General features: G+C 39.1%; 55 protein-coding genes and 2 rRNA genes (1 of these 57 running past the window's edge). 45 read left to right on the top strand and 12 right to left on the bottom strand.

Annotated features, from left to right (window positions below):
• Together QZ289_RS06845 and rrf are read left to right on the top strand one after the other, a co-directional pair.
• Positions 1-2,326 (top strand): 23S ribosomal RNA (locus tag QZ289_RS06845); the annotation flags it as partial.
• A 697-nt stretch (positions 2,327-3,023) separates the two neighbouring features.
• Positions 3,024-3,139 (top strand): 5S ribosomal RNA (rrf, locus tag QZ289_RS06850).
• Between the two features lie 645 nt (positions 3,140-3,784).
• Here the strand turns inward: rrf and QZ289_RS06855 are convergent.
• Positions 3,785-4,213 (bottom strand): hypothetical protein, encoded by a 429-nt coding sequence (locus QZ289_RS06855; RefSeq protein ID WP_367260748.1) that lies wholly within the window; start codon positions 4,211-4,213, stop codon positions 3,785-3,787.
• Between the two features lie 118 nt (positions 4,214-4,331).
• Here QZ289_RS06855 and QZ289_RS06860 point away from each other — a divergent pair, with 118 nt between their 5' ends.
• The 11 genes from QZ289_RS06860 (at position 4,332) to QZ289_RS06910 (ending at position 15,462) form a co-directional block, all read left to right on the top strand.
• Entirely contained in the window at positions 4,332-5,759 is a 1,428-nt protein-coding gene (locus QZ289_RS06860) for an O-antigen ligase family protein (protein WP_295700836.1), read from the top strand.
• Positions 5,734-7,917, top strand: a complete 2,184-nt coding sequence (locus QZ289_RS06865) for a glycosyltransferase (protein ID WP_295700838.1) — start codon at positions 5,734-5,736, stop codon at positions 7,915-7,917. Before QZ289_RS06860 ends, QZ289_RS06865 begins: the two co-directional genes overlap by 26 nt.
• 64 nt (positions 7,918-7,981) lie before the next feature.
• Entirely contained in the window at positions 7,982-8,212 is a 231-nt protein-coding gene (locus QZ289_RS06870; protein ID WP_295700840.1) for a glycosyltransferase family A protein, read from the top strand.
• A 14-nt stretch (positions 8,213-8,226) separates the two neighbouring features.
• The gene (locus QZ289_RS06875; RefSeq protein WP_295700843.1) at positions 8,227-8,907 is read left to right on the top strand and encodes a hypothetical protein; all 681 of its coding nucleotides are present in this window, start codon (positions 8,227-8,229) and stop codon (positions 8,905-8,907) included.
• Between the two features lie 248 nt (positions 8,908-9,155).
• The gene (locus QZ289_RS06880; protein WP_343354245.1) at positions 9,156-9,716 is read left to right on the top strand and encodes a hypothetical protein; all 561 of its coding nucleotides are present in this window, start codon (positions 9,156-9,158) and stop codon (positions 9,714-9,716) included.
• Positions 9,717-9,732: 16 nt separating this feature from the next.
• Entirely contained in the window at positions 9,733-10,293 is a 561-nt protein-coding gene (locus QZ289_RS06885; protein WP_295700848.1) for a hypothetical protein, read from the top strand.
• Positions 10,294-10,362: 69 nt separating this feature from the next.
• Positions 10,363-11,346 (top strand): ornithine carbamoyltransferase, encoded by a 984-nt coding sequence (gene argF / locus QZ289_RS06890; RefSeq protein WP_295700852.1) that lies wholly within the window; start codon positions 10,363-10,365, stop codon positions 11,344-11,346.
• 2 nt (positions 11,347-11,348) lie between these two features.
• A complete protein-coding gene (locus QZ289_RS06895) occupies positions 11,349-11,780 on the top strand; it encodes a DUF2603 domain-containing protein (protein ID WP_295700855.1) in 432 nt (143 codons plus the stop codon).
• 10 nt (positions 11,781-11,790) lie between these two features.
• Positions 11,791-13,167, top strand: coding sequence for an oxygen-independent coproporphyrinogen III oxidase (gene hemN / locus QZ289_RS06900; protein ID WP_295700858.1), 1,377 nt, complete (start codon positions 11,791-11,793; stop codon positions 13,165-13,167).
• Positions 13,168-13,176: 9 nt separating this feature from the next.
• Positions 13,177-14,469 (top strand): (Fe-S)-binding protein, encoded by a 1,293-nt coding sequence (locus QZ289_RS06905; protein ID WP_295700861.1) that lies wholly within the window; start codon positions 13,177-13,179, stop codon positions 14,467-14,469.
• 138 nt (positions 14,470-14,607) lie between these two features.
• Entirely contained in the window at positions 14,608-15,462 is an 855-nt protein-coding gene (locus tag QZ289_RS06910) for an HDOD domain-containing protein (RefSeq protein ID WP_295700864.1), read from the top strand.
• Positions 15,463-15,850: 388 nt separating this feature from the next.
• Here QZ289_RS06910 and cysK read toward each other — a convergent pair whose 3' ends face one another.
• Entirely contained in the window at positions 15,851-16,756 is a 906-nt protein-coding gene (gene cysK, locus QZ289_RS06915) for a cysteine synthase A (RefSeq protein ID WP_295700866.1), read from the bottom strand.
• A gap of 131 nt (positions 16,757-16,887) precedes the next feature.
• On the opposite strand from cysK, the gene QZ289_RS06920 reads away from it, so the two are divergent.
• The gene (locus tag QZ289_RS06920) at positions 16,888-18,102 is read left to right on the top strand and encodes a capsular biosynthesis protein (protein ID WP_295700869.1); all 1,215 of its coding nucleotides are present in this window, start codon (positions 16,888-16,890) and stop codon (positions 18,100-18,102) included.
• On the opposite strand, the gene QZ289_RS06925 is transcribed toward QZ289_RS06920, so the two are convergent.
• The 3 genes from QZ289_RS06925 to QZ289_RS06935 are packed head-to-tail and all read right to left on the bottom strand — an operon-like array spanning position 18,058 to position 21,346.
• Positions 18,058-18,291: a hypothetical protein gene (locus QZ289_RS06925; protein ID WP_295700872.1), complete on the bottom strand. Its 234-nt coding sequence runs from the start codon at positions 18,289-18,291 to the stop codon at positions 18,058-18,060. The genes QZ289_RS06920 and QZ289_RS06925 overlap by 45 nt on opposite strands.
• 2 nt (positions 18,292-18,293) lie before the next feature.
• Positions 18,294-20,696, bottom strand: coding sequence for an endopeptidase La (gene lon / locus QZ289_RS06930; protein WP_295700875.1), 2,403 nt, complete (start codon positions 20,694-20,696; stop codon positions 18,294-18,296).
• An 8-nt stretch (positions 20,697-20,704) separates the two neighbouring features.
• Positions 20,705-21,346: an outer membrane protein assembly factor BamD gene (locus QZ289_RS06935; RefSeq protein ID WP_295700877.1), complete on the bottom strand. Its 642-nt coding sequence runs from the start codon at positions 21,344-21,346 to the stop codon at positions 20,705-20,707.
• 132 nt (positions 21,347-21,478) lie between these two features.
• On the opposite strand from QZ289_RS06935, the gene fliW reads away from it, so the two are divergent.
• The 8 genes from fliW to QZ289_RS06975 all read left to right on the top strand — a co-directional run bounded on the left by fliW (position 21,479) and on the right by QZ289_RS06975 (position 28,048).
• Positions 21,479-21,919, top strand: coding sequence for a flagellar assembly protein FliW (gene fliW / locus QZ289_RS06940; protein ID WP_295700880.1), 441 nt, complete (start codon positions 21,479-21,481; stop codon positions 21,917-21,919).
• Complete coding sequence (locus QZ289_RS06945; RefSeq protein ID WP_295700883.1) at positions 21,916-22,758, top strand: pyrroline-5-carboxylate reductase; 843 nt, start codon at positions 21,916-21,918, stop codon at positions 22,756-22,758. The genes fliW and QZ289_RS06945 overlap by 4 nt, the downstream gene beginning before the upstream one ends.
• Before the next feature lie 6 nt (positions 22,759-22,764).
• On the top strand, positions 22,765-23,907 hold the full coding sequence (gene tgt / locus QZ289_RS06950) for a tRNA guanosine(34) transglycosylase Tgt (RefSeq protein WP_295700885.1): 1,143 nt from the start codon (positions 22,765-22,767) through the stop codon (positions 23,905-23,907).
• Positions 23,897-24,244: a 30S ribosome-binding factor RbfA gene (rbfA, locus tag QZ289_RS06955; RefSeq protein ID WP_295700887.1), complete on the top strand. Its 348-nt coding sequence runs from the start codon at positions 23,897-23,899 to the stop codon at positions 24,242-24,244. Before tgt ends, rbfA begins: the two co-directional genes overlap by 11 nt.
• A 9-nt stretch (positions 24,245-24,253) precedes the next feature.
• The gene (rimP, locus tag QZ289_RS06960) at positions 24,254-24,724 is read left to right on the top strand and encodes a ribosome maturation factor RimP (RefSeq protein WP_295700889.1); all 471 of its coding nucleotides are present in this window, start codon (positions 24,254-24,256) and stop codon (positions 24,722-24,724) included.
• Positions 24,714-25,811 carry a bifunctional diaminohydroxyphosphoribosylaminopyrimidine deaminase/5-amino-6-(5-phosphoribosylamino)uracil reductase RibD gene (gene ribD / locus QZ289_RS06965; protein WP_295700891.1) on the top strand — a complete coding sequence of 366 codons (1,098 nt, stop codon included), beginning with the start codon at positions 24,714-24,716 and terminating at the stop codon, positions 25,809-25,811. Before rimP ends, ribD begins: the two co-directional genes overlap by 11 nt.
• On the top strand, positions 25,799-26,536 hold the full coding sequence (locus tag QZ289_RS06970) for a methyltransferase (protein WP_295700893.1): 738 nt from the start codon (positions 25,799-25,801) through the stop codon (positions 26,534-26,536). The genes ribD and QZ289_RS06970 overlap by 13 nt, the downstream gene beginning before the upstream one ends.
• Before the next feature lie 84 nt (positions 26,537-26,620).
• Entirely contained in the window at positions 26,621-28,048 is a 1,428-nt protein-coding gene (locus QZ289_RS06975) for a hypothetical protein (RefSeq protein ID WP_295700895.1), read from the top strand.
• A gap of 673 nt (positions 28,049-28,721) precedes the next feature.
• On the opposite strand, the gene QZ289_RS06980 is transcribed toward QZ289_RS06975, so the two are convergent.
• The 4 genes from QZ289_RS06980 to QZ289_RS06995 are packed head-to-tail and all read right to left on the bottom strand — an operon-like array spanning position 28,722 to position 32,742.
• Positions 28,722-30,113 carry an FAD-linked oxidase C-terminal domain-containing protein gene (locus QZ289_RS06980; protein WP_295700897.1) on the bottom strand — a complete coding sequence of 464 codons (1,392 nt, stop codon included), beginning with the start codon at positions 30,111-30,113 and terminating at the stop codon, positions 28,722-28,724.
• Between the two features lie 2 nt (positions 30,114-30,115).
• A complete protein-coding gene (locus QZ289_RS06985) occupies positions 30,116-30,862 on the bottom strand; it encodes a plasminogen-binding N-terminal domain-containing protein (protein WP_295700899.1) in 747 nt (248 codons plus the stop codon).
• A 9-nt stretch (positions 30,863-30,871) separates the two neighbouring features.
• A complete protein-coding gene (locus QZ289_RS06990; protein ID WP_295700902.1) occupies positions 30,872-31,510 on the bottom strand; it encodes an NUDIX hydrolase in 639 nt (212 codons plus the stop codon).
• Positions 31,507-32,742: a peptidoglycan DD-metalloendopeptidase family protein gene (locus tag QZ289_RS06995; protein ID WP_295700904.1), complete on the bottom strand. Its 1,236-nt coding sequence runs from the start codon at positions 32,740-32,742 to the stop codon at positions 31,507-31,509. The genes QZ289_RS06990 and QZ289_RS06995 overlap by 4 nt, the downstream gene beginning before the upstream one ends.
• A 169-nt stretch (positions 32,743-32,911) precedes the next feature.
• Between QZ289_RS06995 and QZ289_RS07000 the strand changes: the two genes are divergently transcribed.
• The 5 genes from QZ289_RS07000 to QZ289_RS07020 all read left to right on the top strand — a co-directional run bounded on the left by QZ289_RS07000 (position 32,912) and on the right by QZ289_RS07020 (position 36,452).
• A complete protein-coding gene (locus QZ289_RS07000) occupies positions 32,912-33,103 on the top strand; it encodes a hypothetical protein (RefSeq protein ID WP_295700906.1) in 192 nt (63 codons plus the stop codon).
• An 82-nt stretch (positions 33,104-33,185) separates the two neighbouring features.
• Entirely contained in the window at positions 33,186-33,398 is a 213-nt protein-coding gene (locus tag QZ289_RS07005; protein ID WP_295700908.1) for a flagellar biosynthesis anti-sigma factor FlgM, read from the top strand.
• 66 nt (positions 33,399-33,464) lie between these two features.
• A complete protein-coding gene (locus QZ289_RS07010) occupies positions 33,465-33,890 on the top strand; it encodes a hypothetical protein (RefSeq protein ID WP_295700910.1) in 426 nt (141 codons plus the stop codon).
• A 9-nt stretch (positions 33,891-33,899) separates the two neighbouring features.
• Positions 33,900-35,720 carry a flagellar hook-associated protein FlgK gene (gene flgK / locus QZ289_RS07015; RefSeq protein ID WP_295700912.1) on the top strand — a complete coding sequence of 607 codons (1,821 nt, stop codon included), beginning with the start codon at positions 33,900-33,902 and terminating at the stop codon, positions 35,718-35,720.
• A 6-nt stretch (positions 35,721-35,726) separates the two neighbouring features.
• On the top strand, positions 35,727-36,452 hold the full coding sequence (locus QZ289_RS07020; RefSeq protein WP_295700914.1) for an EI24 domain-containing protein: 726 nt from the start codon (positions 35,727-35,729) through the stop codon (positions 36,450-36,452).
• 62 nt (positions 36,453-36,514) lie between these two features.
• On the opposite strand, the gene QZ289_RS07025 is transcribed toward QZ289_RS07020, so the two are convergent.
• On the bottom strand, positions 36,515-37,333 hold the full coding sequence (locus tag QZ289_RS07025; RefSeq protein WP_295700916.1) for a methylenetetrahydrofolate reductase: 819 nt from the start codon (positions 37,331-37,333) through the stop codon (positions 36,515-36,517).
• A gap of 85 nt (positions 37,334-37,418) precedes the next feature.
• Between QZ289_RS07025 and serB the strand changes: the two genes are divergently transcribed.
• From serB to QZ289_RS07045, 4 genes are all read left to right on the top strand, one after another.
• A complete protein-coding gene (serB, locus tag QZ289_RS07030; RefSeq protein WP_295700918.1) occupies positions 37,419-38,057 on the top strand; it encodes a phosphoserine phosphatase SerB in 639 nt (212 codons plus the stop codon).
• Position 38,058: 1 nt separating this feature from the next.
• Positions 38,059-39,489 (top strand): mannose-1-phosphate guanylyltransferase/mannose-6-phosphate isomerase, encoded by a 1,431-nt coding sequence (locus QZ289_RS07035; protein ID WP_295700920.1) that lies wholly within the window; start codon positions 38,059-38,061, stop codon positions 39,487-39,489.
• Positions 39,490-39,651: 162 nt separating this feature from the next.
• Positions 39,652-41,958: a Plug domain-containing protein gene (locus tag QZ289_RS07040; RefSeq protein ID WP_295700922.1), complete on the top strand. Its 2,307-nt coding sequence runs from the start codon at positions 39,652-39,654 to the stop codon at positions 41,956-41,958.
• 6 nt (positions 41,959-41,964) lie between these two features.
• The gene (locus QZ289_RS07045) at positions 41,965-42,591 is read left to right on the top strand and encodes a hypothetical protein (RefSeq protein WP_295700924.1); all 627 of its coding nucleotides are present in this window, start codon (positions 41,965-41,967) and stop codon (positions 42,589-42,591) included.
• A gap of 34 nt (positions 42,592-42,625) precedes the next feature.
• Here QZ289_RS07045 and QZ289_RS07050 read toward each other — a convergent pair whose 3' ends face one another.
• Positions 42,626-43,240 (bottom strand): hypothetical protein, encoded by a 615-nt coding sequence (locus QZ289_RS07050; RefSeq protein ID WP_295700926.1) that lies wholly within the window; start codon positions 43,238-43,240, stop codon positions 42,626-42,628.
• 186 nt (positions 43,241-43,426) lie between these two features.
• On the opposite strand from QZ289_RS07050, the gene yedE reads away from it, so the two are divergent.
• Positions 43,427-44,644 carry a selenium metabolism membrane protein YedE/FdhT gene (gene yedE, locus QZ289_RS07055; RefSeq protein WP_295700928.1) on the top strand — a complete coding sequence of 406 codons (1,218 nt, stop codon included), beginning with the start codon at positions 43,427-43,429 and terminating at the stop codon, positions 44,642-44,644.
• Positions 44,641-44,868 carry a sulfurtransferase-like selenium metabolism protein YedF gene (gene yedF / locus QZ289_RS07060; protein WP_295700930.1) on the top strand — a complete coding sequence of 76 codons (228 nt, stop codon included), beginning with the start codon at positions 44,641-44,643 and terminating at the stop codon, positions 44,866-44,868. The genes yedE and yedF overlap by 4 nt, the downstream gene beginning before the upstream one ends.
• Before the next feature lie 59 nt (positions 44,869-44,927).
• Here the strand turns inward: yedF and QZ289_RS07065 are convergent, their stop codons facing one another.
• Positions 44,928-46,304 carry a sodium-dependent transporter gene (locus tag QZ289_RS07065; RefSeq protein ID WP_295700932.1) on the bottom strand — a complete coding sequence of 459 codons (1,377 nt, stop codon included), beginning with the start codon at positions 46,302-46,304 and terminating at the stop codon, positions 44,928-44,930.
• Between the two features lie 399 nt (positions 46,305-46,703).
• Between QZ289_RS07065 and QZ289_RS07070 the strand changes: the two genes are divergently transcribed.
• The 12 genes from QZ289_RS07070 to ndk form a co-directional block, all read left to right on the top strand.
• Positions 46,704-47,132, top strand: coding sequence for a thioesterase family protein (locus QZ289_RS07070; RefSeq protein ID WP_295700934.1), 429 nt, complete (start codon positions 46,704-46,706; stop codon positions 47,130-47,132).
• Positions 47,122-47,379 (top strand): DUF493 domain-containing protein, encoded by a 258-nt coding sequence (locus tag QZ289_RS07075; RefSeq protein WP_295700936.1) that lies wholly within the window; start codon positions 47,122-47,124, stop codon positions 47,377-47,379. Before QZ289_RS07070 ends, QZ289_RS07075 begins: the two co-directional genes overlap by 11 nt.
• An 8-nt stretch (positions 47,380-47,387) precedes the next feature.
• Positions 47,388-48,071, top strand: a complete 684-nt coding sequence (locus tag QZ289_RS07080) for an MqnA/MqnD/SBP family protein (protein ID WP_295700938.1) — start codon at positions 47,388-47,390, stop codon at positions 48,069-48,071.
• Positions 48,072-48,127: 56 nt separating this feature from the next.
• On the top strand, positions 48,128-49,561 hold the full coding sequence (locus tag QZ289_RS07085) for a COG3400 family protein (RefSeq protein WP_295700940.1): 1,434 nt from the start codon (positions 48,128-48,130) through the stop codon (positions 49,559-49,561).
• An 8-nt stretch (positions 49,562-49,569) separates the two neighbouring features.
• Complete coding sequence (aroB, locus tag QZ289_RS07090; protein ID WP_295700942.1) at positions 49,570-50,631, top strand: 3-dehydroquinate synthase; 1,062 nt, start codon at positions 49,570-49,572, stop codon at positions 50,629-50,631.
• Positions 50,621-52,204, top strand: a complete 1,584-nt coding sequence (locus QZ289_RS07095; protein WP_295700944.1) for a mechanosensitive ion channel domain-containing protein — start codon at positions 50,621-50,623, stop codon at positions 52,202-52,204. The genes aroB and QZ289_RS07095 overlap by 11 nt, the downstream gene beginning before the upstream one ends.
• 16 nt (positions 52,205-52,220) lie before the next feature.
• On the top strand, positions 52,221-53,492 hold the full coding sequence (gene mtaB, locus QZ289_RS07100; protein WP_295700947.1) for a tRNA (N(6)-L-threonylcarbamoyladenosine(37)-C(2))-methylthiotransferase MtaB: 1,272 nt from the start codon (positions 52,221-52,223) through the stop codon (positions 53,490-53,492).
• Complete coding sequence (locus QZ289_RS07105; RefSeq protein ID WP_295700949.1) at positions 53,479-55,167, top strand: AAA family ATPase; 1,689 nt, start codon at positions 53,479-53,481, stop codon at positions 55,165-55,167. Before mtaB ends, QZ289_RS07105 begins: the two co-directional genes overlap by 14 nt.
• Positions 55,142-55,519 carry a hypothetical protein gene (locus QZ289_RS07110; RefSeq protein ID WP_295700952.1) on the top strand — a complete coding sequence of 126 codons (378 nt, stop codon included), beginning with the start codon at positions 55,142-55,144 and terminating at the stop codon, positions 55,517-55,519. Before QZ289_RS07105 ends, QZ289_RS07110 begins: the two co-directional genes overlap by 26 nt.
• A gap of 349 nt (positions 55,520-55,868) precedes the next feature.
• Positions 55,869-56,078 (top strand): molybdopterin-binding protein, encoded by a 210-nt coding sequence (locus QZ289_RS07115; protein WP_295700954.1) that lies wholly within the window; start codon positions 55,869-55,871, stop codon positions 56,076-56,078.
• Positions 56,079-56,081: 3 nt separating this feature from the next.
• Entirely contained in the window at positions 56,082-57,026 is a 945-nt protein-coding gene (locus QZ289_RS07120; protein ID WP_295700957.1) for an ankyrin repeat domain-containing protein, read from the top strand.
• A gap of 520 nt (positions 57,027-57,546) precedes the next feature.
• Positions 57,547-57,671, top strand: the 5' portion of a protein-coding gene (ndk, locus tag QZ289_RS07125) for a nucleoside-diphosphate kinase (RefSeq protein WP_295700959.1). Its footprint extends 289 nt past the window's final position; the window shows 125 of its 414 coding nt (coding positions 1-125); the start codon lies at positions 57,547-57,549; the stop codon falls past the right edge of the window.

Raw genomic sequence — 57,671 nt, forward strand, 5'->3', positions numbered from 1 at the left:
CCTATTGTTTACAAGGGTGATGGACTGCCTTTTGCATAATGATCCTGCGAGTTGTGGTATCTGGCAAGGTTAAGCAAACGCGAAGCCGTAGCGAAAGCGAGTCTGAAAGGGCGTTTAGTCAGATGCTGCAGACCCGAAGCCAAGTGATCTATCCATGGCCAAGTTGAAGCGAGTGTAATAGCTCGTGGAGGACTGAACTCGTGCCCATTGAAACGGGTTGGGATGAGCTGTGGATAGGGGTGAAAGGCCAAACAAACTTGGTGATAGCTGGTTCTCTTCGAAATATATTTAGGTATAGCCTCAAGTGATAGTAATAGGGGGTAGAGCTCTGATTGGGCTAGGGCTGCTCACCGCGGTACCAACCCCTGTCAAACTACGAATACCTATTACCGTATCTTGGGAGTCAGGCGGTGGGTGATAAAATCAATCGTCAAGAGGGAAACAACCCAGACTACCAACTAAGGTCCCAAAGTTCTATTCTAAGTGGAAAATGATGTGAAGTTACTTAGACAACCAGGAGGTTGGCTTAGAAGCAGCCATCCTTTAAAGAAAGCGTAACAGCTCACTGGTCTAGTGATTTTGCGCAGAAAATATAACGGGGCTAAGATAGACACCGAAGTTGTAGATTGTGCTGATGCACAGTGGTAGAAGAGCGTTCGTATCAGCGTTGAAGGCATACCGGTAAGGAGTGCTGGAGCGATGCGAAGTGAGCATGCAGGAATGAGTAGCGATAAAAGTGGTGAGAATCCACTTCGCCGAAAATCTAAGGTTTCCTACGCGATGCTCGTCATCGTAGGGTTAGTCGGGTCCTAAGACAAGTCCGAAAGGGGTAGTCGATGGAAAATTGGTTAATATTCCAATACCAATATTAGTGTGCGATGTGGGGACGCATAGGGTCAAGACAAGCTGACGGATAGAAGTGTCAGTCGAAGGGTGCAAGTTAGGAGATTGGTAAATCCGCTCCCGTATCCCAAACCCAACAGGCGTATCAAAACCTTCGGGTAGCGATATGAATTGTTAAGATCGTCGTGCCAAGAAAAGCCTCTAAGTTTAGCTAATATTGCCCGTACCGCAAACCGACACAGGTAGATGAGATGAGTATTCTAAGGCGCGTGAAAGAACTCTCTTTAAGGAACTCTGCAAACTAACACCGTAAGTTCGCGATAAGGTGTGCCATAGCAATATGGTCTCAGCAAAGAGTCCCTCCCGACTGTTTACCAAAAACACAGCACTTTGCCAACTCGTAAGAGGAAGTATAAGGTGTGACGCCTGCCCGGTGTTCGAAGGTTAAGAGGATTAGTCAGTCGCAAGATAAAGCTATGAATTGAAGCCCGAATAAACGGCGGCCGTAACTATAACGGTCCTAAGGTAGCGAAATTCCTTGTCGGTTAAATACCGACCTGCATGAATGGCGTAACGAGATGGGAGCTGTCTCAAAGAGTGATTCAGTGAAATTGTAGTGGAGGTGAAAATTCCTCCTACCCGCGGCAAGACGGAGAGACCCCGTGGACCTTTACTACAGCTTGGCACTGCCGATGGGAGCATTATGCGCAGCATAGGTGGGAGGCTTTGAAGTCTTCACTCTGGTGGAGATGGAGCCATCGTTGAGATACCACCCTTAATGTTTCTGTCTGCTAACTGGCTTATGTTATCCATAAGCAGGACAATGCCTGGTGGGTAGTTTGACTGGGGCGGTCGCCTCCTAAAAAGTAACGGAGGCTTGCAAAGGTTGGCTCAAAATGGTTGGAAATCATTTGTAGAGTATAATGGCATAAGCCAGCCTGACTGTAAGACAAACAAGTCAAGCAGAGACGAAAGTCGGTCATAGTGATCCGGTGATTCTGTGTGGAAGGGTCATCGCTCAAAGGATAAAAGGTACCCCGGGGATAACAGGCTGATCTCCCCCAAGAGCTCACATCGACGGGGAGGTTTGGCACCTCGATGTCGGCTCATCGCATCCTGGGGCTGGAGCAGGTCCCAAGGGTATGGCTGTTCGCCATTTAAAGCGGTACGCGAGCTGGGTTCAGAACGTCGTGAGACAGTTCGGTCCCTATCTGCCGTGGGCGTAGGAAAGTTGAGGAGATCTGTCCCTAGTACGAGAGGACCGGGATGGACACGCCACTGGTGCACCAGTTGTTCTGCCAAGAGCATCGCTGGGTAGCTACGCGTGGATGTGATAACCGCTGAAAGCATCTAAGCGGGAAGCCAACTCCAAGATAAACTTTCCCTGAAGGTCGCAGCAAGACTAGCTGCTTGATAGGGTAGATGTGTAAGCATAGTAATGTGTTTAGCTGACTACTACTAATAGACCGCTTGGCTTTTTATATAAGGGATACTGCCTTATTGAGTGTATGAGACAATCAATAAACATATCGTGTAATATTTGTAGTGCTTTTAGATTCTATTCTATCTATCAAGTAGATAGAATAGATGGAGAGAAGCAAGAGTAGTTATCTAAAAGGCTTTTAACAATGTATTTCCTTAAAGACTTAAGGAGAGCATAAAAATCTTAAGCTATGATTATCGATTATCAAAGTAAAGATATTTATGGTGAGGCATAAGCTATTATTTTAAGACTAGAGTTAGCTACATTTCTTAACTTTAAGCCTTGAATGTAGTCTTGCTTTTTATAGATAAAGAGAGAAGTGATATATCCTCCTTCATACTCTTACCTCAAAAAGCACTTCATTGCCTACAAAAAGATTGTAAAGCAATCCTTAAAGAAAAATGGAAATAAGAGCATAGATTAATATCTCTATAAGGTATCACAATTCTAAGAGCTTGAATAGTAGAAACCTTGAAGCTTAAAATGCTTTTAAGAATAAGCGCAAGGCTTTGTTCTGCTTCTTAAAGAGAGCAAGGTTTTTTAGAGTGAGAGAATCTCTACAGAGTGAGCAAATCCTCAATAGCACTAAAAAGTTTAGCTTTAAACCTTTATAAAGTAGGGTTGGCTCAATCTTAGCTTTGCTTTAATCTTTTAATAAAGATTAAGCCTTAGTAGCTTATGCTTTTATTTCCCTTTTTCTTGTGTCTATAGAGAGAAGGCAACACCTAGCTCCATTCCGAACCTAGCAGTTAAGCTTCTCTTCGCCGATGATACTGCACTTTTCAAGTGTGGGAATGTAGGTCGATGCAGGGATAGGGGAATACTTCTTTTACTGCTTTCTTAGAGATTTTTTACATTACTATTTTATATTTATACAAATTCCATTTTTAATATATAAAATATTTGCAGAGATTGGGCTTTTTTATTGTAGCCGTATTTGTAATATTGATAAAAGGAGATAAAGCCTAATTGGTTTTACTTTCATAGTGGATTTATAAGGATTAAATTTTTAAAGATTATGGGGTTAAATGCGTAATCTTAAAACTTAAATTTATAAGCGAAAGTAATGTTTTTTATAAGAGAAAAGAGCGTTTTTACTTGGATAGTATGAAGGATTTATAAATAAATTATTTGCTTTTAAGTTGTTGTGAAGATGTGTGGTTTTATATAAAGAATCTTAGAATAAAGTAAAGGCTTTTATTTTTACTTTGTTTATATTTGAATAGGAAATTTATTGAGATAGGTTCTATCTTGTTAAGGTTTTGAACTTTTTGCTTTGAAAATATAAAGGGTTACTTATAATATAGAGTTACTCTTCTTTCCAAATCTCCCCTAAGATAATTGCTTGTATTGTTTTTATTTCTACAAATAGGATAATACAGGTTGTGACTATAAGAGAAAGGAAACCCAAGAAATAATATAGCAAGATAGAGGTTTTTTCATATGCTACAAGGAGTGCTAGTGTGAGGGCAGCAAAAGGAAAGGTAACGCCCACCACGAGATAAAAAATTTGATTTTATAGAAGTTTTTTGCAAGGGCAAAGAGGATAAGGGTAAAAATAACAGCAATGTTTAGAAGAATTTCAGCAAATAAATCAAATTCTCCATTGTTGATTCTAAGATAACCTAGCATTGCAACAGCAGGAGGAGCGATAAAAATAGCAAGTGTGGGGAGAAATTTTTGGGCTAACATTCCGTGAAAAATAATGCGATTAAATAAAATTGCCGTAAGGATAATCCAAAAAAAGATTCCTAAGGAAAAGAAAAACATCAAGAGAGTGTGATTGGCAAATCCTACCCCAGCCGTTGTTACAAGGAGATTCCCAACAACGGGAATAAACCAAGCAGGATTAGAATGCGCAAATTCTATATCTTTGTAGTAACAGATTTTGCTTCACTGAAACAAGTAAAAGGTGCAGTGAGTAGATTTAATGGTATTGTCTAAAGTATGTTAAAATCCGCTCCCTATTTCCTTAAGAGAAAATGTTATCTTCAGAGGGGGGTTTGTGCTGCATTATATTAAACGATACAATCAAGAAATAGCCCTTGGGTTTTTTGCCACAGGAATGCTTTTTTATGCTTTGGGGATAACAAGCTTTGGTAAGGGCTTTGCGATACAGACTTTTATCCATATAGGTGGATTGCTTTTTATTATTTATAATTATCGCTCTTTTAGTGTGAGAACTTGGCGCATTTTGATGCTACCTATTATCTGCTTTAGTATCGTAGCTATTTTGGGGCTTTTGACAATCTTTGATGATGTGTGGCAACGCAAGGTATCGGTTGTTCTTAAAGCCATCAATCAAAATATTATTGGGATTTTTGTTTTATTTGTCATAATGTTTTTGTATGCGATGTATGCTAGATTCAAAAATGTTTTATATTTCTTGTGTTTTTTTGCCTTGCTTTGTTTGGTTGAAGTCTGCTCTACAATTTACCTGGGTGTAAGTAATGGATTTTTTAAGGGCGCCAATAATGTGCCTTATTTTTTTAAGGCAATTTTTACCTATAATCTCTGGCTTCTTGCGCCTATGGCAATATCTCTAGCAGCTGTGATGGTATGCAAAAAGCCTGTCTTCAAACTTTTAGGAGTTTGTGGCATTATTCTTACCTTTATCGCTATGCTTGCTAATGGTGAACGTAGCTTTATTGTAACATTTGTATGTATGCTTTTTGTGCCCTTTATTTTGTGGCATTATAAGCATAAAATGCAAATTGCCTTAGGCACATTTAGCGTAATTATCTTATGTATTGTAGGGTTTTATCATGTATCTAAGGACTTGCCTCTACGATATAATTTTGCCCATATGCTTGATAATTTTTTGGTCGTATGGCAGAGCTCTCCTGCTGAAATGGGGCAATTTGATGAGGCGTGTTTTGATATAAAGCAAAAATGGCTTCGATGTGCAGAGGAGAGCTTAGTCGTGGGCAAAAATGAGATTAGCATAGAGCATTCTGCCCTCTCACGTATCAATATGAGTAAATCCACATTTTTAGCCGTGCTTGATGAGCCATTTAAGCCTCACATTGTAGGAGTTTTTCAGGTAGGTGAGTATCTTTGGCATTATTATAATCGTAAGAATCCTCAAAATCGCTCATATATTGTGCTCGATGATCAAGCAAATAAAAATGCAAATGGTTACAATAGTCCCCATAATTTTGCCATAAGCTTACTTTTCTGTTATGGAATCATAGGCTTTTTGTGTATTGTAGCCTTTCAGGGGTTTTTGCTTTATAGCGCAAAGAAAAGTATAAAGCAAAAAAATGTTTTTGTAGCATTTTGGGGATTAGTTTTAGGGATTTTTGTCATTGGGATATGCGCCCAAAGTTTATTTGATGTGTTCTATACTGTTATCTTGCAGCCCATGTTTATCATATTTGGTATATTGGCAGGATTAGGATGGAGAGATGAGAATCTTACTTACCATAGGTGATATAAGTATTACAGGTGGAGCAGAGCGTGTAGTAGTTAATCTTGCTCATGCTTTTATGCAGAATGGCTATGATGTAGAGCTATTAAGCTTTTTTCAGGCAAATGCGATGTTGCCTTATGAGATAGATTCGCGCATTCCTCTGCATATATGGCAAACAGAAGCGGAATCTGTTTTTAATAAGAGAATGTGTGCGAATATATTTTCAAAGACATATTATAAGAATTTCCACAAAATAATGCTTAATATACACATTCATGGGTGCTTTAGGGATTTTGATGTCGTTATTGCCAATGATAATATCTATATGCCTTTTTTGAAGCATAAGCAGACTTCTTATATAAAAATTATTCATCTTAATTTTAGTAAATATCATAGGCGCAATACTTTCTTTCACACTCTCATTATCCTCTCCTCACGCGAGCAATCTATATGGGAGCAATACCATAGGCATATCAAAGTGATACCTAACTTTCTCCCTACTATCCCCACACAAAGTGCTTTGTCCACACAGCATAGAATCATATCAGTAGGCAGAATGGATAGGGGTGATCAAAAAGGCTTTTTACGATTGCTGGATATTTGGGCAATAGTGCAAGATTCTATTAAATTGCACTATCCACATCTACAATCGTGGCAACTAATAATTGTGGGCAGTGGGGATTTAAAAGAAGTAATAGAATTGAAAATCAAACAACTCCACTTAGCAGATTCTATAATTCTTAAGCCCTTTGCCAAAGACATAGAGAGTGAATATTTAAGCGCAAGCATTTATGCAATGGCAAGTTATTTTGAAGGCTTTGGTATGGTATTAGCAGAGGCAAGTTCTTATACTTTGCCTTGTATAGCTTTTGATGTGAAAACCGGACCAAGTGATATTATTGATGATGGCAAGAGTGGTTATCTTATCAAAGATAATGACTTGCAAGACTATGCTAATAAGCTTATAGCCCTTATGGATAGTGAATCTTTACGCAAAGATATGGGTAAAAATGCAAAAGCAAAAATGCAAGAACAATTTAGTAAAGAAGCCATTATGCCACTATGGGAGCAAATACTTAAAGGTTGTCCACAGCAAAAGCCTTTGATAGCAGAAAGTAGCATTGAGAAGCCACATCAAGTATCGCATATTCATTTTTACATCATTATCCCTTTATATAATGTAGAAAATTATATAAAGCGATGTTTGGAATCGCTGTATACTCAAAGCTATGAGCGTTTTACTGCTATTATTATTAACGATGGCAGTATAGACAAAAGCGCAGAGATAGCCGCTGCCTGTGTAGCTGAAGATAAGCGTTTTATCCTACATCATCAAAGCAATCAAGGCTTATCTATGGCGCGCAATAAAGGCTTAGATCTAGTAAAAGAGCTAGAGAATGCTCAAGATAGGGCATATCAAAGCCATATAGTTTTTTTAGATTCCGATGATTATTTAGAATCTAATGCCCTAGGGCGTATGGCTCATATACTAGAAGCGCATAATGCTGATGTACTAGTAGAGAGTGCCATTAAGACAAGAGACCCTCTTAGTGATGAGATTTTACCCTCTACATATAGTGTCTTTCCTCCTCACGTTGAGGGGTTATACACGCCCCATACGCTTATTCAAAGCATAGGTAATAAATGTCTTGCTACTAATGCCTGCACATTTATTCTTAATGCTAAGTTTCTTTTTGCGAGTAATATTCGCTTTGTGCCATATATTTTGTATGAAGATATTGCCTTTTGCACACAAATAATCTTAGCTGCACAAAGCATTTATGTCGATAATGCTCACGTGTATAACTATGTGCTTTCACCTGATTCTATAATGAGAGCTACCCCCTCGCCTAATGCACGTATGAGACAGGCTAATAGTTATTTTACTCTTTTACAAATGTTTGTGGCATATAAGGAGCAAAGTGATGATGAGATTTTTAAAAGCCACTATCATAATACCTGCATAATCATTGTTAAAAAGCTTATGCGCTCCCTACAATTTATAGGCTATAAGGTGGGATTTAGCAAAGCAGATTTAAAGCCCTATCTGCCTTATATAAGGGGTAAATATCGCTTCTGCTATCATTTTCCTAGAATCTATGGTATCCCTAAACGTATTCGTCTTTTTATTACTCATTTTTTACGCTCTATATTAAACAATAAGGACAAAAGACTATGAGTAGTCATATACATTTTATATCATTATCCCCCTATATAATGCAGAACGTTACATCAAACGATGTTTGAAGTCTATCAAGTCTCAAACCTATAGAGATTTCACCGCTATTATTATTAACGATGGCAGCACCGATAAAAGCATAGAGATAGCGACTGCTTGTATCAAAGATGATAAGCGTTTTATCCTTTTATCTCAAGATAATCAGGGGCAATCTATAGCAAGAAATAAAGCCTTAGAGATGGTGCGTGATATGCCCCCCCCCCATTTGCTAAAAGCCATTATATATACTTTGTAGATGCTGATGATTACTTGGAATCTAATGCTTTAGAACATATTACAAAAATTTTAGAGCAGTATAAAGTCGATGTGCTTGTAGAGAGCAGCATTACTGCACGAGACGCACAAAGCAATGAGATTGTCCCATTTGATTATAGTGTGTTTCCTCAACATATCAAGGGTTTATACACGCCTCACACGCTGATACAATCTTTGGGGGAGGAGCGGCATATCGCTACTACTTGCGCATTTGTTGTTAATGTTGATTTTTTGATTGCTTCGCGCATTAGTTTTATACCCTCTATTGTTTATGAGGATCTTGCCTTTTGCACACAAGTTACCCTTGCTGCACAAAGCATTTATGTCGATAATGCTCACGTGTATAACTATGTGCTTTCGCCAGATTCAACGATGAGAGCCAAACCTTCCTTCCAGACATACGCCAAGCAAACCGATAGTCTCTTTGTGCTTTTACAAACCTTTGTAGTCCTTGAAAGACAAAGCACAGATATGATTTTTAAAGATTTTTATCACCACGTTTGTTTAGATAGGGCTAAGAAGCTTATGCAATCTTTGCAGTTTATAGGCTATAAGGCGGGATTTAGCAAAGCAGATTTAAAGCCCTATCTGCCTTATATAAGGGGTAAATATCGCTTCTGCTATCATTTCCCTAGAATCTATGGTATCCCTAAACGTATTCGTCTTGTGTTGTAAGGATTGATACATTCTCTTTTCTCACACATATAGTTCTAACCTACTAAAAATATGGAACACTACTTGCTTTTTAGTTTTGTGAAATTTAATTCAAAGGATTGAATATGAAAAATAGTTTGCTTAAAAGTTCGATGGTTGCAGGTTTTGCCATATTTACATTAAGTGGATGTGGAGATTTGCTCAATGTTGGGAGCGATTCAAATGGATCGGCAAATGGCTTAATCCCTCCAAGTGCAAGTAATCAACCGATGTATGCACCCATTCAAGCACCTACATATCCACCAATGGCAGGGTATAATACAAATCCTAATCTTATATCTCGCCCTGTAAGTCCTAATCAAAGAGTAAATACGCTTGTGGTAGAGAAGGTTGAAATGCCCGGATTAAATAGAGATAGCCTTGAGCCACGTTTTGAGCGAGATAATGACTATATTGGGCAAAATGATGGCATTCCTAATTCGCCTATCCTCACACCAGAGAATGAAATTACCCTGAGTGCAGTGGGTATAGGTGTATCACCTGAAAATTCTCTCTCTCCATCACAGGCTTTTGCAATGGCAAAGAGAGCGGCGATTGTCGATGCGTATCGTCAAATCGGTGAAAAAATGTATGGTATTAGAGTGAATGCGCAAGATACCGTGCGTGATATGATGCTTCAAAGTTCCACTGTGAAAACAAAAGTGCAGGCTCTTATCCGCAATGCAGAGATTCTTGAAACTGTGTATAAAGATGGCTTGTGCCAGGTAAATATGGAATTAAAGCTTGATGGTAGAATCTGGCATAGGATTTTATCCAATGGACGTGCATAATCTATGGACAGTATGAATGTTTGATATTTTTAAGCGATTATTTTTAGGAAGTGCCTTAGTGCTACTTCCTTTTTTTTTAGCTTCTTGTGCATTGCTTGAGAGCAATTTTGAAGCAGCAGATTCAGAACATGAGCCTCCTGTATTAGAACCTACAAAGTTTAAAATTCTTCTTATTGATACCCCACGTGTGAAATTTTATGATTTTGCTTCTTTTAAGCAGAATAGTCTCAATAAAAAACTTACTATCGACCTTTATAAGCTAGGCAAGGTGATAAATACTATTGTAATATCGCCAAAAGAAGTGTGCATACAGAAGGAATGTACTTCAAAATGGGTAGCTGCAAAAGGTTTCTTTGGGAGTGTAAGCTATCCCAATCTATTTAGCGATATTTTGAGTGCAAGGGATATATTTGATGGAGAGGGCAAACGCGTGGCTAATGATGGCACATTTGTGCAGTGGTTTGTGCGGGGTGGACAGGAATTTTACTATGAGCGCAAAAAAAACAGAGTGCTTTTCAAAAACCTTACTCTTAATATCACAATAGGTATTGAAGATTATATTGTGCCAAAAAATTAAGAAATTGATATTTTCTTAGTGAATTTTAGATACAATCGCGCTTTTATCTTTTGTGCTTTGGGACGAATGATGAGACATTTTCTTACTTTGAATGATTTTAACAAAGATGAATTACTTGCAATGCTTGATACAGCATTAGAGCTAAAGGCTCAAACATTGCAAGGCAATATGCCCCTTTACCTTAAGGGTAAAGTATTAGCAATGATTTTTGAGAAAAGCTCTACTCGCACACGAGTAAGCTTTGAAAGCGGTATGTATCAGCTTGGGGGACACGGCATTTTCCTCTCTCATAAAGATATACAATTAGGGCGTGGAGAGCCTATTAAAGATACGGCACGTGTGATTAGTTCAATGGTCGATATGGTGATGATGCGCACAGGCGAACACAAAAGATTAGAAGAATTTGCCGCATATTCCTCTGTGCCACTTATTAATGGCTTGAGTGATGATTTTCACCCCGTGCAGCTTATTGCCGATTATCTCACAATGATAGAATGTGGAATCTATATGCCTCATCAAAGCCCCTTGTATCCACAGCAAGGTAAGACAGGTGAAGCCCCGATTGTAGCTTATATAGGTGATGGGAATAATATATCGCATTCTTGGATTAATCTTGCAGCAATTCTTGGCTTCGAATTACGTATAGCCACCCCCGCAGAATATGCTCCTAAGGCAGAGATTGTAGCACAAGCCCAAGCATTATGCAAAGATAGCGGAGGTAAAATCATCATTAGCACAAGCCCAAAAAATGCACTAGAGGGGGTAAATGTCGTAGTTACTGATACTTGGGCGTCAATGGGGCAAGAATCGAAAAAAGAGACGCGAAAGAAGGCTTTCGCAGGATTCTGCGTGGATAGTGAGCTAATGAAATATGCGCAAAAAGAGGCTATATTTTTGCATTGCCTCCCTGCATATCGGGGACAGGAAGTAAGCGAAGAGGTGATTGAAGGCGCACAAAGCCGTGTGTTTGAAGAAGCGCAAAATCGCCTACACGCGCAAAAAGGCATTATGCTTTATTTAGCAAAAATGAATAATATTCCTTTGAGTAGGTGATTATGAAACCAGTAGAACAAGATAAATGGCTTAATAGCTCAAGTGAGAATCTAGGCATATTGCGTAAATTAGAAGACGATACAATGCTTTTAGCTATGGAAAGAGGCGGATTCTCAAAAGAGGATTTGTCATTTTTGCGTGATGATGAGGGTGAGGAATATGTGGTATTCCCTCAAAAGCTTTTTGTGCGGTTGCTTACCCGAATTAGAAACATTCAAGAAGAAAAGCTCATTATGAAACTCGAAAAAGATATTATCTCACAAATGCCTATTGATTTTGATGATGTGATGGTGGTAGCAAAAAATATTTTAGAATCCTTGCGTTTGAGCGATGGTAGCCTACCTGAAATCAATACCGCCCTACTTGCCAAGGATATTAAAAAGAAATATCCTAATTTATTTTTTAATCTTGATTATTTACGTAAATCTAAATAGGGAGTAAAATTTGAGTGAAAAGATCGATTTTAGCGCATTTGTGAAGTATTCAAAATCAGCCCCTCGCTACACGAGTTACCCTACTGCTGTGGAGTTTAAGCCCTCTTGGAATGAAACTTCTTATATTCAAGCCCTTAAACGTGCCAATAGTTCATCGCTCCCACTTTCACTTTATGTGCATTTACCCTTTTGCCGCTCGGCTTGTTATTTTTGTGGTTGTAATGTCGTCTATACGAGTAAAGAAGAGCGCAAAGGGCGTTATATCCAATATCTCAAAAAAGAGCTTGAGATTCTAAGAGATGTAATAGATACGCAACGTGAGGTGGTGCAGCTCCACTTTGGAGGTGGCACACCGACATTTTTTAATGCCAATGAACTGCAAGAAGTGATAAGCCTTTTGCGTGGGACTTTTACACATTTTTCTCCTCAAGCGGAAGTGAGCTGCGAAGTCGACCCTCGATTTTTTGTCAAAGCACAAATGCAGGTTTTAAAGGATAATGGCTTTAATCGCTTAAGTTTTGGGGTGCAGGATTTTGATGAAAAAGTGCAAGAAGCCATACACAGAAAGCAAGATGTGGCTATCGTGGAAAATGCTATATCTTTGGCACGTGAGTTTGGCATTCACTCCGTGAATTTTGATCTCATCTATGGACTGCCCTTTCAAAATGAGCAGAGTTTCGCCCATACGCTTAAGCAGGTGGTGAATCTTAAGCCCGATAGGTTAGCGATTTTTAACTACGCGCATTTACCTTGGCTCAAAAAAACGATGCGTAAAATTGATGAAACCACTTTGCCTAATCCCGTTCAAAAGCTGGAGATTCTTAAAAACACCATTGCTTTTTTGCAAAGCTGCGATTATGCGATGATTGGTATGGACCATTTTGCCAAAAAGAGCGATGAGCTCTACTTAGCAAAGCTTAGTCATCAGTTAAGGCGCAATTTTCAGGGCTACACTACGCGTGGATTCTCTCAAACCATAGGCATTGGGCTTACAAGTATTAGTGAGGGAATGGATTATTACTCGCAAAATTATAAAGATATGGCAGCTTATGAATCTGCACTTGATTCAGGGAGGCTACCTGTGGAGCGAGGTGTGGGGCTTACAGAAGAGGATATTTTGCGCAAAGAAGTGATTATGGGGCTTATGAATAATCTCTGCCTTGATTTTGCCATTATTGAATCAAAGTTTCATATCGATTTTAAGGCGCATTTTGCTAATGAATTAGAATCCTTGCGTGAATATGAGGAAGTAGGGCTTATAAATATCACGCCACAGGGCATTTACACCTCATCTACAGGCGGTATGCTTATACGCAATATCGCTATGGCATTTGATGCTTATCTTGCTGCTCAAAGCGATTCTAAACGTTTTAGCAAAACCATTTAGGAGCGCATAATGCTTGATTTGCAAAGTGTAGCAAGTGCCTGTGTAAAATGTGGCAAATGTATCCCACATTGCACCATTTATATGGTAAATCGTGATGAGGTAACCTCCCCGCGTGGCTTTTTGGATTTGCTTGGGGCGTATAAACGTGGGGATTTGGAGTTAGATTCTGCAAGCAGAGATATTTTTGAATCCTGCTTTCTTTGCACGACCTGCGTTACACACTGCCCTTCAAGCCTACCTGTTGATGTAGCCATAGAATCTGTGCGTGTGGATATAGCACAAAAATATGGCATTGCGTGGTATAAGAGGGCGTATTTCTTTCTTCTGCGACATCGCAAGATAGCAGATATTGTGTTTAATTTCATACATTTTATTATGCCCTGTGCCTTTAAGGAACAAAATGGGCGGTGGATTTCACGTATTAAACTTTTTAAAAATGATGAGAATGCAATGGCAAAACGTTCAGTTTTCCCCGTGTGGCGTAAGTCATTTTTGCAAACCTATCAGGGTGATTTGCCCTCATCTTATCCTACGCCTCCAATTAATACCTTAAAACATAATCGGGTGGCAATTTTTATTGGCTGCTTGAGTAATTACAATTATGTGAATGTAGGCAAAAGTCTGCTTGAGATTTTAAATAGACTTGGAATCACTGCTTTTGTGCCACATTTGCAGGAATGCTGTGGCGCGCCGGCATTTTTTACGGGTGATATAAAAAGTGTCGTGCATTTGGCGAAAAAAAATATTACCTATTTTGAAAGCTTTTGGGAGGAAATTGATGCGATGGTTATCCCTGAAGCTACGTGTGCAGCGATGATTAAGAAAGATTGGCTACACGCTTTGAGTGATGAGCCAGAGTGGGCAGAACGATTGGAGAAATTGCTACCCAAGATCGATATGGCGAGTTCGTGGCTTTTTCATCATACGCCCTTGCAGGAGATTTTGCCTCAAAATTTTAGTACACAAAATATTACATATCACGACCCTTGCCACGCACGTAAGGTGCTTGGGATTCACAAAGAGCCTCGTGCATTGCTTAAACAAAGTTTTATCTTAAAAGAAATGAGCGATTCCACGCAATGTTGTGGATTTGGGGGGGTTAGTATGCAGAGTTCGCGCTATGCTCTAACGCTCAAAGCTGGGCGCACAAAGGCAGATATGATAGAAAAAAGCGGTGCAGAGATTGTAAGTGCCGAATGTGGAGCTTGCCGTATGCAGATAGATAATGCTTTAACACAAATTGATTCTAAAGTGCGTTTTGCCCACCCATTGGAGCTTATCGCCCAAGCTTTTCGTTCATAGATGTAAAATATTTGTATTTTTGTTATATTTGGTAAAAAAAGTTTAAAATTCACACAATCTGTATAGTTATATTTGTTATAATTGGCTTACTTTTGCTTAAACGCAAAGACAAGTTTCTTTATCTTTAAAGGACATTATATGAAAGAGTTGCTGCTTGAGACGATTGATAATCTCCCTCCTTTGCCAGAAACCGTAACGAAATTGCAGCAGTATATAGATTCTTCAGGTCGTGAAGTGCAGTTGCAATGTGTAGTGGATATTATTTCTAAAGATCCACTTTTAACAGGAGATTTGCTTCGTTTGGCAAATTCGCCTTTTTATGGATTTTCTCGTGAGATTTCTACGCTCAATCAAGTTGTATCTTTACTTGGGATTGCAAATATAAAAAATGTTGTTATTGCTAATTCTTTACGTGGGAATTTCAAAATTGATATGTCTCCTTATGGTTTGGATACACAGGATTTTTTGGGAAATTGTAGCAGAGAGGCAGACTTTATCGCAGAGTGGTTTTCCCAAACAGACAAAAAACTTTCCCAAGTGCTTGTGCCTTGTGCTATGTTGTTGCGTTTGGGAATGATACTTTTTGCAAATACCCTTATAAAAAGTGGCAAGGATAAGGAGTTTTTAGAACAGCTTAAGGCAAATCATTTTAGCGATATAGGCTTTGTTGAAACGGAATTTTATGGACTAGATCATTTAACATTTTTAGGCTATTTGTTTGATCATTGGAAATTTGATGAGATCCTTATAGAGAGCACAGCTTACATTACTATGCCACACGCTGCCTCCGGTGAAGCGAAGAAAAATGCGTATGCTTTAGCCATTGTAACAAAAATCTTTGATCCTTATCAGGGGGGAAGTGCTTATAATACAGAAGATTCACTTGCGTTAATCAAAGAAGCAAAGACGCAGAATATTCATTTTGATTTGCAACGATTTTTAGATATTTTACCACCCGATGCAAAAGCCAATTTAAAGACAGCCAATGCTTAAGATATTTGGCTTTAAAGCCTTTTGTATATTTATTTAAAATTAAAAGAGCTCTTTCTTCCTATACTTTTGCTTCTATATTCTTATGTAAAAGGAACAATAAGTGGTAGGTTTTATACATCATTCCACACTTATAAAGTTTATAATCGTGTAATCACAAGCCTTTTTTAAGCATTTAAAGAGCCATAAAACTTTTGATATGCTGATATTCTAAGGTAAGTAAGAAATGAGTTTAAAGGTAGTCAGCCTAGGCTATATACTTTCACAAAAGAGTGTTTTAGAATGGATTGTGGAAAATCTATCAGCATATCCTTTTTACAATAACGCAAAATTGAGCTTATATTTTAATGGAATCTTTTATAGACCCCTATCTTTTTGCTCAAATATAGGATTACAGGGTGTTAAACAAATCCGTAGAAAGATATCGCTCGGCAGTGTCATTGAGCATTGTTAGCACTTTTGCATTTGGATTTTCTTTAGCGATTTTTAATGCAATGGCGACATTTGCACCACTTGAGATACCCACCATCACACCGATTTTTCCTAGCTCTTGTGCGGTTTTGATAGCCATTTCGTTTTCAGCTAGTTCAATACTATCAATGACATCACGATTAAGAATCTTAGGGATAAAGTTTGCGCCAATACCCTGAATCTTATGCCCGGCAGCCTCTCCTTTTGTAAGTAATGGCGAGGCAGCGGGTTCTACCCCGATAATCTTAATGGCTGGGATCTTTTGCTTTAGCACTTCGCCTACTCCACTAATTGTCCCACCTGTGCCAAATCCTGCCACGAAGTAATCCAATTTCCCCTCAAAACTCTCATAAATCTCTATTGCTGTCGTTTTCTTGTGCATTTCCACATTCGCTGGATTCTCAAATTGGCTTGGCATAAAGCTATTGGGTGTGGAATCTAAAATCTCTTGCGCCTTATCAAATGCACCCTTCATACCGCCACTTGCCGGGGTTAGCACAAGCTCTGCGCCAAAAAGCTGCATTATCTTACGTCTTTCAATACTCATAGATTCAGGCATAGTGAGGATAATCTTAAGCCCTAAACTCGCACAAATCATCGCAAGTGAAATCCCCATATTCCCACTCGTGCATTCCACAATGATGCTCTCTTTGTTAATCTTACCATCTTTTAAAGCTTTGTCTATGATTGCATAGGCTGGGCGGTCTTTGACAGAATGGCTAGGATTAAGAAACTCGCACTTGCCATAAAGATTTGGCGCGAATTGATGCAAATGCAAAATGGGTGTATTTCCAATGATGTCCGTGATGTTGTGAGCAATTTTCATATAATGTCCTTTGGTGATAATGTAGATATTCCTATATATCTACATTTCTCGCTAAAGTCAAGGATTCATTAAAAAATATCAAAAACACGCTACAATTTTTACCCATAAATCACATATTTTAAAGAATCTTGATGAAAAAGCATATCACTCTCCTTTGTGACCATAATATCACGCACAAACCCCGATCCAGTCGTATATTAATGCTTTTAGACACGATCAAAGCAGATTCAAAGCAGAATTTAAGCAATCTCACTTTACACGTTATTTCAAAAGACTGCACGAGCGAGGAGTTTGCAAAACTTGCTAGCAGTGCTACGTTTTTTACTTTTCCTAAAGATAAATCCAGCAAAGAGCGTAGCATAGCAGAAAATGCTGCAATCCACGCATATTGTCAAAACGGTGCATTTGAAAAGCTTATTTTCACACCCAATCGCGCACATATTTTGCCACATCTATATACCCTGCCTCCCCAAGATATGCTCATCATAGAGGATATTACCCTGCTACCCTTTGCCACACGCTATAAGCAAACGTACAAAAGTTGCCATTTGCTTATTGATTTGCGTGAATTTTATCCGCTTGAATATGAAAATGATGAGCAATGGCGTGAGGGCTTGGGGCAGTTTTTCACCCATTTATGCCGCCATTATCTGCCCTTTGTAGATACTGCCCTAAGCGTGAGTGAAGGCTTATGTGAGCGATACAAAAAAGATTTTCGCATCCCTTGCACACTCTTTTACTCTCTGCCTCCCTTTTTTGACTATACTCCAAAGCCCACAGACAAGCATCATATAAAGATTCTCTACCACGGCTTTATAAGCCCTGATAGAAGTTCTATGGAGCTTTTAGACTTAGCCAAACTCCTGCTTAATAGCCCTTACACACTTTATGTAATGGCTCTAAGCAATCAAAAAGGCTTTTTAGAATCTTTTCGCATTCAAGCCACCACCTTGCCCTCAATTAAAATGATAGAGCCTGTAAGCCTAGAAATGATTATTCCTACAAGCAGCTCTTATGATATAGGGCTTATCCCTTTTAAGCCCACTACTTTTAACCTCGCTCATTGTATGCCAAACAAGCTTTTTGAGTATCTCCAAGCGCGTCTAGCTTTGCTTTGCACACCACTTGATGACATAAGTAACTTTATTAAAGCTCATCAATGCGGCACACTCACACAAGGCTTTGAAAGTGCTGATATTGCAACTACACTTTTGCGGTTAAGCCCACAAGATATTGACACACAAAAAGCCCACGCCCATACACAAGCGCAAAAATGGCATATCGGGTATAATAGAAATATTTTAGAAAATCTGCTTCATAAAGTATTGACTATCGACATAAAGTGAAAGTGTAAATCCCATAATACAGATAATAACAAGAAATACAAAAAAACTCGGGCGATAAGGTGAGCGTATAAGGAGAAAAATACTTAATGGAAATAGTAGCACCCCTAAGCCCACAAATATCCACCCAAGCACACATATAACGATGGCGATGTAAAATGTTATGGGCGTTTGCATTGTGGCTATATTCAATATCATTTGACAAGTGTGAGTTTTAAAACTTCTGTAATATCACTCACACCGACAATCTCTAGCTTATCTAGCACTTCTTGAGGAATATCTTTCAAATCCCGCTCATAATTTTTCTGCGGTATGAGAGCTTTTTTAATCCCCGCCTTATGTGCGGCAATAAGCTTTTCACGTAATCCCCCGATGATAAGCACATTTCCTCGCAATGTCAGCTCTCCCGTCATCGCTATATGTGCGTGAATCTTTGTATCTGTAAGGATAGAGGCAATCACGCAAGCCATTGCAATCCCTGCACTCGGTCCATCTTTAGGTGTAGCCCCCTCTGGCACGTGCAAATGAATATCATAGAGTTGATAAATGGGTGTTTTGCTTTGTTCTTTGGACTTTAGAATCTTTTTATCGATAAGCATTTTTACCACAGAATGCGCGATATGGGCAGATTCTTTCATCACATCGCCAAGGCTTCCTGTAAGTGTGAGTGTGCCTTTACCCTTAATTTTAAGTGCTTCAATCTTTAGCACATCGCCGCCTACACTCGTCCAAGCCAAGCCATTCACCACGCCCACCATATCTTTCTTATCTGCAGGAGAGATTTCAAATACCACCTTATCAAGGAATTTACCAATATTTTGGGGCGTAATATTAATGTTTTTTTCGCCTTGTAAAATCATCGTAGCACTTTTGCGCATAATTTGAGCGATTTTATGCCTTAGACTTCTCACACCTGCTTCACGTGTGTAAGATTCTATAATATTTTTTAACGCAGGGGTGGTGATTTTTAGCTCCTGTGGATTTAATCCGTGCTTTTGCAGCTCTTGGGGGATTAAATACTTCTTAGCAATCTCATATTTTTCCTGTGGTGTGTAAGATGAAATCGCAATAAACTCCATTCTATCGCGTAAAGGTGCGGGAATAGTGCTAATATCATTAGCTGTAGCGATAAAAATCACTTGCGAGAGGTCAATATCAAAACTGGTATAATAATCCCTAAAAGCGTGATTTTGCTCTGGGTCTAGAATCTCAAGTAGCACACTTGTAGGATCGCCTCGATAGCTTCTGCCTACCTTATCAATTTCATCAAGCACGATGAGAGGGTTCATTTCCTTTGCCTCTATTAGTCCTTGTGTAATGCGTCCGGGCATAGCCCCGATATATGTGCGGCGATGCCCACGTAATTCATTTACATCTTCCAATCCCCCAAGCGCGATACGCACTAACTGCCGTTTAATGGCTTTAGCAATAGAATTTGCAAGGCTTGTTTTCCCCACACCCGGCGGTCCATAAAAGCATAAAATCGTGCCTTTTTCTTGTTTTATATCATTTGTATCTGTGGATTTATTTTGCTTAGTGTGAGATTGTGTCTCTTCACGTTTAGCTATCAATTCCTTTACGGCAAAATATTCTACAATGCGCTCTTTAGGCTTTTGTAAGGAGTAATGGTCTAAATCAAGCTGCCTAGCAACTTTGGCAATGGATAGCTTTTGCTTTGCATATTTGCCAAATGGAATCTCAAGCACCCACTCGACATAATTTTGTAAAATATTCGCATCGCCACTATCTTGATGCATACGTGATAGCCGTTTAATTTGCTTATACACTTCTTTGTAAGCATTCTCACTCATATGGGGCTTTAGCTCATTAAGCTTTTGTTCATATTGCTCTATTTCCTCATCACGTGCGTTTTCTGTGCCAAGCTCTTTTTGAATCTGCTTAAGCTGCTCTTTAAGGAAATATTCCTTATTGACTTGCTCCATTTTATTATGCACTTTGTTTTTGATCTCCTTTTGGAGCTTTTGGGCTTGTGTCTCCTCAATCACTGCATCAATAAGCCATAACACACGTTCCTCGACATTATCTTTTGCAAAAAGTGTGTAAGCGTGAATCTTAGGCAAACGCATAGCCGAAGCGACAAAGTCTACTATGCGGTTTGGCTCATCATTACTTTCTATGGTCTTTAAAAAATCAGGTGAAAATCGCCCATCAAGATTGGCTAAATGCAGCACTTTCTCACGCAGCACCTCTAAGAGCGCATTCATTTTATTATGCTCGTATTCTTTATAGTCAAAAATATCAACTTCAGCCTGCAATGGCTCATCGAGGGATTGCAAAATAGAGAGAATCTTACCACGATACAAACCTTTGCAAAGTAATTTAACACGTCCATCAGGTAGTGCTGTCTCACGCATAATAGAAGCAATCACTCCTACCTCATAAAATGATTTTTTTTGCTCTTGTTCATCATCAAAGGCAATAAAGACAAGGCTATTTTCCTCCACTGCTTTATGGGCAGCCTTAATATTATCCTCATCTCGCGTAAAAAGCGGAATTATCATAAAAGGATATATCAATTCACTCTCGGTAATTACAGGCATTACCATGGGAAAATCATATTGTTGCAGTGTATTCATCATTGCTCCTACCAATTAAAAAGTTTTACATACCATGGCACGTATGATGGTTTGGGATTAAAACGTGTGAAAAGCTCCTTGTCGTTGCGCTCTAAATATGTCTCTGCTGCTTCATCTTTGCCTTGTTTTTTATATACTCTTGCAATCGCATAATTAAGCTCAATCTGCCCTAATTGAAATTTTAAATAAATATACTCCACATAAGGCGCATAGCGGCTATTAGGATAGCTTTGCAAAAACGATTTCGCTTCCTTAATGCTTTGAGTGATAAATTCTTGGTCCTTGCTATAATTTTTGAATCCATAAAAATTTGCCAAAATCTTTAAATATTTCGCATAGTCTTGATTCTCTAAAGATGAGTAGCGTTTAAGATATTCATCAAAATAAAATGCCGCTAAGAGATACTCATCATTCTCCATATGCGCCTCGCCAAGTATTAGCATAGCTTCGGGCAAAAGCGGGGAATTGATATGTTCGCTTTGAAGTGAAGCAAAATATCCATCCGCACCCTCTAAATTCCCAAAATTAATTTCTTTAATCATAGATTCATACCAATATATCGCAGGTTTATTGTATTCTACTCCTTTTTTTGCGCAGCCAAAAACCACAAAACTTGCAAACAAAAGACACACTAAGCCATAGATTCTCATCAAAAGCCTTTAAATTATGGAAATAAAAATGTATTATACACTTTAGATTTCACTATTTTAGTATAAAAATACTGATTTATGCTATAATCCGCGATTTTAAGTATAAATCCAACATACATTTGGAGCAAAAATATGGTTTTTGACGTCAAATCGCCCATTCTAGGTTTTGAAAATGTAACAAAAATGAAGCTTGAAAAAATTGATGATTTGTTTATGAAGCTTTATAATGTCGATGGCGAAGTGCCTCATTTTACGCTTGTCAATCCATTTTTATTACGTGAATATGAGTTTGATGTCCCCTCAAGCATTAAAATCTTGCTTGATTTAGAGAATGCAAAAAATTTGCTCATTGCTAATATTATGGTGATTCAAAAGCCTATTGAGCGCTCCACAATCAACTTCCTAGCTCCTCTTGTATTTAATTTTGACAATCTCACAATGGCGCAAGTCGTGCTTGATAGCACACAATATCCTATGTATAGCCTTAATGAATCTATCGGTAATTATTATGATAAAGAAGAAGCCCAAAAGGGTGAAGACTCTGCACTTGTGAGAGATAATACTAAGCAATGAAAATGCTCCTTGTCGTAGGCTATGGCAATATGGCAAAAGCCATTCTCGCGCAAAATACTTTTATTGCCCAACACTACCATCTCCTTATTAGCGGCAGAGATTCACAAAAAATACAAAATTTCATCTCCAGCAACCATCTCAACGCACAGGCATTTCTAACCACACAGGAGCAAGGGCAATATGTGCTTGATTGTGAGAATAAAGATATTTTGCTTTGCACCAAGCCAAAAGGATTAGAAAGCTTTATTTTTAAAGGTAAAGCAGATAATGTATATAGTGTCCTAGCAGGAGTGGGTATAGCTTCTATACAATCTCATATACAATCTCATTGTATAATCCGCTTAATGCCTAATATCGCCGCACATAGCAAATCCTCCGCGACAGCCTTTTACTATTGCCATCAAAATAACTTAGATTCCATATTGCAGAGAGAGATTCGGGCATTTATAGAATCTTTTGGTTCTGCCGTGCGGGTAGATAATGAAATACTTATAGAATCTAGCATTGCCACAAGTGGCAGCGCGATAGCTTTCCTTTCACTTGTAGCGGAATCGCTCATTGACGCAGGAGTGCTTGAAGGACTTACACACGCTCAAAGTGAAGCTTTAGTCAAACAATGCTTTGCAGGATTTGCTAAAGAATTAGCCCATAAAAGCCCTAGCGAGTTAAAATACGCTATTTCTAGCCCGGGAGGCACGACTATTAGAGGCTTAAGCGCGTTAGAAGAATGCGGAGTGAGAGGAGCGTTTATCAAAGCCGCACATATCGCCGCACAATACGCAAAAGATTGTGCTACAAGTAGCAACCCTACGCTAGATTCACACTCCTCACATAAGTAGGGCAATATGCACTGCGCCCTCCAAGCACAAGATGGCAAAGCTAGAGCCTTAAACCTCACTCTTTCTCATTCCCAAGTGCAAACACCTGTATTTATGCCCGTTGGTACACAGGGCTGTGTAAAGGCGCTTGATAGCTGTGATATGTCTCAACTTTTAGACGCAAAGATTATCCTTGCAAATACCTATCATATGTACTTACGTGTGGGCATAGAGCGATTGCAAACCTTTGAGGGCATTCATCGCTTTAGCGCTTTTAATGGCAGTTATTTAAGCGATAGCGGAGGATTTCAAGCCTTTAGCCTAAGTGAAAATACAAAAATCACCGATGAGGGTGTGAGCTTCAAATCCCATATCGATGGTTCAAAGCATTTTTTCTCACCCGAATTTGCCCTTGATATACAATACGCCATCAATAGTGATATTATGATGGTGCTTGATGATTTGGTAGGGCTACCTGCGAGTGATGAGAGGATAGCAGATTCTGTCAATCGCACAAGTATGTGGGCGCAAAGAAGCCTTGCATATCATCAAAAGGCTAAGGCAGAGGGTAGAAGCACTACAAATAATCTTTTTGCTATTATCCAAGGTGGCACAAGTCCACATTTCCGCACACTCTCGGCACAACAACTTGTTAATATGGGCGATTTTGATGGATTTGCCATTGGTGGATTAGCGGTAGGGGAGGAAACTAAAGCGATGTATGAGTGCATCGCGCATACCACAGCCCTTATGCCTACACACAAGCCGCGTTATCTTATGGGCGTAGGCACACCGGAAAATATTATAGAATCTATCGCGCTAGGTGTGGATATGTTTGACTGCGTTATGCCTACAAGAAATGCCCGAAATGCCACGCTTTTTACGCATTTTGGTAAAATCAATATCAAATCCGCTGCGTTTATCAATGATGAATCGCCTATAGACAGCCTATGTGATTGTTACACTTGCCGCCATTATAGTCGTGCTTATCTCTGTCATCTCTTCCGCTCAAATGAAATTACCTATCATCGCTTAGCGACTTTGCATAATCTGCATTATTATTTAAGTCTTGCTAGGGGTGCTAGGGAGGCGATTTTGCAAGGGCAATTTAAGGCATATCGCGCAAGATTCTATGATTTAAGAAAAATGGAGGTGCCAGATGAATATTAAGCAGCAACGTTTAGAATCTCTGCTTGTTGAAGTGTTAAGCGAGGCGCTTTCACAGCTTAGCGATACGCAGATTAATAGCCTTAGCATTACAGGCGTGAAATGCTCTAGGGGCAAACAAAGCGCAGAGGTGTTTATTGAGGGTTCAGCACTGAGTGGTGAGGAGCGCACACAGATTTTGCATAAGCTTCATAAGGCACAAGGAATTCTCAAAGAGTATGTAATGAGCGCTACACAGTGGTTTCGTGCGCCGAATTTGCGCTTTAGCTTTGATGATTCTCTTTATCACACTAATAACCTAGATGCTATCTTTGCGCAAATTGCTAAAGATAAGCATTAAAGGAATACTATGCTTTCACTTCACACACAGGATAAAATTGCTAAACTCGCTGCAAATCTTGGGCTATATATCTATGATATTGATATGCTTAAAGAAGATAATCGCCCTATTTTGCGTATTTCCATTACTCGCAAAGCCCCTATGCAAATGCCTAAATCTCCTAATGAATCTGCCATTACCCTGCAGGATTGCCAAACTTTAAGTGAGCTTATCTCGCCCCTGCTTGATGTGGAGGAATCAAACTTAGATAGTTATTATTTAGAAGTGAGTTCTCCGGGGCTAGAGCGTACGTTAAAGACTTTTACACATTATACATATTCGCTTGGGGAGTATGTGAGCGTTAAGCTTGGCGATAAAAGCATTATTGAGGGCATTTTGCTTAATGTAAATGAAGAAGGCATAGATATACAATCCCATCAAAACCCCATACATCTGCCATTTGCGGATATTAAGAAAGCGAAGGTGATTTTTGCGCTCTAGTGATGAATTATTATTGCATTATTGTTGCGCTCTGGCGTGGCAGCACCAAACACTCGCCTTGCCTAATCCAAGTGTGGGAGCGATAGTAGTGGCACAAAATGGGGAGATTCTCGCCACAGGGGTGCATATCATTGCAGGAAGTCCTCACGCTGAAGTTTTAGCCATACAGGCAGCTTACTATAAACTCACGGGAGATAAGCAGATTCTAAACCTTACAAAAAGCGAGGATATACACCATTATCTTTTAAGTCATCACCAGGGTATATTTCAGCAATGCGCTTTGTATGTGAGCCTAGAGCCTTGCAATCATCAGGGCAAAACGCCTCCTTGTGCCGCGCTTGTCGCTGCATTAAAGTTTGCCAAAGTATGTATTGCAATGTGTGAATCACACTCTCTAGCCGCAGGAGGATTAACCCATCTCTTAACGCATAATCTTAATGCCTTTTATGTCCAATCCCCAGCTGTGCAACATATCGCCCAATCACTCCTTTTACCATTTCATACATTGCGTAATAAGGGCAGATTTACACTTTTTAAACTCGCTAAAAGGCTTGATGGAAGCTATAAAAATGGGCATATATCACATCAGGATGCACAGATTTTCACACATAATCAACGCAGTGTGTGCGACTATATATGTATCTCGGGTAATACCCTAAGACACGATAATCCCTTGCTTAATGCTCGATATGCCATACCTCCTTATAATAGCTTAGCAACCCCGCAAGTGTTTATTCTCTCACGCATACAAAAGTCTTTAGAATCTCTTAAAGCCTCTACTTGTGCGGATTCTCAAGATTCTTATAGAGTTTCTAAAATGCTTGAAACTTCTTATAATGCCCTCAAACATCGCATACACTTTAGCGATAACCCTAGAGAGATAGAGAATCTTCAGGGATTTGTGATTATCGAGGGGGGTTTTGAGCTACTTGCCACCTTGAGAAAAAACATTGATATGCTACTTATTCATCAATCCCTAGAAGCACAACACGCAGAGGGAGAGTATTTGACGCATTCCTTTAGTGGTAGATTCACGCTTTTACACCAAATGACTTTAGGGGAGGACATTGCCTTATGGCTGCAATAGATATTTATCAACTCAAAAATGGCTATTGTTATAATACTGATAGTCTTATCCTTGCGTATTTTGCAAAGCAGTTTCTCAAAAAACATTTTAGTATTGTAGATGTAGGAGCAGGGAGTGGGATTCTAGGGATATTATGCGCTAGAGAGATTATATCCCTTGGCGGAAAACCACAACTCCATCTTGTAGAGAAAGATAGAATTATGAGTCTTTTAGCAGCTAAAAACAGTCACGCTTTTGAGGGAGTGGTGCATTGTATGGATTTTTTAAATTTTGACCCTCATACAAAGTTTGATTTTCTTATCTCAAACCCACCATTTTACACTCAAGGTGCATTGTTTGGAGACAATGAGCGTAAGAATATGGCACGTTTTCAGCACTTTTTACCACTTCCGCTTTTGTTTAAACGTATCAAACGTATTTTACAACCTAATGGTGTAATGTGTATGTGCTATGATGCAAGATTGTGTGTAGAGTTTATCCACGAAGCTCAATCAAGTGGATTCCATATTGATGTAATGCAATTTGTGCATTCCTTACGCGATAGGGAGGCGAATCTCGTGCTTGTCAAGGCAAAGATTCAATCCAAATCACCTACACGTATCCTACCCCCCATTTTTACACATTTAAGCCCCAATCAAAGCGACAATACAGAAATGCTTAAAGCCATTTACGCGTGGGCGCAGACAAGAAGCATTAAAATAGATCAAGATGAGCTAGAGACATAACCTAAGTTACATATTTAAAAGATTTGCAAATATTATTAAGGTATAATGCCAGCTTATGTTTATTTTAGGATTTGAGGGATTAGTATGCTATATGGAAAAATCATTGACATAGATTCACAAACGCAAATAGCGCAAGTTGAACAAGACTTGAATAAACGCGTTTTTGATTTTGCCTTTGATTTATGGGAAGATGAAATCAGCGATTTGCAAAAGGGGGTGGAGGTAGAATTTGTCGTAGAGATGAAAAAGGTGGTGAAAATCCATCTCAAACCAAAACCCGTAGATCCTGATGAGATACCTGTAACTAAACCAGCACGTGTTTGTATCGAAGAGTATTTTATGCGCGAAAATGAAATACTTGCTAAATATAAAGATTATGTAACTGGTCATCTAAAGCTTGATTTTATCCGTATGCGCCGCTTTTTACTCACTGCCTATAATGATTTATGTGCAATGGATGCTAATATAGAAAATGAAGCTTTAAAAAAGCTGAGGCAAGAAATTGTTTTTCTTTCCAAAGAATATGAAAATTATCATAAAAAGACACAATACACACTCCAATATGCCTTTGAAACGATATTTCTTGCCCGACAGGTAGAATATAATAAAACAGTTACGCATATTGATGAGATTCAAAGCTCCCTTGCCAATGCTCAAGCTCAAACTAACTCCCTTAATGGCTCCCTCGCTGAAGGGGAAAAGGCTCTAGGCAAGCGCGATGATAAAGGTAGCAAAGAATATACAGAAGTGGAAAAAGAAGTGAAAGCAATGCGTAAGCGATATGTGGATTTGCTCAATTTTATTGGGAATCAAAAGGACGCATTAGTGAGTGAAAATGCACGTATGAAACGATTTAGAGAAGAGCATTTGACTGCCTTTGGTTCTGTTTATACCCCTATGACAAATGATATTAAAAGCCGTTTTCTTGCCTTACTTGACACAAAGGCGTATGATTTTGATACCACTTTATGGAGTCGAGCTAAATTTAGCCATAATGTAAAGCACTTTTTTAGCAACTCACGTATTGAAGGGAGTTTTAGCTCAAAGACATTTTTGCGCTACTTTTTGCGCGGACTAGACAAATCTAAGCTTTCTGCACGCTCAAAGGAACTTTTTGACTTATTGCATTATTTAGAAACAACCAATCGCAAAAGTCTTTTGATCGTGCGTGAGACAGCTGTGAATATTGCCAAATATCGCCAAGTGATTGAAAAAATCGATTCAAGTCTGCTTATCACCACAGATAGCGACCCGCTCAATGCACTAAAAAATCTTATACAAAATCCTCAAGATATTGTTGTGATTGATGAGAAAATCGGCAATGTCTCCGCACTAGGCTTTATTAAAACTTACAAAGAAAGTCAAGATCCTAATCCTAAGACTGTATTTTGCGTCATCGTGCAGCAACTTCCACCTTCGGACATTGTCTCTAAAGGTAAGCTTATGGGTATGGAATTTATCCCTGAGCAAAATATGGATATGCTTTATGATCGTATCCGTATGGCACTTTAGTGTGAAAACTTTATGGGTTTTGTTTGTTGGGTGGATTTGCATTGTAGAAAAGTAAAAGAAAACTATTAACTTAGTTAATATATACACCTTAAAAATATTTTTTGCCTTGAGTAATAATCTTAGATTCTCTAGTCTATCCTATGCCCTTGCTGTTGCGATGTAATCGCCGCAAGGGTCTTGCTTTGCAGATATAAAATCTGCTTCGCACCATTCAATCCCGAAGGGATTTAATCTCGCAAAGGGCGATAGCCCTTAAGGACAAAAGGATACACTTATGCAGCGTAGCAAATCCCGCAAGGGCAAAACTAAAGCTACGCTTTATTCATCAAGTGAGTTTTTAAGGTAGATTCTCTAGTCTATTATGCCTTTGCTATTGCAGCTAAAGCTACTGCATTCGCACGAAGTGCTAATCCACACCTGCAAAAGGTCTTGCACACTTAAGACAAAGCCTCTCGTGTGCGCCTAAAGGATACACTTGATAACCGCACTTCGTTTGGTTATCAAGTGAGATTCTAAGGTTAGATTCTCTAATCTATTATGCTTCGTGCTGCATTCACACTTCCAAAAAAAACTTTAAGGTAGACTAGAGCTTAGGAGTGTGGGCATTTTGTGTGATTGTGTTTTTACGCAAATGAGAAAACCCACTTGTAATATTCTTAATCCACCAAAAGGATTAGAGAGGAAGTCCCATTTTACCAGGATTAAGAATATTGTTTGGATCAAAGGCTTTTTTAATACGTGCAAACAAATCCATCTCTGCTTGGCTGAATGCCAGGCGCATAAATGGGGCTTTAGATAGCCCTATACCATGCTCTCCACTCAATGTCCCCTCTAGGCTAATAGCTATTTTGAAAATCTCCTCTATGCACTCATATCCTCTCTGCAGTACGGCTTTATCGCTTGGGTCTTTTACCATTACATTTACATGCACATTGCCATCACCGGTATGTCCAAAGCAGGGAATTTTAAAGCCATATTTCTCACTTAACTTGCCTATTTCGCTAAGCAATGCAGGGAGAGATGAGCGAGGCACGGTAATGTCTTCATTGAGCTTCTTTTTGCCATAAATGGTAATGCTTTGACTTACATTGCGCCTTGCAAACCACAAATTCTGTGTCTCCTCATCATTCTTTGCGATTCTAAAATCAATACAACCATTTTCTTTAAATTTATCACTTAATATATTGAGTTGAAAGTCAAGCTGCTCTGTCAAGTCTCCATCAACCTGCGTGATAAGTATCGCTCCTGCGTCTATGGGCAACCCTTTGTGGAATCGCTCCTCAACTGCGCGTATGCTTAAATTATCTAAAAACTCCATCGCCACAGGTGTGATACCACTTGCCATTGTTTTATATACTGCATTCATAGCAGACTCTATATTTGGGAATACGCCCATTGCTGAACGCGACAATCTAGGCTTGGCAATAAGCTTAAGCGTAATCTCTGTAATCACAGCAAGATTTCCCTCGCTAGCTATCAAAATCCCAGCGACATTAAATCCCGCAACATCTTTAATCGTTTTTTTGCCCGCACGTATCACATCGCCATTAGGCAGCACAGCACGTAATGCCATCACATAATCCTTTGTAATGCCATATTTTGCCGCACGCATACCGCCGGCATTTTCGCTTACATTACCCCCAAGTGTGCTGTACTCCTGACTGGCTGGATCTGGCGGATAGAACAATCCTTTTTTTTCTACTGCCTCTTGGAAGGCTTTATTGACAACTCCAGGCTGCACCCTTGCAACAAGATTCTTTTCATCGATCTCTAAAATGCGATTAAAATATCGTTCCATCGCAAGGATAATACCACCATTTACAGGCAATGCTCCCCCTGTGAATCCACTCCCTGCGCCACGAGGAATAACAGGAATCTTGTGTGTGTTGCAATAGGCTAAGATAGCGCTTACATCTGCCTCATTACGTGGGAATACCACTGCTTCAGGCTCATAACGTTCACGTGTAGCATCATAGCAATACGCCACCAAATGCGCCTTATCATCATAGCAATTTTCCTCACCCACGATAGATTTTAGGGTTTGAATATGGCTTTTATCAAGCATAGCTACTCCTTATCTGTGGAATGAAATTTTTTAAGACTTTGGCTTAATAGCCCATCATAATAGCTAAAAAATTGGCGCGATTTTTTAGAGCGCAATTTACTTGCTAGTGAGCCTGTATCAATATTAGCAATGCGTGAGAAAAATGGAGCTTGTGTTTGCGTGAGCTGCGGCTTTTGCATAGGGATTTCCTCTAAAATTGCAAAACTTTGACAATCAAGCACGTTGATACCATTTGAGGCAAATATATACACCAAACCTATACTATATGCTTTACAAAATGCTTGAAAATGCTTTTGTTTGGGGTCATTAATACCATCTTTTGCTAAAAATGCACTAAATAAATCGATATGTGCGAATTGCGTTTGTGAGGGCGTTGAGAGAATCTTGTTATAACTCTCTTGGTCAGGGGCGATAGCAATGGCTTTATTATAGAATCCATTAAAAAGCACTACATCGCCTTGCCTAGGCTTGGCGATGGGTGTGGGGAGATACTTTTGCTTAATGCTATCAAAGGCTGTATAGTCTGCATATGCCACATTGTTCTTAATGCGCGTGATTTGCACATCAGCGATAATTACATTATAGCTGTCTTTACGTGTAAGGATAACGCCACTTTGTCCTACTTTGAGATTTTTAGCAGGGAAGATTACTTCTTTTGAGCTAACTTCTGTAATATGTGTGCTTGCAGGACTTGTGTCAATCCCATAAGCCAATCCCATACAACATAACAATCCTAATATAAGTCGCATTGCATCTCCTTATTTCATTGCTTCTTGTTTAAGTCTTTCATAATGGCGTAAAAACCACAGCACTCCAAATCCTAAACCGGGCGTTTTGACAATTTTTTCATCATATAAAATAGATTCTACATCACTTACCTTAACTAACACAGATTCTATTACTTCACCATCAACGCCTCCACCCTCATTTATTTTATCCTGCTCACTAATACAAGTATAGAATAATGTTTGCTTTGCTCCACTATGCCCCACAGCAGTGGCAAAAGTCGCAATATGCTCTAATGAATCTGCCTTATAGCCGCATTCCTCCTGTACCTCTTCTTGTGCGATTTGCATAAGGCTTTTGCCCTGCTTATCGACAAGTCCAGCACATAGCTCATACGTATAGCCTAAGGCTAGAGATTCTTGGCTTATATGGGCTAAAGATGTATCATTATGCAATGTTTTTGCAAAGACTGCAGGGCGGAATTGCTTGACAAAAAGTAGGCTATCTGCCTCTTTGTGATAAATCACAATCGCCACAGAATCTAGGCTCTGTATAAAATCCCAGCAGCGATTTATGCCATTTTCACGATAGCGCATACGGTGGGGCTTGATATATATAGAATCCACGCATTCACAAAAATGTATATCGCTGATATGTGAGAGTGTTTTCATTGCTTATTGATTGATGATGGAGTGGTTGGCTGTATAGGAGCATTTTGTGTGTTAGATTCTGCATTTATTTGCGAATGCTTATCGGGCAAATTTCCTTCACTTAATGTAATAGCATTTACACTTTTATTGAGTGCATCTTGCAAATGCGGCATAAAATGCTCTGTGAGTGCTAGAAAAGCTTCTTTCTCTTTGCCTTGCAGCTCTTTACTTACTGCTTTTACGCTTGATAGGGGATTAATAGGCACATTATTACGATACAGGCCAAAATGCAAATGTGGTCCTGTGCTTAGCCCTGTGCTGCCCACACGTCCTATCATTTGCCCACGTTTGATGCTTTTACCAGCCCTTATTCCATTTGCAAAAGAATTTAAATGTGCGTAAAGTGTTTTAAGGTTACCCTCGTGGCGAATCTCAATAAGATTCCCATAACCTCCTCTTTTGCCCGCAAAGATGACTACTCCATCGGCGGCTGCTACAACAGGAGTCCCCGTAGGTGCAGCATAATCCACCGCATAATGTGGGCGGATTGTGCCAAGTATAGGGTGTTTCCTCCCAAGTGAAAATCTTGAGCTTATTCTCGCCCCTGCTACAGGCGTTTGGAGCAAGAATCCCTGAATCTCCTTACCTTCCTTATTGTAATAGCGTCCATTCTTATATTGAAAAATGTAATGAGGTTTTTTATTTACTTCTACTACAGCCGCTTTGATATTCGCATTTTTAAGTGGCTTGCCTAAACGATATTTACGATCATAAATCACTGCTAATCTATCGTTTTTTAAAATACTACGAAAATTCACACTATTTTTATAAGCGTTCAAAAATTCGCTCACCAAGCCCTTATCGTGCGTCATATCAAGTAAATCTTGGTAGGGGGATTTTTGAACAAAGAGGCTTACTATCTGCTCTTGTTCAAAATAAATCATAGGCGTAAAATCAAGCATATATGCCCCATCGCGTTTAAAGATGTGAATCTGCATACCATCGCCTATGGGAATAAGAGCCTGAATCAAAGAACCATCATCATCTAAAAGCGTGTAGTATGTAACTCCAGCATAAATTTCTGAAGTTAGTTCTCTATCTTTTGGAGAGAGGTTATAATATAAACTTGTAGGAATATTGTATTTTTGAAAAAATGCAAAAAATGTATAGCCTACCTCCCATATTTGAGAATGAGCCACTGCTCCAAAACACAAGCTGCTCCAAACGCTCACTAACATAAAAATTTTTCTCATACAAATACCTTACAAGCCATACGCCCAGCGCTTAACTTTAGCCATTCTTTAAATAAGCCTAGGATTGTAGTATAAAAATTTTAATAAAAATGTTAAAATAGGCTTTGTCTTGGCACTCTTTTTGCATAGCATCTTACAATTGCATTGAGATACGAAATAAGGAGATAAAATGAGCACAGGTTTAAAAAATTGGCTATTTCCTACACTTAGTTTTATTGCGTTTTTGTATGTTTTACTCTTGCTTGGAATTTGGACGTATCGTGCCGATACGAATGCTCCACTTTTTGAATCCGATGGCAACTCAAAAAATGTAACATCGCTCAAAGATTTTAAGCAAGAAATGCAAGAGTATGTAAAATAATACAAATTGCTAAATTTTTTTATACTTTAGCCGATTTGAAATGAAATTATTTAAAAAAAATTAAATTACTTAGAGGTGTCCTATGATAAATGGTGTGAATACAGGCATTCAAGCTGCAAATGTCCTCAATAGAGAAATGTTCAACAAACAAAATGAGAGCAACGAAATCAAAGCAAAAGAAGAAGCACAACTCTCAAAAGCAGAGCAAATCAAAGAGCAAATCAAAAATGGTGAATACAAAATTGATTTACGGCAAACTGCCCAAAAAATGGCATCAAATTTGCTTAACCTCTAAAAAACTCCTCCATTCTCTCAAAGCATTTTTTTGATGTAGCAATGGAGCATATAGAGGACTTATACTATGCTACATACTTACATTAATGGTGCAATAGCCGATTTAAGAACGCTTATACATCTTACCCAACTTGATAATAAAGATATACAAGCGGCTCATCACGAAGCGATTTTTGGGCGATTAGAGCAAAAAGATAATCTTGTGAAAGCATTTGAAGAAAAAAAATCTCTTATTCAGCAGGAAATGCTTATATTGTGTGAAAAAAATCCACATAAAGCACTTAAAGATTTGCTTGATGAGCAGACAAGCGCGCTTTTAGACTCGATGCGAGATGAGCTAGAAACGCTTAAAACACTCAATGCCAATTATGCAAAAAGTGTTTTTGCCGTAGCTGAATTTTACAATTCACTTATCCAACGCATAATCCCCCACGAGAGCAATGGTTATGAGCATCAACGTACTCAAAGCCATTTACTGAAAATCCAAGTATAGGCAAAACTTATGGGTGGCATTCTCTCCTCTCTCAATACTTCTTATACGGGCTTACAGGCACATCAACTTATGGTTGATGTAACCGGTAATAATATCGCTAATGCAAGTGATGAATTTTATAGCCGCCAACGTGTGCTTGTCCGTCCTGAACGACCGCTTTACTATCAAGACTATAATCTTGGCAGAGGTGTGAGTATTGAAACCATACAGAGAATCCACGATGAATTTGTCTTTAACCGCTATCGCAAGGCTGCTGAAGAAGCCCAATATTATGATACACATTTTACTACCTTGCGTGAGGCTTCGGCATTTTTCCCTGAAGTTGATGGTGTAGGGATTTATAATGATTTAGAAGAGTATTTTAATGCGTGGAAAGATTTAGCGAAAAACTCCACAGATCCCGCACAAAAGCAGGTTTTAGCAAAAAATGCCCAAGTTTTAAGTCATAATATTCAAGACACACGAGCAAGGCTTGTAAGATTGCAGCAAAAGGTAAATGAAGAACTTGAGGTAACTATCAACGAAGTCAATCGTTTAGCCAAAGAAATTGCACATATTAATGGAAAATTAAAAGAAATGGAAGACCAACGTGAGCTAAAACAAGCCAATGAGTTACGCGATAGGCGCGATGAGCTAGAGTTTAATCTTCAAACGCTTATAGGTGCGAATGTGTTTAAAAATCACTTAGACTCTCGTGCATCTATCCACCCTAAACTAGCGGATTTTGATGATGAATATGTCTTAAATATCGGCTTTGGGTTTAATATTGTCGATGGCGCGATGTTCCATCCCATCGTCCTAAAAAAAGATGATAATCATCTCAATCTTAATCGTGTATATTTTCAGGGTGATGATTTTAAAATCGTTGAAATCACTGATAAAATCGTGCAAGGCAAGGCTGGCTCGCTTATTAGCCTCTATAATTCTGGGGCTGATGGCACACGTGTGGGGAAGATTCAAGATTATATCAATCAGCTTGATATTTTTGCAAAGGGCTTCATTGAGGCAACCAATAATATTTACTCTCAAAGTGCAGCTATGCAGATTCGCAGCGATAAGATTGATGTGTGGAGCTTGAATGCTCTTGTGGATAGTAATTATAATATTAAAACAGGGAGTTTTGATATTGTCATATACAGTGCACAAGGTGAGGAAATCGGGCGCAAAACAATCCATATTGATGAGACTACTACAATGAATGATGTTGTCCGTGCTATCAACGCAAATACTGATGATAATAAAGACAATAATGCCCTTAATGATGTTGATGACTACTTCCGCGCTTATTATGATAATGGCACAAGAGAATTTAATATCCTTGCTAAAAACCCTTCGCAAGGGCTTTATGTGGCTATCCAAGATAATGGCACGAATTTCACAGGAGCATTTGGTTTGAATAAGTTTTTTGATGGGGAAGATGCCCATAATATTACGCTTCATCGCGAATATGCTAAAGATGCTACCCTTATACGTCCGTGGCTCACACCGGTAAATGGGAACTTTGATGTGGCAAATATGATGCAGCAGCTTCAATATGAAGATGTAGATTTCTACACCAATAAATACGATAAGCAGCAGATGAGAATCTCTGAATATTTTCAATTCCTCTCTGGACGTGTAGCTAATCAAACCGAAGCTACCCAACGCACCAAAGAAACAAAAGATTCTGTGCTATCTGCTGTCAAAAAGGAGCATTTAGCTATATCGCAAGTGAGCCTTGATGAAGAGATGGTAAATCTCATCAAGTTTCAAGGTGGCTATGCGGCAAATGCAAAAGTGATTACTACCATTGATAGAATGATAGAAACCTTGCTAGGGATTAAGCAATAAATTTTTATGAGTATGCTACACATTCTTAGACAAAGCCTTGCGGATTTCTTGCGCCCGAAGATTCTATCTCTTGTGTGTGTGCCTGTGATATGCAATATTTTGCTTGTGGGCAGTATCTTGTATTTTTGTGGGGCAAGTTTTTATCAATATGTGCTAGATTTAAGCCCAGAGTGGATTGCAAATCTTAGTGTAAATGCGGCTCTTTGGGCACGGGTGCTGAGTTTTTTATATGTCTTAAGCATATATCTGTTTTTGGGCTTGTGTGTGGGGATTCTCACCTTGCTTACTAGTCTCTTTTTTGCCCTTTTTTATACGCCATTACTTGTAAAATTTGTGCATAAGAAAGATTTTTCTCATATCCATTTGCAGCCCTTTGGGAATCTTGTAAGCGATATGTTAGTTTTTTTCAAAGATGGGGGTATTTTTATAGCTTTGCTTATCGTGTGTATTCCTTTGTATTTTATCCCGTTGTGTGGCACTCTTATCCCTCTTATACTAGGATTTTTCTTTTTCAAAAGACGCAATTTCTATGATGTGGGAAGTTGCACGATGAATAAGGAGCAATTTGAGAGTTTGCAAAAATTTTCAGCACAAAATTATCTCTGTGCGCTTATGGCATATCTGCCTAGCTTCATTCCATTTGTAAGCTTTTTTCTTATGCCACTGCAGATTCTTATCATTATCCGCTATGCACTCTCCTACCTTGAGAAGCCAAATAATTCACCTTATTAGTCAAATCAAGACATACATTTTTTGCAAATACAGGCGAAATGCTATTTTAAAGAATTTGCATATTAAACCTTAAATTTCCCATAAACGCGTAGGTCATTATGTTTTGGCGTGGAAAGATATAACGAAGCATTGTGCTTCTGCGCTACTTCGCATATCTCCTGCCACAGCGTTTCAAAAGCACTTCGCCCGATATGTTTATCTCCCTCATTTTGTTTACCACTCACCATAGCATCTATATATGCTTGAGGGATTTTAAAGCCCAGATTCGCTTCATTAATACGTCTTACACTCTCTAAATGAAAAATCCCAAATACCCCTATAAACGCTTCCACCTCATATCCACCGCTTTGTGCGATAGATTCAAAATGTTGCAAAAAAACTTGTGCCTCTTGTGCGCTAAAAAGCGGTTGCGTGATGATTTTGTCCGCACCAGCTTTTAGCTTCTTTTCAAGTCTTTCCCTGCTTGCCTTATCAGTCAAAGTTCCGCTACCGCTGATGATACGCACTTTTTCCCCTAGTATTTCTCTTGCAAGGCTGATAAGCTCTATGCCGTTTATGCCCCCATCTTCGCCGCCGATAAGAGCTATTGTGTCAAATCCCGCATATTGCACCCCCAAAAGCTCCGCCTTTAAGCGAATCTTACCTGCTTCCCCCACGCAGCCGCCTCCGCTTAATGTAGGCACAAATTGTATATGAGGCATTCTCTGCCTTAGCATATATGCACCTAAGAGCGCCTCTACACTTGCCTTTTTACGAGGACTTGCAGGGACTAGCACAAAATCTAGCGTCTTATGTAAATACCGCTTTGCCCTCTTCCACATAGAATCTAGTAGAGCTACATCACTTGCTAGATTTTGTGGTAAAAACTCAACGCCAAACATCGTGTCTCCTTAAAACTACCGCTTCTGCATATCAAATTTAATCCCAAATGCTATAATCTTAACATTTTTCTAAGGATAATAATAGATGAAGCTTGTTGTGTTTGACTTTGATTCTACACTTATGAACGGAGAGACGATTGATATACTTGCACAGGCGCATAATGTAAGCGATGAAGTCTCTGCTATTACGGATAGAGCGATGAATGGGGAGCTAGACTTTTATGAGAGTTTAAAGGCTCGTGTGGCTATGCTAAAGGGTTTAAGCTACCAAAAAGCTCTGCATATCGCGCGGAATCTCCCCCTTAATCCCGGCGCAAAGTCCTGTATCACATCGCTTAAGGCGCAAGGCTATAAGGTTGTGTGCTTTAGCGGTGGATTCCATATCGCTACGGATTATTTTGCTGATATTTTAGGGCTTGATGCAACATTTGCTAACATCTTGCACTATAAAGATAATGTCCTCACGGGCGAAGTAGGCGGGGAGATGATGTTTAGCGATTCTAAGGGCATTATGCTCCAACGATTGCAGCATCTGCTTTCTATCACGCCTGAAAACACCATTGCCATAGGCGATGGCGCAAATGATAGGAGTATGTTTGTCTATGCTGATGTACGTATCGCATTTTGCGCTAAGCAGATTCTTAAAGATGCGGCAAATATCATCATCGATACACAGGATTTGCGTGAAATCCTTAAATCCCTCCATATCCCTATAAAGGAGTAAAATGACTATCAGTATCCTCTGTGGCGGCTCTGGTACGAGACTTTTCCCCCTCTCCCGTGAGCTTTTGCCTAAACAATTCGCCTCCATTTTGCCTAAAAATGATACGCAAGATTCCACACATTCGCTTTTCCAAGAGACATTGTTGAGAAATCAATTCTTGGTAAAAAGTGGCGGGGCGTTTCAAATCATTACTAATGACAATCACTACTTCATCGCACAAGAACAAGCCCATAATAGCGGCATTGAGCTAAAAGATTTCATTTTAGAAACTATGAGTAAAAACACCGCTCCTGCCCTTACCTTCGCTGCTCTAAGTGTATATGAAAGCTTTTGCTTAAATCATCTACAAGATGATGTGATTCTCGCCCTACCCGCTGACCATCTCATCAAAGACACAGCCAAATATCAAGAAGCCATTGCTGAAGCCATTGCTCTTGCAAACAAGGGCTTTTTGGTTACCTTTGGTATCAAGCCTGATTGCCCTCATACAGGCTATGGCTATATTAAGGCAAAAAACCATATCGTAGAAAAATTTATAGAGAAACCCTCTTTAGAGGAAGCGCAAAACTACCTTAAAGAGGGGTATTACCTGTGGAATAGTGGTATGTTTTGCTTTCGTGCGGAAGTGTTTTTAAAAGAGCTTAAAATATGCGCACCCGATGTGTATGAATCTTGTAAGCTTACCTTTGAAGCCTCAAAAGATTCTAAAGTAGCACATTTTATGCGGTTAAATCCCGCTATGAGTGAGAATATCCCTCATATTAGCATTGATTATGCCCTGATGGAAAAAAGTCAAAAGGTTGCCTGTGTGAGCGGAGCATTTAGCTGGAGTGATGTAGGGAGCTTTGAATCTCTAAGTCTTGAATACCCTAAAGATAGCGCAAACAACGCAAGTAGAAATGATTTTATCACTAAAGATTGCACGAATAATTTTGTCATTTCTGATAAGGTCGTAGTCGGCATTGGCTTAGAAAACTTGATGATTATTGATGAGGGTGATTGCCTGCTTGTGGCAAAAAAGGGCTATTCTCAACAAGTTAAAGACATTGTCAATATGCTCAAAACCTCGCACCCCGAACTCACCAAAGTGCATAGGAGCGCACATCGCCCTTGGGGAAGCTATACCGTGCTTTTAGAATCTCCTACCTACAAAATCAAGCAAATCATTGTCAAACCCAAAGGCAGGTTAAGCCTACAAAAGCACTATCATCGCAATGAGCATTGGATTATTGTGAGTGGCTCAGCGTATGTAACCATAGGAGAGTATAAAAAATTCCTGAAGGCTAATGAATCTACTTATATCCCTATGGGAGAGGTGCATCGCCTTGAGAATCCCGGTGTGCTACCGCTTGTGCTCATAGAAGTGCAAATGGGTGAGTATCTAGGTGAAGATGACATCGTGCGCTTAAGCGATGATTATCAGCGATTGTGATTTCCATTGCGTGAAAGGCAATGATAGACTAGAGAGATTGTTATTTATCTGCAAGTAAATTATCCCCCATATATTAAATTATGATAATAATTTTTATTTTATTATAAGACAAGAAATATTACTATTGCTTTACTTAAAATCAAAATAAAACATGGAAAGACTATGATACAATACCTAAAGCAGACTTTCAAAAAAGTAGCTGGGGATATGCACAATAAAATCTCCATAAAATTCACATCATTCATTATGCTTCATATTCTGTGTAGCTTTCCTCTCTTTGCAGAGCAAAATTTGGCAACTCCCCCTGCAGCAGCATCTCATAGCGCACAAGATTCTAAAGATAATGGAGTAAGGAAAGTGAATCTAGGGCGCTCTGTTATCCGCGCAGAGCATAAAGATGAGACCTACCAAAGCAGCAATACTATCAATTCACAGATATTAGAATCTGCTCCTAGTGGTAATGGCGATATTGGCTCAATGCTTAGAATCCTCCCTAACGTGCAGTTTGACAACGCAGAGCTTAGGAGCAATACACCCGGTGAGATTGACCCAGCAAAGATAAGCATAAGCGGGGGTTTGCATTATCAAAATCTTTTTACCATTGATGGACGCGATATGAATAACGACCTCAATCCCGCACAGAATGGCTCTACTTGGACTAGCACGACCCCGGGGCGAAGTCAGGGAATGGCTATTGATGTGAGCCTTTTAGAATCTATTAACGTGCAAGATTCTAATGTCTCTGCGGCGTATGGGGGATTTACCGGTGGGGTGGTAGAGGCTTTCACAAGAAGGGCAAATAAGCCCTTTGGAGCAAACATCAGCTACCAAATCACGCAGGGTAATGCGCAGCCGGGTAAATTCTCTATGACACATTACCATATCTATGGGAATGATGCCTCGCTCGATGCCTTTATCAATGCCTCTGCTAATGGTGAAAATCAAACCAACACACCTGTGTTTATTAAACACCTCATTCGTGCCAATCTAGAATCTCAAATCGATGATAAACTTGGCGTTATCGCTGCCTTTGCAACGACACAGAGTTTTATCCCCTTACGTAGAAGTGATAATAGCTATCTTAATACTACGGCTTATCCTATCCCTGAAGGTATCGTGCAAGATTCTAATGGACAGGCGGTGCAAAATCAAGTGAGACAAATCTATAATTACTTTCTTAAAACCCATTATGATGTAGATGAAGATCTTAGCTTTGAGCTTACCTATACCTACGCGCCAGATTATAATAATCGCTATCTACCCGGAGGCAAACCCGACCAAAGCTATGATTGGGTAAGTGGTGGACACGATGTAGGCTTTAAAACCACGTGGAGAAATACCTTAGGCAAGATGACAAACACCTTAGGCTATTCATATTTGCAAAATTCTACTATCGCACACGGCTATGAGCATACTAAGGAATGGCGCGTTTCAGATGCGAAAAATTGGAGCAATTGGGCTGGACGTGCACGTGAGGGAGGCTATGCCCCAAGTGAATCTATCCAACACACACTAAGTAATAAACTCATTCAAGATTTTAAACCCCTGCAAGACTCACTTGGTATCACGCATAGATTCCAAGTGGGATTTGAGCTAGGCTACCAATATGCAAGATTTGGCTATACGCACGATCATTTTATCGTTAGACAGACTACGACAAAGCTTGAGGCTAACCAAACTTGCCCAAACTTAGAATGGTGTGACCCATCAAAGACCTATTTTATAAAGACAAGTGGCACAGGAGCAAATCGAACCTACACGCTAGAACCTTGGGAAAATGGGCAGTATTTTTATTCCGCGTGGCTTTATCGTGGTAGCACCACACTTGATAATACGCTTTTAGCAGCATTTGCAGAAGATGATATGGCACTCCCGCTAGAATACAAAGGCAGAGATATAGGGCATATCAATATCCGCCCGGGTATCCGCTTTGATTATGATAGTTATATGGATAAGCTTACTACCGCTCCAAGGCTTTCCCTTAGCTATGAAGCCCCGTGGAATGAGTTGCATCACGAATTTTCCACTTCTATGATCGCAGGGGCGAATCGCTACTATGGGCGCAATATCTTTAGCTATCGCTTAAGGGAGGATTTAAACGCTATGCAAACAACCATCTATCGCAATGACCCGAATACAGATTTCTATGATGTATTAGCAATGGGAACTACCTGTCCTACGGGAAATGCTCCTGTGGATAATAATTTAAATGGCGCAAGACGATTTAATCAAAATTGTATTGTTACTCATCTCAATGCTGTGAAGTTTAATCAACTTAAAGTGCCTTATGTGGATGAATTCGTCATAGGTTTCACACAGCAGCTCTATGACTGGAGCTTGGTAGCAAAATATATTTATCGTGCGGGTAAAGATGATATACGCTATGTGCGGAGAGACTATGCGAATCTACCAATCGACCCTAGCCTTACAACTCACTATTTTACCTTTACTAATGAGGGTAAAAGCTGAAGTGATGTGGTAACTCTCACTTTTACCAAGAATGAGACAATAGAGTTTTTTAACACGAAAAATTATATATTTTTTGCTTTTGATTGGACAAATGTAAAAAGAAACTTTAATGATTATAGTAGTGCCGCGACAGCTAATGAACTCCAAGATGCAGATATTTTATATAATGGCGAGGTGGTAGCATATTCTCAACGACCAGCGAGTAATTTTGTGCGTCCTTATACGCTAAGGCTTAATACCATACATACCTTTAATGTAGGCAAGACAAAATGGCTTTTAAATAATTTCTTTCGATTTAGAAGTGCCTATGATGCCATAACTCGAATCCACATTGCAAGGACGCAATACACAGCAACTCGCACTCCTAATCCTGCCTATAATCCCGCACATAACAACAAAGACCAATATGTCCCTCAACGCATTAGAGAGGCTTTTACTTGGGATATGCGATTAGGTTTTGAAGTAGATGTCTATAAGGGCAATACACTCTATACGAATATAGATATTTATAATCTCCTTGATGCGAAAAATCCAACGATTCTTAGCTCAAACTATGCAGGGACTTCTAGCGCACCTACACTTGCCTATGAAGTAGGGAGGCAATTTTGGGTGCAAGTGGGGTATAGGTATTAAGAGAGTGTTATATTGAATTTTGCATTTTATGGTTTTACTCTACATAAAATGCACGGACTACAAAGCCTCTCTCTTTAGCCTTTTGCTGGCTCAACCCTTCAAAAACAGCAATATTTGGAAGATTCTTCCCCACGATATAAATTGCCTCTCTTGCGCGGAAGCTTGCTAGACCCTCCTGTTTTAGCTCCGGGCTTAAACCTGCATAAGGAAGACTATCCACCACACCTGAAACTTCAAACGCCACGATTTTATTATCTTTATGCACCATATCAGCAATACCCCTTGTAAGCTCATCAAGACAATGCTTTGGCATATTCCAACGCCCTATTTTCATATCTACGCAATGTGCTACAATTTTATCTCTAGGTTTAATCGTATAGAGCAGTTTCGCAGGGACACTCTCTTGTTCTTTTCTAAGAGAATTGCTTTGTGCTTTTAACAACTCAATTTGCTTATCTTTTGAATCAAGGTTTGATTGATACACGACCTCATCTCGTTGCATAAGTTGAGATTCAATCTTATTGCTTACATCATTGAGAGACATACCGGAAAACTTTACCATATAGTAATAGCCTCCACCAAGTGCTGCAAGAAGCACAATGATGAAAACTAAAAAATAAAATATAACTTTGCTTGACTTCCCTTCCATAACCGCTTCCTTGTTAATATTTACTCCAAAGTTATTCAAGCTTAAGAGAGCAAAAAATATTCCACTCTTGTAGCTTTATTAATTCAAATATGTTAAAATCCCCACTCTCATAGCCTTTCGTGCAAAGCATACATTAGGCTACTTTCTTCTATGTCTAATCATTTTTATTCAAACAAGGATGTTTGTATGTTGCAGGAATTGTATAGGCAATTTTTTGTGCATTTTTGGCATATGGGTAGGGGTATGATTATCTTAGGTATTTTAAGTGCAGTATATTTTGGTATATTTGGTGGTGTGTGGGCTGTAACAGGCGAGATGACACGATGGGGCGGAGAGTTTTTAGAACTCTTTGGAATGGATTTAAGCCCATATAGCTATTATACAAAACAAAATCTCAATGGCACTCCTCTTACGCGCACCGATGGGCTTATGCTTATTGGTATGTTTATAGGGGCATTGGTAGCTGCCTTGTGGGCAAACAAAGTAAAATTTCGCCTCCCCGCAAGTGGGATTAGAATCTTTCAAGCCATAGTTGGCGGTATGCTTGCTGGCTTTGGGGCACGACTAGCTTTTGGGTGTAATTTGGCAAACTTTTTCACAGGACTGCCTTATTTCTCGGTGCATACATGGGTTTTTACCATTTTTATGGTGCTTGGAATCTATATTGGTGTAAAAGTATGCAATATGCGATTTTTTAAGCCCAAAGCCATTCTGCAAAAAGTAGATAAGCCAAACTGCACCCTTGAAGTTGATAGTGCGCGTTCAAAACGGCATTTTGCCTTGGGGAGCATTATTTTTGCGCTCTTTGTGGGCTGGTTTATCTATCTTGTGCTAACATCGCCCAGCCTTGATGTAAAGGTTAAGCAAAGTTTGCTCTCTGTTGCCTTGCTCTTTGGCTTTATGTTTGGATTTATCATCTCACGCGCTCAAATATGCTTCACTTCGTGCTTTAGAGATTTGTTTTTATTTGGACGCTCTGTTGTCATACAGGGGGCTGTCTTGGGTATGATTATTGCCTCACTTATTGCTTTTGGTTTTATGCTCTATGGACATCAAGCAAAGGTTATAGACATAAGCTTTGGTGTGATGTTAGGGGCATTTCTCTTTGGCTTTGGTATTGTATTTGCAGGGGGTTGTGAATGTGGCTGGGCGTATCGAGCTATGGAGGGGCAAACCCACTTTATGATTGTGGGGGTCGCTAATATTATTGGCACAATGCTTTTAGCTCTAAGCTATGATTATTTCCCTCAAAGTTTTGTTGAAGGGGCAAAAATCAGTCTTTTATATGATGTGGGTTTTCTTGGCGGATTTGGCATAAGCCTTATGCTGTTTTTACTTATGCTTGCGCTTGTATTTCTCTACAAATATCACTTTTTCAAACACATTTATAAGGGGCAACTATGAATATAACTTATACACTTAATCTTCAGGGGGAAGCTTGTCCTTACCCTGCTATTGCCACACTTGATGCACTTCCACAGCTTAAAAGTGGCGAGATTCTAGAAGTGCTTTGCGATTGCCCTCAAAGTATTAATTCAATCCCTAATGACGCAATTTCAAGGGGATTTGAGGTGCTTGAAGTGCAGCAAGATGGTCCTACCTTACGCTTTGTGATTAAAAAACCTTAAAGCACACAGCGAGGATAGATAGGACATTAGATTCTATCTATTCTTCATAGTTTGAAAAATTATGAGATGAGTATGGCTATAATGATGATTGGGGCAATAAGACGCAGTATCCACCACCAAATATAAAAGAGTGCATTAGAAAAATAGGGTGTCCATACACGTAGATGAGATTTTTTAATATGCCAACCCAAAAAGAGCAGTAAAATAAGCATACCCAAAGGCATAAGACACGATGAGGTAAGCAAATCCAGTATATCAAAGAGGGATTTACCATATATAAGAGGCAGGGATAAGGAGGCGTCATTCCACATAATCACTAGGAATCCTAAGGTAAAAATCCCGCTACTTAAGATATATGAGGCTTTAGCTTGTGAGAAATTGTATTTATCACGTAAAATACTTACGCTCGGCTCAAGCATAGAAATCGTAGAGGTTAATCCTGCAAAAAGCACAGCTATAAAAAATAATGCAGCAATAATCGCCCCGCTACTCCCTAGTGATGAAAAGGCTAGAGGAAGCGAGATAAGTAAAAGTCCTACGCCCTCACTTGGCTTGCCTCCAAAATGATAAATAAAGGTAAAAATCATCAATCCTGCTATAAGCGATATGGCAATACCGCTTAAAACCACCCACAGGCTACTTTTAAGGAGATTTTCATTTCTTTGAGCGTTTGCTGCGTAAGTGGCTATCGTGCCTACACCAAGCGAAAGGGAGAAAAATACCTGCCCTAAAGATTCTACAAAAGTATTAAAGGTAATCTTATGAGGCTCAAAGGCAAACATAAAGTGCCAACTTTGCGAAAACTCCTCTAAATTCATCGCATAAATAAGCAGTGCGATAAAAATCACAAAAAGCAAGGGCATAAGGACGAGATTGAGCCTTTCAATACCGCTTTTAATACCGCGTGAGACAATGAATGCGCTAAAGATAACAATGCCAAAAAAGCACAGACTCTGCCACCACAAGGATTGGGAGCGAAGATTATCAAAAACAGCCTTTGCTTCATCAATATTTTGAGGCAAGGTAAAGCTCACAAAAATAAGATAATACAGAATCCAACCCATTACTACTGCATAGAAGCTTAAAACGATAGGACCAGATATAGCATTGATACCAAGCCACATAAGTGATTTTTTAGCAGATTTATCTTTAGAATCTACTGCATTATGTTCATTATGGTTTTGTGAGGGAGGGAGGGCATTAAGCTTATCAAGAATGACATAATTATCCAAAGGATTGCTACGTGCGATATTGCCAAGTAGCATTTCAGCTATGAGCATAGATATGCCAATGCTGATAGCAAGGATAAGGTAGAATATCACAAATGCTCCACCGCCATTTTCCCCAGCCATATAGGGAAATCGCCAAATATGCCCTAAGCCAATAGAGCTGCCCAATGTTGCCATAATAAAGCCGATTTTGTTAAAGTGATTCATATCTTTCCTTATGCCTTTATTGCACCACATTCTAGCTAAAATATCATAAGTTACATACTCTAAAACTTTACTTGATGACTAAGAGCAACGTTATGCATAAATTAATCTTTCAGGTGCGAAGTGTAGATTTGACTTTGCGTAAAGTTTGACTAAAGTGGTAGCTTTAGCTACATACAACACGCAGTGTTTTATCCACATTTGCAAAGTGAGTTTTTAAAGTTTAGAAAATGAGTTGATAAACGCGATAGCGGTTATAACTCTATCCTTTAGGCGCACAAGTGGGATTTACTCCCACTTGTGCAAGACCTTTGCGGCACGAAGTGCAGTAGCAAAGGAATAATAAAATAACGCATTACTCAAATATGCTACAATGCACCAAAGCATCGCTAAGGAGATAATGTGAAAGCCTATCGAGTGAGAGTGTATTTTGAGGATACTGATTGTGGGGGGATTGTCTATCATACTAATTATTTAAAATATTGCGAACGTGCCAGAAGTGAGCTATTTTTTGCTCAATCTATGCAGCCATTTATGGATAAAAGTGGCTTTGTGCTAAAAAATATGCAAGCTGATTTTGTCTCAAGTGCGTATTTAGGGGATATACTTGAGGTTCGAAGTACACTGCTTGAGTGCAAAAATGTCTCTGTTATCATCGCCCAAGATATATATAGAATCTATGATGCCCTCACTCAAAAAAATGATGAAAAGCTTATCTTTAGGGCGCAAATTAGCCTTGCATTTGTTGATGTAGCACTTGCTAAACCTTGCAAAATTCCTCCATATATGCGGGAGATTCTACTCACTTTAGGGAAAAATAATGAATCTTGATATACAAAAGCCTCATATTGTGTATCCTTGCAAATGGGAATATCGCGTGATAGGGACAGATGAGGAGGTATTACGGAAGTTGATTTTTGATATTATGCCTAGAGAATATGATATAACACTAGGCAAACATTCTTCAAAGGGGCATTTTGTAAGCTTATATGTAAGCCTAGAAGTGCAGAATGAAGAGGAGAGAAATGCAATATTTGCTGCTTTGCAAGTAAGTAGCTGTGTCAAAATGGTTTTATAGGGGAAACAATGCGCTTTGGGAAGATTGCCTATTTAAATCTTTTGCCTTTTGATGTATTTATTAAGAAATATCCTTTGCCTCTATATTTTAAAGCCTTTTTAGAGCATAGAAAGTCATATCCCGCAAGACTTAATAAAGATTTTTTATATAAACGTATCGATGCCGGATTTATCTCTTCTATTGCTGGGTATGAGAGCGTGCGTCAAGGTAGGGCGACAAAGGCGGGGATTGTGGCAAAGGGCGCTGTGTGGAGTGTGCTAGTGCTGCCAAAGCAAAGCAAAGATGACTATCAATCCGCCTCCTCTAATGCCTTGGCAAAGGTAATGGGGATTAAAGGAGAGGTGCTTATTGGTGATAGGGCGTTAAGATACAAGTTGAGTGGGGCTAAAGCTATTGATTTGGGGCAGAAATGGTGGGAGAAACATCATCTAGGATTTAGCTTTGGACGATTATGTTTTAATCGCTATGGGCGTTTTTATAGACATTTAGCAGAGAGTTTTGTAAATAAACCTGTGAAGATTCCCTATTATATTTTACAAGCAAGGAGTAAGCAAAGTGCTATCGCTCCAAAGGATATTCTTATGTATTTAACACATATCCATTATCGCATAGATAAAAAAGAGGAGATGGCTTTAAGTAGATTCTATGCACAAATGAGATTAAAACACATTAAAAAGCCTATGCGTTTTTAAAAAGGTTATTACTTCTTGGTTATAATTTAGCCCTAATTCCCTTAAAAAGGCAAGGTGTGAAAAAGACGCTTATTATCGCACAAGGCAGTATTGCAAAGATTTTCCTTGATACGATTTTAGACAAATATTTTAGCAATGATTATTACATTGTCATCGCTAAAGATATGTGTTTTATCCCTGATAAAGTGCCTAGTTCCTTTGAATTTCATCATTTTGATTATACTTCGCCTTATAGAGTGGCACAAGTCATTAATGAGGATATTCATAGCATATTTTTAGTGCTTGATGATGAGGGAGAAATCATCGCTACTTATAAAATGCTACGCGCACTCAATAAAAAAGCACATATTGTAATGGCGTTAAAGACGCAAAAGCAAAGTGAGCAAATGCAAAATGATACCAATTTAGTAGTGCTTGATGAAGACCTTATCGTCTCTAATAAATTTATTGAGCGATTGCCTAATGTCCCGCTTATTCCGCGTAGCTTTGGTTTAGGGCAGGGTGAGATTATGGAAGTGAGTGTGCCAAGCGGGAGTATTTTCACTTATCGGCATATTGGCTCGATTCAACAAAAGAAATGGCGGATTGTAGGGATTTATAGGCGAGGAGAATTGCTTTTGAGCTCGCATTCTTTGGTGATTCAGCCTAATGATAGTTTGCTTATCGCCGGAGACCCTAAGGTGCTTAATGATGTATATATGCAAATAAAAAGTGATGTTGGGCAGTTCCCCGCACCTTTTGGGCGAGATATTTTTCTCTATGTGGATATGTCGCTTTCAAGTGAGCATAGAATCTATAATGATGTGCAAGATGCGCTTTTTTTGAACAAGAATCTCAAAAATAATAAGCTTTTTATTTATATTCTTAATCCTTCAAACCTTGCTTTTATTGATATGATAAAAGCTTTAGAATCTAAAAGTGTGCAAGTAAGGGTGGATTATAGTAATGCAAGTTTTGAAGAAAGAATCATTCAAGATGCACAAAAACGTTTTGGGCTTGTCATTGTGAATCAAGATATTTTTGCTTCACGTAAAAATCGCAAGGCGCTTTTTGATCTCTCTATTCCTGTGCTTAAAACAGGCTGGGAGCATATTGAAGAGTGCAAAAAGAGTTTTGTGATATTAAGCGAAAATATGGGCGATAGCGAGAATGTCGCTTCTGTGGTATTTGATATATCAAAGCAGTTGCGTTTAGATATAGATGTGTATGATTATGATACAGATGCTGCCTATCATAATGAAATCGTGCAGCGATATGAGGAGCTTTCACGGATTTTTGAGCGTAAAATGAATACGATACAAACAGATTCTAAAAATCCTATTTTATACTTACAAGATAGCTTTATGTCTTATTTATCTTTTGTGCCTTTTGAACGCGGTATCTCACGGACAAAAACATTTTCATTTCTTTCTACTGATGTGCATAAAATCGCTTCTATGAATAGCAAGAATCCCCAAGTTTTTATTCCATTGCCAAAGGAACGCAAATAAGGATTACTATGAGTGAAACTATACATATTAAAACCCCAGATTCACAATATCCTATACATATTGGCGCATTACCCCACATCGAGTATTCCCACAAGGTGCTTATCGTATCTAATCCAAAAGTCGCAGGGTTGTATCTCTCGCACATTTTGGCACATATCAAAGCCCCTGAAGTGTATGTGTGTATTGTCCCTGATGGGGAGCAGTATAAGAATATGCAAAGTGTGGAATATATCCTTGAGTGCGCCTTTTCTCATCGATTAGATAGAAAATCGCTAATGATAGCTCTAGGTGGTGGCGTCATAGGCGATATGGTGGGCTTTGTGAGCGGTATTTATCAGCGAGGGATAGATTTTATCCAGATTCCCACTACACTTTTAGCACAAGTTGATGCTTCTGTTGGTGGTAAAACAGGTATTAATAATGCTTTTGGTAAGAATCTTATCGGAATTTTTCATCAGCCAAAGGCTGTATATATTGATCCTGCTATGTTAAAAACACTTAGCACAAGAGAGTTTGGCGCAGGTGTGGCAGAGATTATCAAAATGGCAGTGTGCTTTGATAAAACATTTTTTGATACCCTGCTTAAAAGTCCTCTTACCCTAACAGATAGCGCTTCACTCATTTATGCCATTGCACAGAGTGTGAAGACTAAAGCGCAAGTGGTGAATGCCGATGAAAAGGAGAGAGGTATTCGTGCAGCACTCAATTACGGACATACGTTTGGACACGTGGTTGAAAACCTCACACATTATAAGGCATTTTTGCACGGAGAGGCAGTAAGTATAGGTATGTGTATGGCAAATGCCCTTGCCTGCGAGCTAGGAATGCTTACTCCCAAAGAATGTAAAAGTATAGAGAATCTACTGCAAAGCTATCATTTGCCTACACGTTTTGCGTTTAAAGATGTCAATGATTTTTATGAGAAATTTTATTTAGATAAAAAAAGCACAGATTCTAAGATTATGTTTGTATTGCCCTGTGGGATTGGCAATGTGAGAATGCGCGAAGATGTGCCAAAAGAAGTGGTGCTCAAAGTGTTAAGGGCAGTGGGTGAATGCGATGAAAAATAATGTTGGGTATATTATTGTATTTTTATGTTGTACAGCTATGTGGTGCAGTGGCGCAAATAAGGGAGATTCTATCCGTAAAGAGATACAAGAGATTGATAAAAAGCTTGAGCAAAGCCATAATACGTGGTTTAAATACTATGTGAGTTTGCAAAACTATAATGAGCTTACTCACGAAATCAATACTCTTAAAAATGAATTAGAATCTAATGCGTCCCCATCACGTTCATTAAGACATCGTTTAGAGACATTAGAGCGACAGCAGGACTTGCTTAAGGACTATACCAAAGAGCCAAATAGGACGCTCTTAGAGGCAAAAAATATCGAGGGTGTGCCTCAAATCACCAATCCCTTTTTAATATTCACAGGCTATTCTTTTATGAAAAATTTGCAAGAGCAGCAAGATACATTTCAAGCAAATAAGGAAAGCCTAGAGGATCTGCTAGAAATCGTGCGGGAAAAATACGCCCTGCTTTTAGAGCTTAGTTTTGTAGATAAATCTCTTGATGTGGCAAATGCCATTGTCCGCACACAGACGATACTTGAAGAGCTTGAAGGCACACAGAGAATCTTGGAGACCTCCATAGATATTTATGTGCAGGAGGCTGAAAGTATCCATAATAAACTTAAAAGCCAAATCAAAAATCAAATTGTTAAGATTATCTATGTGGGCGTGGCGGTTGTTATCACGATTCTTCTAGCGTTTTTGCTTAAACTTACTTTGCGTAAATATATTTTAGATACCAATAGAATATACACGGCAAGTAAAGTGATTAACTTTTTAAACATCACCATTGTTGTGCTGATTTTGCTTTTTAGCTATATGGAGAATGTGACTTATCTCGTGGCGATTGTGGGGTTTGCTTCAGCGGGGCTTGCTATTGCGATGAAAGATTTGTTTATGAGTGTGCTGGGGTGGTTTATCATTGTTTTGGGCGGCAGTGTGCATGTGGGCGATAGGGTGCGCGTATGCAAGGATAATAGCGTATATGTGGGCGATGTGCTAGATATTTCTATGCTAAGAATTACGCTTTTTGAGGATGTAACCCTCACCAGTTATAGGGAAAATCGACGTGCAGGGCGGATTATTTTTATCCCTAATAATTTTATTTTTAGCACAATGTTTGCTAACTATACGCACGGCGGATTAAAGACAGTGTGGGATGGCATAGACTTTAGCATTACGTTTGATAGCAATTACAAAAAGGCATTAAAAATCGCCACCGACATAGGCAGAAAATATGCAAAAGGCTATACAGAGATGGTGCGTCAGCAGGTGCATCGTATGCGAGATAAATATTCTTTGCGTAATCCTAACTTAGAGGTGCGAAGCTATTGTATGATAGAGCCTAATGGATTTAGAATCTCCCTTTGGTATCAAACCAATGCCTATGCCACACTCGCCTTAAGAAGCACAATTTCTGGAGAGATTATCGAGCGTATTCTTAAGGAAGATGACATACATATCGCTTATCCCACAAGCAAGGTTGTTGCTACAGGGAGTGATGGCATAGGCGGCGAGATAAAAGATAGAGATACAAGGGCGATTCTTGGCGGTGGGCATATAGATTCTTAAATAAGGACATAATACATTGAGTGAAGTAAAAAAAGTATATTTTAAAACCTTTGGTTGTCGCACGAATCTTTTTGACACGCAAGTGATGAAAAGCTCTTTAAGGCAGTTTGAATGCGTGGAGGATGAGGAGAGTGCTGATGTGGTGGTAGTCAATTCCTGCACGGTTACTAATGGTGCAGATAGGGGCGTGAGAAGCTATCTGCATAAAATGCAAAAAAGTAATAAAAAGGTCTATCTTACCGGCTGTGGCGTGGGGACAAGGGGAGAGGAGATATTTACAAAGAATCTAGCACATAGTGTATTCGCCCATAGCTTTAAAGAATCTATTGATGATATGCTGCAAAAAAAACAGCGATTTTTCTACCCTGAAAGCAATAATAAACATATCGATAGCACACTCATAGCGCAATTTGCTAATAAATCACGTGCGTTTTTGAAGATTCAAGAAGGCTGTAACTTTGCTTGTAGTTATTGTATTATCCCCTCTGTGCGAGGAGTTGCGCGCTCATATCCTAAGGATAAGATTCTAAGTCAAATCCGCACTCTAAGTGAGAGTGGCATTAGCGAGGTGGTGCTTACTGGGACAAATGTCGGCAGCTATGGCATAGATTTAGATAATTACAATCTTGCAAAATTGATAAATGATATAAATACTTTGGGATTGCTTAAGCGATTGCGTGTGGGGAGCTTAGAACCTAGTCAAATCAATAATGAGCTAAAAGAAGCCCTAGAAGTACCACTTATGGAGCGGCATCTCCACATCGCCTTACAGCACACAAGCGATAGTATGTTAAAGATAATGAATCGCCTAAATCGCGTGGAGAGTGATTTAGCCTTGTTTGAGGATTTTGCTAAAAAGGGCTTTTGCTTAGGGAGTGATTTTATCATCGCGCACCCAGGAGAGAGCGAATCTATATGGCAGGAGGCATTGGAGCATTTTAAAAGATTCCCTCTTACGCATTTACACCCTTTTATTTACTCCCCACGTGAAGGCACACCATCAAGTGCAATGAAATATCACATATCTGGCAATGTTGCTAAGGAGCGATTGCACACGCTTAAAGCCATCATCACACAAAACAATGAATCTTTTAGAAAGGCGCATTATGTGCCTTTAAATGTGCTATGTGAAAGCAAGGTAGCCTCTCAAAATGGCTTTGTGTATAGCGGATTGGATCAGTTTTTTAATCGTATGCACTTTGAAAGTCAAAGGGGGGATTTAGAGGGGCAGTGGATTTGCTTTGAGACATATCAAATCAGCAAGGAAGGTAATAATGCAAATATCTAAAAGTCTTATAGTAGGCATTTTGGCTATTGTGTTGGTCGTGCTTTTAAGCGTGGTGATAATAATGCGCGATAATACGCAGCTTGTAAGCGCACAAGAGGCACAAAATTTCTTTATGAATGCAGAAGCGCATAATGTAAGCGTAGATGATGAATATGTGTATTTTGATGTGGAGGATAAAGCATATAGGGTCTATATTCACTCTATACCGCCGCAAATGTGGAGCTATACCTTTCCTGTGCATACCAAAAATAAGCATTTTTTTGGTGATATTTTAAGTGAGATAGGCATTGTTATTGTGCTGCTTTTGGGCTTTAGTGTGTTATTTCAAGCTTTGAGGTTAATGTTTTTTAAATCTCCTGCCGCATCTAAAGCCCCAAAGCCCGATATTCCGCTCTCACGTGATAGTGAAGCCCCTCTGCTAGATTCTCAAACCATCTATACATCTATGACAAGTGCTGTGCGATTTAACGACGTAGCAGGTATTAGCGAGGTCAAAGAAGAGCTATTAGAAATTATTGATTATCTAAAGAATCCTAAGCATTATCAAAGGTTAGGCATTACTCTGCCTAAAGGCGTGCTTTTGGTAGGTCCGCCGGGCGTGGGCAAAACGATGATAGCTAAGGCGGTAGCGGGTGAAGCGGGTGTGCCATTTTTTTATCAAAGTGGCAGCAGCTTTGTGCAAATCTATGTCGGTATGGGAGCAAAACGCGTGAGAGAGTTATTTAGCAGAGCAAAGGCAAAAGCCCCTAGCATTATTTTTATCGATGAGATTGATGCCGTAGGTAAAGCACGAGGTAACACACGTAGCGACGAGAGGGAGACTACACTTAATCAGCTTTTGACAGAGATGGATGGATTTGAAGATTCAAGTGGGGTGATTGTGATTGCAGCGACTAATAAAATGGAGGTGCTCGATGAGGCTCTGCTGCGTAGTGGGCGATTTGATAGGCGCATTTATGTAGAGCTACCTAATCTCAAGGAGAGGGAGCATATTTTAGAGCTTTATTTACGGGGAAAAAAGCACGAGCTAGATATTAATGAGATTGCAAGGCTTTGTGTAGGCTTTAGCGGTGCGGCTTTAGCGGCGTTGGTTAATGAAAGTGCGCTCAATGCACTAAGACGCAAGTCAGCCGTGATACAAAAAGAAGATATTTTGGCCACAAAAGACAAGGTGCTTGTGGGGAAGAAAAAGGCATTGAGTTTAAGCGAGAAAGAAAAGGAGATTCTAGCCCTTTATCAAGGGGCAAAGGCTTTGAGCGCGTATTGGCTAGAGGTGGATTTTGATAAAATCGCACTTGTGAATGAGAGCTTTAGACAGGTGGATAAAGAGCTTACGAGCAAACAAGAGCTTATGGCAAAAATCAAAGTCGCCCTAAGTGGCAATATTGCCGTGCAATGTATCTATCAGCAAACTTTTAGCAATGCTAAAGATGATATTGCTAAGGCAAAGGAGATAGCCACACAGATGTGTGAGCAGTATGGTATGAGTGGGAGGCTTTTGAGTGATAGTAGCGATGTGGCAGCGATTTTAGACGAGGCACAAACAGAAATGCAGGATTTTATCACTAATTCTAAAGCTGTGTTGCTGAAAATCTCTCAAGCCTTGCAAGATAGGGAGCGGCTAAGCAAAGAGGAGATAAAGGCAATTTATGAAAGCGCACACGATGAGCGATAGGGAGATTGTGTCCTATGTGCTAGATTCTGTCATCTCGTATTGTGAGAATGCTTATACGATTATAGGCTATGGGGAAAGTGGCATTATATGGCGTGAACGGGAGATTCTAGATGTAAAAAAGGCATTAAAAAGGGCACTAACCTATGTGGATTCTCATAAGCGATTGCAGAATCTACTGTTATTTGCGCCCTGCCTTGAAACACTAGATGAAATAAGGCTTTTACATACTCAAGGGGTGTGTATAGATATTTATGTAGGGGAGCAGGATAAAGATGCAAGGGTGATTTTAGAATCCTCCGCTTCCTTTTGCACAGCACGGTATTATAAAAATGTTTCTTTCAGTGATTTTTAAGATAAAAGATTCTCTATCGTAAAATTCATTTAATGTGGCATTAGCAAATCACAAGAGCATTTTTCTGCTTTTAAGGGATTTGCAAGGGCGGATAGGCATAAAGTGCGTATCCTAGCTATAGCTTCTAAGGGTGGGAAGTGGCATATCTTGTGAGGTTGTCCTTTTTTGTGATGAAAGTCAAATGAGAAGGCATTGTGTAAAATGATGGTTTTTCTATCCCTAAAGTATTCTTGGATAAAATTATCTTGTTTGGAGCTTGCTAATGTTTAAGAAAAGTCTCAGGACAAACTTATTGACTTGTTTGGGATAAACGTTAGATAATTTTGTAGTTATTTTTAAGGAGTGCATTATGAAAGTAAGTGCGAGAAATCAACTTAAAGGTAAGATCGTATCAATAGAAAAAGGTGCTGTGAATAGTATTGTGAAGATTGATATTGGCGGAGGTAATATCATCTCTGCAACAATCTCTTTAGAATCTATTAATGAACTTAAGCTTGAAGTGGGTAAAACCGCTTATGCTTTGATTAAAGCTACTTCTGTAATGGTGGGTGTGGAGTAGGCATTGATTCTGCGATATGTTTTTGTAAGCCTATGCTTATGTAATACTATCTTTGGAAATGGGATTCAAACACAAGAGGATACCCACAACCCTCATAGTCTTGAGGAAGAATTGACTTTATTGCTCAAAGTGGATTGCAAACAGATTAATTTCCTCAAAGGCACTACTAAGGCTCAATATAAAAATAAAGAGGCAGCAAAGCAATGTGTGGTCGAACAAAATATATTTAAAGCTATTATCAATGATGATATACAAGCCTACCGCTCCAGTCTCAATGATAAATGGAATGGATATTTTCTATTTTACATGACACAATCCCCACGTCTTAAAATCACGCCTTTAATGCTCTCTGTGATATTTAACTCCCCACATATTTTTGAATTTATTCTTACAGATGCTCAAAAAGCAGATTCACAGAGCAAAAATAAATCGCATTTGAGTGTGAATCAAGTCATATCCCAGAGCCATATGGCACTAGGAACTTTTAAGCTGAGAGGTAAAGTCTATAATGTTCATGGTGTTAATGCACTTGATTTGGCAGCAATGTATCATCGCTATGATATGTTTTGGGCATTGCTCCATTATGGTGGAGAATATGATAACCCTAGATATCTCCTTACTAATGGTATAGTTACCTTTGGCGATAGGTATATTTTAGAGCTTATGCTACGTTTTGATGAAGATTTTTTACATAATTTTGGGGGAGGGCATATCCTACATTTTGCCGCTCGTGATGGAAATATCGAGCTATTAGAATATTTGATTAAAGATAAGCAAATGCCCATTAACGCACTAAGGGCTGGAGAAACACCACTTGATGCAGCTCTTAATGCTAAAAATTTTCAGCATAAACCACAACTTCAGGCTGCTCAAAAGCTCATTGAGCTAGGCGCTAAAATTTCTCAAGCAAACCAAAAGCGCATAGATAAATTAACAAAAGATAATTAAAGCAGAGATACAACTCGTATGTGTTGTCTTTATGCGCAGATTGTCACCTCTTCATAGAAAAATATCATGTAAGCTCAACTAAGGTATCAAAGCCTACTAAAGTTTTAATAGTTACTAGGATATGGATTTTTATGTTTCTTTGCTTTATTATGATAAGCATTTTTGTAGTTTTCAATTATAGAAAGATTCGATAATCTTAGAAAAATTAAAAACATCTTAGACCTTGCCACCACCCCGCATAATTCTAATGTGGCAAAGCTATGTATAGCGCGGCATTGTTTATATCCATTTTATCAAATTTATCGAAGGGGCAAATAGAGTGAGATTCAAATTTATGCTTCAATTGTCGCGCTTATGGGTGAATTTTTTTAAGTGCAATGTTATATTTTGATATTTTTGTATCTTTTTACTTGTTATTTTTAAGAATGAAAATTTGAACGTCATTGTTTATCTTAAGGTTTTTTTGCTAGAATCTAGGACTTTATTTTGTAGCATTGCAATTAATACATAAGGAAGCATAATGGAACAAACTCTTTCAATTATAAAGCCTGATGCTGTCAAAAACGGCGTGATTGGCAAAATCATTGACCGATTTGAAAGCAATAATCTACGTATTGCCGCGGCAAAAAAACTGCAGCTTTCCCG

It is taken from the genome of uncultured Helicobacter sp. (genome assembly GCF_910577135.1).
GTDB classification, from domain to species: Bacteria; Campylobacterota; Campylobacteria; order Campylobacterales; family Helicobacteraceae; genus Helicobacter_C; species Helicobacter_C mastomyrinus.

Excerpts from the sequence above, each read along its gene's own strand:
- QZ289_RS06865 (WP_295700838.1), top strand. The coding sequence starts at position 5,734 with ATGAGAATCTTACTTACCATAGGTGATATAAGTATTACAGGTGGAGCA.
- QZ289_RS06880 (WP_343354245.1), top strand. The coding sequence starts at position 9,156 with ATGTATGCACCCATTCAAGCACCTACATATCCACCAATGGCAGGGTAT.
- QZ289_RS06885 (WP_295700848.1), top strand. The coding sequence starts at position 9,733 with ATGTTTGATATTTTTAAGCGATTATTTTTAGGAAGTGCCTTAGTGCTA.
- argF (WP_295700852.1), top strand. The coding sequence starts at position 10,363 with ATGAGACATTTTCTTACTTTGAATGATTTTAACAAAGATGAATTACTT.
- QZ289_RS06895 (WP_295700855.1), top strand. The coding sequence starts at position 11,349 with ATGAAACCAGTAGAACAAGATAAATGGCTTAATAGCTCAAGTGAGAAT.
- QZ289_RS06905 (WP_295700861.1), top strand. The coding sequence starts at position 13,177 with ATGCTTGATTTGCAAAGTGTAGCAAGTGCCTGTGTAAAATGTGGCAAA.
- QZ289_RS06910 (WP_295700864.1), top strand. The coding sequence starts at position 14,608 with ATGAAAGAGTTGCTGCTTGAGACGATTGATAATCTCCCTCCTTTGCCA.
- cysK (WP_295700866.1), bottom strand. The coding sequence starts at position 16,756 with ATGAAAATTGCTCACAACATCACGGACATCATTGGAAATACACCCATT.
- QZ289_RS06920 (WP_295700869.1), top strand. The coding sequence starts at position 16,888 with ATGAAAAAGCATATCACTCTCCTTTGTGACCATAATATCACGCACAAA.
- lon (WP_295700875.1), bottom strand. The coding sequence starts at position 20,696 with ATGAATACACTGCAACAATATGATTTTCCCATGGTAATGCCTGTAATT.
- QZ289_RS06935 (WP_295700877.1), bottom strand. The coding sequence starts at position 21,346 with ATGAGAATCTATGGCTTAGTGTGTCTTTTGTTTGCAAGTTTTGTGGTT.
- fliW (WP_295700880.1), top strand. The coding sequence starts at position 21,479 with ATGGTTTTTGACGTCAAATCGCCCATTCTAGGTTTTGAAAATGTAACA.
- QZ289_RS06945 (WP_295700883.1), top strand. The coding sequence starts at position 21,916 with ATGAAAATGCTCCTTGTCGTAGGCTATGGCAATATGGCAAAAGCCATT.
- tgt (WP_295700885.1), top strand. The coding sequence starts at position 22,765 with ATGCACTGCGCCCTCCAAGCACAAGATGGCAAAGCTAGAGCCTTAAAC.
- rbfA (WP_295700887.1), top strand. The coding sequence starts at position 23,897 with ATGAATATTAAGCAGCAACGTTTAGAATCTCTGCTTGTTGAAGTGTTA.
- rimP (WP_295700889.1), top strand. The coding sequence starts at position 24,254 with ATGCTTTCACTTCACACACAGGATAAAATTGCTAAACTCGCTGCAAAT.
- QZ289_RS06970 (WP_295700893.1), top strand. The coding sequence starts at position 25,799 with ATGGCTGCAATAGATATTTATCAACTCAAAAATGGCTATTGTTATAAT.
- QZ289_RS06975 (WP_295700895.1), top strand. The coding sequence starts at position 26,621 with ATGCTATATGGAAAAATCATTGACATAGATTCACAAACGCAAATAGCG.
- QZ289_RS06980 (WP_295700897.1), bottom strand. The coding sequence starts at position 30,113 with ATGCTTGATAAAAGCCATATTCAAACCCTAAAATCTATCGTGGGTGAG.
- QZ289_RS06985 (WP_295700899.1), bottom strand. The coding sequence starts at position 30,862 with ATGCGACTTATATTAGGATTGTTATGTTGTATGGGATTGGCTTATGGG.
- QZ289_RS06990 (WP_295700902.1), bottom strand. The coding sequence starts at position 31,510 with ATGAAAACACTCTCACATATCAGCGATATACATTTTTGTGAATGCGTG.
- QZ289_RS06995 (WP_295700904.1), bottom strand. The coding sequence starts at position 32,742 with ATGAGAAAAATTTTTATGTTAGTGAGCGTTTGGAGCAGCTTGTGTTTT.
- QZ289_RS07000 (WP_295700906.1), top strand. The coding sequence starts at position 32,912 with ATGAGCACAGGTTTAAAAAATTGGCTATTTCCTACACTTAGTTTTATT.
- QZ289_RS07005 (WP_295700908.1), top strand. The coding sequence starts at position 33,186 with ATGATAAATGGTGTGAATACAGGCATTCAAGCTGCAAATGTCCTCAAT.
- QZ289_RS07010 (WP_295700910.1), top strand. The coding sequence starts at position 33,465 with ATGCTACATACTTACATTAATGGTGCAATAGCCGATTTAAGAACGCTT.
- flgK (WP_295700912.1), top strand. The coding sequence starts at position 33,900 with ATGGGTGGCATTCTCTCCTCTCTCAATACTTCTTATACGGGCTTACAG.
- QZ289_RS07020 (WP_295700914.1), top strand. The coding sequence starts at position 35,727 with ATGAGTATGCTACACATTCTTAGACAAAGCCTTGCGGATTTCTTGCGC.
- QZ289_RS07025 (WP_295700916.1), bottom strand. The coding sequence starts at position 37,333 with ATGTTTGGCGTTGAGTTTTTACCACAAAATCTAGCAAGTGATGTAGCT.
- serB (WP_295700918.1), top strand. The coding sequence starts at position 37,419 with ATGAAGCTTGTTGTGTTTGACTTTGATTCTACACTTATGAACGGAGAG.
- QZ289_RS07035 (WP_295700920.1), top strand. The coding sequence starts at position 38,059 with ATGACTATCAGTATCCTCTGTGGCGGCTCTGGTACGAGACTTTTCCCC.
- QZ289_RS07040 (WP_295700922.1), top strand. The coding sequence starts at position 39,652 with ATGATACAATACCTAAAGCAGACTTTCAAAAAAGTAGCTGGGGATATG.
- QZ289_RS07050 (WP_295700926.1), bottom strand. The coding sequence starts at position 43,240 with ATGGAAGGGAAGTCAAGCAAAGTTATATTTTATTTTTTAGTTTTCATC.
- yedE (WP_295700928.1), top strand. The coding sequence starts at position 43,427 with ATGTTGCAGGAATTGTATAGGCAATTTTTTGTGCATTTTTGGCATATG.
- yedF (WP_295700930.1), top strand. The coding sequence starts at position 44,641 with ATGAATATAACTTATACACTTAATCTTCAGGGGGAAGCTTGTCCTTAC.
- QZ289_RS07065 (WP_295700932.1), bottom strand. The coding sequence starts at position 46,304 with ATGAATCACTTTAACAAAATCGGCTTTATTATGGCAACATTGGGCAGC.
- QZ289_RS07075 (WP_295700936.1), top strand. The coding sequence starts at position 47,122 with ATGAATCTTGATATACAAAAGCCTCATATTGTGTATCCTTGCAAATGG.
- QZ289_RS07080 (WP_295700938.1), top strand. The coding sequence starts at position 47,388 with ATGCGCTTTGGGAAGATTGCCTATTTAAATCTTTTGCCTTTTGATGTA.
- aroB (WP_295700942.1), top strand. The coding sequence starts at position 49,570 with ATGAGTGAAACTATACATATTAAAACCCCAGATTCACAATATCCTATA.
- QZ289_RS07095 (WP_295700944.1), top strand. The coding sequence starts at position 50,621 with ATGAAAAATAATGTTGGGTATATTATTGTATTTTTATGTTGTACAGCT.
- QZ289_RS07105 (WP_295700949.1), top strand. The coding sequence starts at position 53,479 with ATGCAAATATCTAAAAGTCTTATAGTAGGCATTTTGGCTATTGTGTTG.
- QZ289_RS07110 (WP_295700952.1), top strand. The coding sequence starts at position 55,142 with ATGAAAGCGCACACGATGAGCGATAGGGAGATTGTGTCCTATGTGCTA.
- QZ289_RS07115 (WP_295700954.1), top strand. The coding sequence starts at position 55,869 with ATGAAAGTAAGTGCGAGAAATCAACTTAAAGGTAAGATCGTATCAATA.